We start from the raw sequence: 49,604 nt of genomic DNA, 5'->3' as shown, positions 1-49,604 counted from the left end.
TGACTTTTGGCACGCTGTTGAGTTCTCAAGGAACGGTCGCTTCCTTCGTACTCACCCTCTCGGGCTTTCCTCCGGGCGCTTCCCTTCGGTGTTTCAAACTCTATCAGTGTTTTTCCGGCCCTCCGACCACCGTCCTGCAGGCATGCAGAAGGCGACCCAAGGAGAGGATCTGATGAGTTTGATCTGCTGGGCGAGGACACACCGTGGCGCCTCTCAGCCCCAAGCAGGAGTACGACTGTACACGCGGCCGCGGAGCCGGTGCAAATCCGTTTAGGGTATGGTCTAGACCACTCCGGTGCGCTCGCGCGGAACCGGCAGTTCAAGTGACATACCCTGCTGAACAGTGTGCCGTCCGGCACTGACAGCGACGGCCATATTGATCTCCACCCCTGGGAGGCTTCCCATGACCACCGTGACGTCCCCGCTGGCAGGACGCGCCGTCGGATTGGCATCCGTGCCGGATCCTGTCTTCTCCGGGGCCATGGTCGGCCCGGGCACCGCTATCGATCCCGTGCGTGAGCCCTCCGAGGCCGTGTCGCCCGTGGACGGGGTCATCGTCTCTCTCCATCCGCATGCCTTCGTGGTCGTGGACGACCAGGGGCACGGTGTGCTGACGCATCTCGGTATCGACACCGTGCAACTCAATGGAGAGGGCTTCGAGCTACTCGTGAACAAGGGCGACACCGTCACCCGCGGCCAGGGCATCGTCCGCTGGAACCCGTCGGCCGTCGAGGCAGCCGGTAAATCGCCGGTGTGCCCGATCGTGGCTCTCGAGGCCACGGCGGAGTCCCTCTCCGATCTGCGTGACAACGGCGATGTGAAGGCCGGCGACAGTCTCTTCCTCTGGAAGTGACGAGTTTGCCGTCGTGATGACGGCAAGTAGAGACGACAACCACCGCGGCGGCGGGACCCGCCGCACTATCGGAGACGGGTGAGATGGAGACAACGCTGCGAGGCGTCGGTGTGAGCCACGGTGTGGCGATCGGCGAGGTACGGCACATGGGAACGGCGGTCCTCGAACCGCCGGCCAAGCAGATTCCGGCCGAAGACGCGGAGCGTGAGCAGGGGCGCGCTCGTAAGGCTGTGGAGGCGGTGGCAGCCGACCTCATAGCGCGCGGCAATCTGGCGGGGGGCGAAGCCCAGGCCGTGCTCGAGGCTCAGGCCATGATGGCCCAGGACCCCGAGCTCATGTCGGACGTGGACCGCCGTATCGCTGTCGGAAGCACGGCCGAGCGCGCCGTCTACGACGCCTTCGCCGCGTACCGCGAGCTGCTGGCCGGCGCCGGCGAGTACCTTGCCGGACGCGTGGCCGACCTGGATGACGTGCGGAATCGTATCGTCGCTCGTTTGCTCGGGGTTCCGATGCCAGGTGTGCCGGACAGCGACGAGCCTTACGTCCTCGTCGCTCGCGACCTCGCCCCGGCCGACACGGCGCTGCTGGACCCGACGCTGGTTCTCGGCTTTGTCACCGAGGAGGGCGGGCCGACCAGCCACAGCGCGATTCTGGCGAGGGCGCTGGGTGTCCCTGCTGTGGTCGCGCTGCCTGGTGCCGGTGAGCTGGCCGAAGGCACGGTCATCGCCGTCGACGGCAGCACCGGCGACATCTTCGTGAACCCGAGCGACGAGAAGAAGGCGGAGCTCGAGGCCGCTGCCGCGGCGCGCAAGGCCGCGCTCGCGGCGTCGACAGGCCCAGGCGCCACCGCCGACGGCCACAAGGTGCCGCTGCTGGCCAACGTCGGTGGGCCCTCCGACGTTCCCGCCGCCGTCGAGGCGGGCGCCGAGGGTGTCGGTCTGTTCCGTACCGAGTTCCTCTTCCTGGACGACAGCAAGAACGCCCCGTCGGAGGAGAAGCAGGTCGAGGCGTATCGGCAGGTTCTCGAGGCGTTCCCCGAGGGGCGTGTCGTCGTCCGAGTCCTCGACGCGGGGGCGGACAAGCCGCTGGACTTCCTGACGCCGGCCGATGAGCCGAACCCGGCGCTGGGTGTGCGCGGGCTGCGGACGCTGCTGGACCACCCCGAGGTGCTGCGCACCCAGCTCACCTCGCTCGCGAAGGCCGTCGAGGGGCTGCCTGTCCATCTCGAGGTCATGGCCCCGATGGTGGCGGACCGCGCCGACGCCAAGGCGTTCGCGGACGCATGCCGGGCGGCTGGGCTGCAGGCGAAGTTCGGCGCGATGGTGGAGATTCCGTCGGCTGCGCTGCGGGCTCGCTCGATCCTTCAGGAGGTCGAGTTCCTGTCTCTGGGAACGAACGACCTCGCGCAGTACACCTTCGCCGCGGACCGTCAGGTGGGTGCCGTGTCCCGTCTGCAGGATCCGTGGCAGCCCGCGCTGCTCGACCTGGTCGCGCTGTCCGCCGAGGCGGCCAGGGCCGAGGGGAAGAGTTGCGGCGTATGCGGTGAGGCGGCGTCCGACCCGCTGCTGGCCTGTGTGCTGACCGGTCTGGGTGTCACCTCCCTGTCCATGGGTGCGGCGTCGATTCCTTATGTCCGCGCGACGCTGGCGAAGTACACGCTGGCGCAGTGTGAGCGTGCCGCCGCGGCGGCACGTGCGGCGGACAGCGCCGAGGAGGCGCGCCAGGCCGCTCAGGGAGTGCTGTCCGGCGAGTAGCCGGTGCGGTACGGCTGCACGCCGATTGTGCAGGGGGCGCTCCGCCGGCGGGTGGAGCGCCCCCTGCGCGTTCAGTGGTGGTGTCCCGGGGGCACCTCGTCGTCGCCGAGGTCTGGCGGTACGCAGTAGTCGACGCCGGATTCGGGAGAGATGAGGTCCCCGGATTCGATGTCGGTGCAGTAGGCGTCGAAGACCTCGCCGGCGGTGAGGGGGTCCAGACGGTCTCCGCGCAGGCGCCATCCGTAGATGCGGTCCGTCCTGCCCGTGGCGCTGGTGCGCATGACGAGTCCGCCGGGACTCCTCGTGGCGAGGCCGAGGGCCAGGACCGTGGTGAATTCCAGCGTTTCGGCCTCGTCCAGATGCGTGGTGCCTTGGGCGTCGCCGTCGGCGTGGAGGACGGAGACGAGCGTTTCCGGGGCTCCGGTCACGCTGCAGACGAGGTGACGGTTGCCCGGTTCGGCGGTCTCCAAGATGCGGAGGAGGAGGTTCGAGGCGCGGGCGTAGGCTGCGCGGCCGATGTCTTCGCCGCAGGTGGGGCAGGGGCCGAGTCGTGCGAGGAGTGTGGAGGCGTACTCCCAGGTGGCCTGTCGGATGGCTTCGTCGACGAGGGCCGGTACGAGGTCTGCCAGCGGTCGGCCGTCGTACGGGACGGTGGGTCCTGTGGCGGCCAGTTCGGAGGTGAAGCGTGTGCGGCTCGTCGGGATGTCGGGATCGAGCCCAGTTTCGGCGCAGTAGTCGGCGTACTCCTGTGGATCGAAGAGGGCGATCGTCGTGTGGCTGCCCTGGGAGGCCCGCGTCCTGAGGAGGGCCTCCACCTGTTCCAGGTAGATCTTGTGGTCGTCGAAGGTGAAGCTGCGATAGCGCCGCATGGCGCGGAAGTCGTGTTCGTCGGTCAGCAGGCCGATGGTGCCGGCGATTTCGCGGCGCAGGACGCGTCGCATCGTGTGGTGATCGGTGTGCGCCATGGTTCCCCCTGTGCTGTGCGGTCGATCAATGCTCACTCACAGTAATCGGGGGCACTGACAACGGGGGTGGGCAGACGTGCCGGCCTCGGTATCCCGCCCCGAGGCCGGTGTCGAAGGCCGGCCTGGTCGGTCAGGCGCGTTTGCGGGCGAGTTCCTCGTAGAAGTGCAGCAGGTCGAGGTTGTCGATGGAGCCCGGGTTGACCGCCTTCTCCAGGGGGGCGCCTTGGAGGAGGCGCTTGACCGGGACCTCGATGCGCTTTCCGGTGAGGGTGTGGGGGACGCCGGGGACTTCGATGATCTCGTCCGGGATGTGGCGGGGTGAGAGCTGGTCGCGGATGGTCTGCTTGATGCGGTCGAGGAGGGCTTCGTCCAGGACTGCTCCGGGGGCCAGGTGGACGAACAGGGGCATCCAGTAGCCGCCGTCGGGCTGTTCGATGCCGATGACCAGGGATTCCTTGATCTCGGGGAGGCGCTCCACGGCTTCGTAGATGTCGGCCGAGCCCATGCGCACGCCCTGGCGGTTGAGGGTCGAGTCGGAGCGTCCGTGGATGACGACGGAGCCTCGTGAGGTGACGGTGATCCAGTCGCCGTGTCGCCACACGCCCGGGTAGGTGTCGAAGTAGCTGTCGTGGTAACGGGTGCCGTCGGGGTCGTTCCAGAAGTGGATCGGCATGGACGGCATGGGGTTGGTGACCACGAGTTCGCCCACCTCGTCGGTGAGCGGTGTGCCGCTGGGGTCCCAGGACTGCAGGTCGGTGCCCAGGCCGGGGGCCTGGAGTTCGCCGACGTACACGGGGAGGGTGGGCACGGCTCCGGCGAAGCAGGAGCAAACGTCCGTGCCGCCGCTGACGGAGGCGATCCAGAGGTCGTCGCGGACCTCGTCGTGCAGCCAGCGGAAGCCGTCGGGCGGCAGCGGTGATCCGGTGGTGGCCACGCACCGCACGCGGGTGAGGTCGAAGTCGTGTGCGGGACGGACGCCGGCCTTGCGGCAGGCCATGACGTACGCGGCGGAGGTGCCGTAGAGGGTGGCTCCCGTGCGTTCGGCGATCCGCCACTGGGCGCCCGTGTCGGGGTAACCGGGGCTGCCGTCGTAGAGGACGATCGTGGTTCCGGTGAGGAGGCCGGAGACGAGGAAGTTCCACATCATCCAGCCGGTCGAGGTGTACCAGAAGAAGCGGTCCTCCGGGCCCAGGTCGCAGTGCAGGCCGAGCTGCTTGAGGTGTTCGACGAGGATGCCGCCCTGGGATTGGACGATGGCCTTGGGCAGGCCCGTGGTGCCGGAGGAGTAGAGCACCCAGAGGGGGTGGTCGAAGGGCACCTGCTCGAAGACCGGTTCCTCGTCGGCGGCGGTGAGGGCCGACCATTCCAGGGCGCCTTCGGGGGCGTCGGTGCCGAGCAGGGGGATGTGGACGACGGCTCGAAGGGTGGGCAGTTCGGCGCGGAGCTCGGTCACGATGTCGCGGCGGTCGTGCTCCTTGCCGCCGTATCGGTAGCCGTCGACGGTGAACAGAACGACGGGTTCGACCTGCTGGAAGCGGTCCAGAACGCTGCGGGCGCCGAAGTCGGGGGCGCAGGAGGTCCAGACGCCGCCCACGGCGGCGGTGGCGAGGAGGGCGACGACGGCCTCGGGGATGTTCGGGAGGTAGCCGCTGACACGGTCTCCGGGGCGTACGCCGAGGGCGCGCAGCTCGGCGGCCAGGGAGCCCACTTGGCGGCGCAGCTCGCGCCAGGCCGTGGGACGGGGTTCGTGCGTTTCGTCGACGTGCAGAAGCGCTGGTTCGTCTGCGCGGGTCTCGGCGGCGCGCAGGGCGTGCTCGGCGTAGTTCAGGGTCGCGCCGGGGAACCACTGGGCACCGGGCATGGCGCGATCGCCCAGTACGCGCGCGTAGGGGGTGGCGAAGCGTACGTCGAACCACTCGGTGACGGCTTTCCAGAAGGTGTCCAGTTCGTCGACCGACCAGCGGTGGAGGGCCGCGTAGCCGCCCTCGGAGGGGGCACCGTGGCGTGCCGCGGCCCAGGCCTGGAATCTGGTGACCTGGGCCTGTGCGATGCGCTGCGGATCTGGCTGCCACAGCGGCTGGGGGTTGGAGATCGACATGGGGCGGCTCCCGGACTGTGCGCGTCGTGTGCGTCCTCCGCGCACGGCGGGGTGTGCGCGTGACGCGGATGACACGGACGATGCCATGTGATCGACTTCTGCACCAGGGTGCGCCCCACACAGTCCGTGTCGTGAAGATGTGGTCCCGTCATGGGTGAACGGCAGTTGAACGCCACACGCGCGCGGGGCGGGCAATGGCAGGCTGAGCAGCATGGACGGTCGTGACCTGGTGCGTTCGATGAGGGTGGTCGGTTCTGTGGGGGCGGCCCAGGGGTTGCGTACCGTACGAGCGGCGTGGCGCAGGAGGCGCGTCGACGCCGAGGGTCTGCCGCCCCGGGGCGCGGAGCGTGCTCGGGTGCCCGGGCCGGTTCAGGACGTGCGGCCCGGCCCAGGGGGCGGCGTGCTCCGGTTCAGCCGGTCCGAGCTCCGCGTCGTCGTCACGGTGCACGGTGCCGTCTTCTGGGGGTGGGACGGGGTCGCTCCAGAGCCGTCGTACGCGCTTGCGGGACGTTGTCCGGAGCCGGACCCTCGGGCGGTGCTGGAGCCGGACAAGGACGGTGGCTGGCGCGTGGTGGCCGAGCGGGTGACGGTCGTGATCTCGCGGCACGGCGCGGTGGAGGTGCAGACGCCTGGTGGGGTGACGCTGCGCCGGGATCTTCCGCCCCGTTGGTGGGAGCCCGTCGGCGGTGGGCCGGCGCGGTGGATGCAGCGGTCGGAGGTGGCGGCCGACGCGAGGTTCTTCGGGCTCGGCGGGCGGGCGGCGGGTCCGCGGTTGCGGAACGGCACGTACCGGCTGTGGAACACCGATCCCGGACGTGCGTTCGATCCGGGTGATGATCCGCTGTACATCACCATGCCGGTGCAGCTGGTCGTGGCCGATGCGGCCACGCATCTGGTGTTCCACGACAATTCCTGGGACGGCACGGTGACCTTGCGCGAGGGCGAGGAGGGGGCCGGTTCGGGTCATGACCGGGCGGGGACCAGCGAGTTGCGCATGGACGGCGGCCCGCTGCGGTGCTGGGTGATGGTGGGCACCCCCGCGCGCGTGCTGCTCGTCTGGGCCTCTCTGACGGGTGCGGCCGCACCGCCGCCCGCGTGGGCGTTGGGCCACCACCACGCGCGCTGGGGTTTCGGCAGCGAGCAGGAGGTGCGGCGAATCGTTTCGGGGTATCTGGAGCGAGACCTTCCGCTGGACGCGGTCCATCTGGACATCGACCACTACGACGAGCACCAGGTGTTCACGGTCGATCATGACGGCTTCCCGAAACTGCCGCAGCTCGCCGAGGAGTTGCGGCGGGACGGGATCCGGCTGGTGTCGGTCGTCGACCCGGCGGTCAGGGCCACGCCGGGCAATGAGGTGTACGACAGCGGGACGACCGAGGACGCCTTTGTCAAGGATGCCTCCGGGCGGCTCGTACGCGGGGTGGTGTGGCCCGGGGAGTCGGTCTTTCCCGATTTCACGCACGCGCGCGTGCGTGAGTGGTGGGGTGGTCTGTACGAGGAGCGTCTCGGGCAGGGATTCTCGGGTTTCTGGCACGCCATGAACGAGCCGACCTCGTTCGCCGCTTTCGGGGAGTCGACGCTGCCGCGTTCGGCGAGGCACTCCTTGGAGGGGCGGGGCGGAGATCATCGGGAGGCGCACAACGTCTACGGGCTGTGCATGGCCAGGGCGGGTTACGAGGGGCTGCGCGAGCTGCTGCCGCAGGAGCGGCCCTTCGTCCTCTCGCGTTCAGGTTGGGCCGGCATGCAGCGGTACGGGGGGACCTGGTCCGGTGACGTGGCCACGGGCTGGCCCGGGCTGCGGGCCTCGCTGTCACTGGTGATGGGCCTCGGACTGTGCGGGGTGCCCTACTCGGGGCCGGACGTGGGCGGGTTCGACGGCAGCCCCTCGCCCGAGCTGTATGTGCGGTGGTTCCAGCTGGCCGCGTATCTGCCGCTCTTCCGTACGCATGCGAGCCTGCGCGCGGGGCGCAGGGAACCGTGGGAGTTCGGTCCCGAAGTGCTGGAGCACGCGCGCGTGGCGCTCGTCGAGCGTCGGCGGCTGCTGCCGTACTTCCTGACGCTGGCGCATCTGGCCCAGCGCACAGGGGCGCCGTACGTGCGTCCGACGTGGTGGTCCGCTCCCGAGGACCGTGCGCTGCGCGACTGTGAGGACGCGTTCCTGCTGGGCGACTGTCTGCTGGTGGCGCCGGTGCTGGATCCGGGTGCCGACCGGCGTGCGGTGCAGCTTCCGCGGGGGCGCTGGTACGACACGGCGACGGAACGGGCGTACGAGGGTCCGGGGCAGGTTCTCGTGGACGCTCCCCTGTCCCGGATCCCCGTGCTCGCGCGCGCGGGTGCGGTCGTTCCCGTCCGCGGGGACGACGGCGGGCTGGAACTGGAGGTGTGGGCGCCCGCCCCGGGACGTGCCGGGGGCGGGCTGGTGGTGCCGGATGCGGGAGACGGCTGGGACGAACCGGAGGTCGAGCGTTACGTCACCCGCTGGCGGGGTCGGAAGCTGGTCGTCGAGCAACAGTTTGACGACGGCGTGCTCGCATCGCCGTATCCCGTGCACGTACGGGGACTCGGCGAGCGTGGAGCTCAGACGTAGCGGCCCTCGAAGAAGGCCCGTACGGCAAGGGTGTGCAACGGGAAGGCGAGTTCCTCGGGTCTGCGCAACAGGTGCCAGCCCTCGGTTTCGTCCGTGGCCGCCGACGTCGGCAGACGGTCGGCGGGCCGTTCCGGAAGGAGGCCGAACAGCAGCAGGTGCCCGTCGGGAGAGCTCATCGCGTCGGCGAGGCGTACGTCGCGGCCGGCCGCGTCGATGCCGGTCTCCTCCTTGAGTTCGCGGACGACGGCCTGCCGCCAGTCCTCACGGTCGTCGATGTAACCGCCGGGCAGAGCGATGCCTCCGCGCGCGGGGCCTACCGTGCGGGTGATGACGACCAGGGCGGTGCCCTTCGCGTCGTAGACGGGCTGGAGCGCGACCGCAACCGGAAGCGGATTGCGGTAGGCCACGGTGCCGCACGCCGGGCACGTGCGGGGCCAGCCGGAGACGCCCTCTCCGTAGGGCGCGCCGCAGCTCGAACAATGAGAGCCCACTGCGGAGTTGGAGGCGGAGTGCTGAGTTTCGGACACGCCGCGGACTGTATCCGATCACTGGAAGCGGGCCTTCCGGGGGTTGGTCACCAGTGCCTCGCGAGGGCTTTCGAGGACCGCGGTGAACCGGCGTCCGGGATCGGATGGGGCCTGCGGTCGCCTACGCACTGTGACCCGGCCGGAATGCTGCGTGAACGTCGCATGAACTGGGCTCAGGCGCGTGCAGGCGGCAGCCATCATGCTCCCGTGAGCTCCTGGACGGACACTCTCCGCTTCGCCTTCCAGCCAGTGGTCAACCTGACCACCTGCGGAGTCGCGGGGCTGGAGATACTCGCCCGCCCGGAAACCGGTGACATCCTGGCCGAGGCCCGCCGTGATCCCGAACTCGACGGCCGGCTGGCCGTGTCGGCGTTCCGCGCGGCGGTCCACAAGGAGACGTTGCTGCCGCTGTACATCAACGTCTTCGCCGGAACCCTCGCCGACCTGGGCGGTCTCACGCCGTTGCACGACGTCGTGCGTACGGCCGGCCGACTGCCGTGGGAGGTGACGATCGACATCGGTCCGCCGTACACGCACGTGCCTCAACGGGCGCTGCTGGAGGCGATCGGCTCGCTGCGGGAGCAGGGCTTCCGCATCAGCGCGGACGGTGTCGGTGACGGGGACCTGCCGCTGCGGTTGCTCACCGACATGGCGCCGGACCTGGTCAAACTGGACGCGTCCGCACTGTCGCGGCCCGCAGCGGTCCGGGCGATGCGGATGCTTTGCGAGCAGTTGGGCGCGCTCCTGTGCGTCGAGGGTGTGGAGACGGAGTCGCAGTGCGCGAGCGCGCGGTCGGGCGGTGCCCAGCTGGCTCAGGGCGAGTTGTTCGCTCCACCGGCCCGGCTGCCGACCGCTGACGTGTACGTTCCGCCGCGCTCCGCCGGCCCTGGGACGACGCCCCGCTCCGGCCCGTCGGTGCGCGAGTTCGTCCGGCCGGCGGCACTGCTGCCCGCCACCGCCTCCGCGGGCCAGGTACGGGCCTTGCTGACCGGGTCACCGGACGTGTCCGGAGTGCTGCTGGTCGACGTGAACGGCGTGCCGGTGCGGTCGGTGCACCGTTCCCGCTTCCTGCTGTCGATGTCGGGCCGCTACGGCCACGCCCTGTACGCGGACCGGCCCGCGGCCAAGCTCGGCGATCCGCCGCGCACGGTGGGCGTGGACGCCACCGCGTGGGAGGTGCTGGACGTGGTCGCGGTCGGGGGCCGGGACCGTACCTCGGACGACGTGGCCGTCGTCGACCGGTGCGGCCGTTGCGTGGGGGTCGTGCGGCTCGCGGACCTCGTACGGGCCCTGGCGGAGACCCGCGTCGAGGAGGCGGCCGGGCTCAATCCGCTCACCAGGCTGCCCGGGTCGGACGCGATCACCGGTGAGGTGGACCGACGGATCGCGGACGGGCGGACCTTCGCTCTGAGTTGGCTGGACGTGGACCATTTCAAGCAGGTCAACGACGGGGCGGGGTTCGCGGCCGGCGACGAGTTGATCCGGTCGGTGGGGCGGGCGCTGCAGCACGCGGCATCGGACACCACGCGCGTGGGGCACATCGGCGGCGACGACTTCCTGGTGCTCGCCGAACCGGACGGGCTGAGTCCGCTGGTCGCGTCCGTGCTGGACGCGCCCTGGTCGGCAGGTGGGCGTCCCGTCACGCTCTCCCTGGCCACCGTCCTGTGCGCACCCGGCAGCGTGACCGACCACCGTCAGGCGGCCTCGTGTCTGGCGCCCCTGAAGAAAGCCGCGAAGTCGTTGAGCGGGGTGAGCTGGGTGATGGGCCGCGCGGGGCTGCCCGGACACCAGATCCTGCGCGGGGCGGTGTCCGCCCAGGCCGAATGCGCGGTGGCGGAGCCGGGAACGGGGTGAGACGCTTTTCCCAAACAGGGCGGCGGAGGCCGAAAGGTGTCCGTACGGCCCCCATACAGTCACCCATGGCCTTCGATCCCTGCCGGGTTCAGCAGGAGCTTGTCTCCCCCGTCGACCTCAGCAGGGCCCAGGTGTCCGTCCCGCCCCGAGCGGTCGTCCGGAAGCCCGTTCGGCGACAACCCGTGAAACATCGGCACACCCTCAACCGTTGGCGTCAGCGACCTTGACGCCCCCTGGACACCGGTGAACACTTCCCGGTGTCAGCCGACATCGCCGTACATTCTCGGCGTATCCACGCACTGCGCCGCGCGGTTCCGTCTGGACAAGCCCTTCCCTCACGGGCGAGTCGGCTGCGACGGCACGCTCGTCACGGACGCCGGGCGGGGCGCGGGACCCCTGCCTTCGGCCGAAGTCGCCATGGGAAACGCACCCTGCACGGAGGAACGGGGTCGATCGCCCCGGGCCAGGGCCTAGGAGCCGCCATGAGCAACGGAGACATATTCCTCGGCGAGTTGATCGGTACGGCGATACTGATCCTGTTCGGTGCCGGCGTATGCGCCGCCGTCACCCTGAGATTCTCCAAGGCGCGAGCCGCCGGCTGGATAGTGATCACGTTCGGCTGGGGTTTCGGCGTCCTCGCGGGGGCCTACACGGCCGCCCCGCTGTCCGGCGGTCACCTCAACCCGGCCGTCACCTTCGGACTCGCCATCGACACCGGTGTGTGGGACAAGGTCTGGGTCTACGTGCTCGGGCAGATGGCCGGCGCCATGATCGGCGCGGTGCTCTGCTACCTGACGTACATGGCTCAGTTCCAGGCCAACGTGCGGCAGACCGGCACCACGGACGGCACCCTGGACGAGCCGGTTCCGACGCTCGGCATCTTCTCCACGATCCCGGAGATCCGGAACCCGGTCGCCAACCTGATCACCGAGATCATCGGCACCATCGCCCTGGTACTGCCCCTCCTCGCCCTGGTCGGGAACAACAAGCACGTCGAGGGCATCGGCATCGGGCAGATCGTGGGTCAGGCCGACGGCATCTACGGCTCCGGCATCGCGATTCTGCTGGTCGCCCTTCTGGTCGTCGGTATCGGCCTCTCGCTGGGCGGTCCCACCGGGTACGCCATCAACCCGGCCCGCGACCTCGGCCCGCGCATCGTGCACACCTTCCTGCCGATTCCGAACAAGGGCACGTCCGACTGGGGCTACTCCTGGATACCGGTCGTCGGTCCATTGATCGGCGGTGTACTGGCCGGCCTCATCTACAACGCAGCCTTCTGACTCAGCCCAAGGGGTAGCCATGACGGACAACGCCGAGAAGTACGTCGCCGCAATCGACCAGGGCACCACCTCGAGCCGCTGCATCATCTTCGACCGGAACGGCGCCATCGTGGCGGTCGACCAGCGCGAGCACCGCCAGATCTTCCCCAAGCCCGGCTGGGTCGAGCACGACGCCACCGAGATCTGGTCCAAGGTGCAGGCGGTGGTGGCCGGCGCGATCGCCAAGGCGGGGCTGCGCGCCGACCAGCTCAGCGCGCTCGGCATCACCAACCAGCGCGAGACGACGGTGCTGTGGGACCGCGCGACGGGCAAGCCGGTGCACAACGCGATCGTCTGGCAGGACACGCGCACGGCGGCCCTGTGCAACCAGCTGGGCGGTTCGGACGGGCAGGACCGTTTCCGCGAGCAGACCGGGCTGCCGCTGGCCAGCTACTTCTCCGGCCCCAAGGCGGCCTGGCTGCTGGACAACGTGCCCGGGCTCAGGGACCGCGCCGAGCGCGGCGAGATCGCCTTCGGCACCATCGACTCCTGGCTGATCTGGAACCTCACCGGCGGCACGGACGGCGGCCACCACGTCACGGACGTGACCAACGCCGGCCGCACCATGCTGATGAATCTGGAAACCCTTCAGTGGGACTCCTCGATCCTGTCCGCCATGAACGTGCCCGAGGCGATGCTGCCGGAGATCAAATCCTCCGCCGAGGTGTACGGGACCGCCGTCGGGCAGCTGTCGGGGGTGCCCGTGGCCTCGGCCCTGGGCGACCAGCAGGCGGCCGTGTTCGGGCAGGCCTGCTACGACGTCGGCACGGCCAAGAACACCTACGGCACGGGCAGCTTCCTGCTGCTCAACACGGGCAACCGGCCGGTGCCCTCGAAGAGCGGGTTGCTGACGACGATGGGTTACAAGATCGGCAGTGAGGCGCCGGTCTACTGCCTGGAGGGGGCGATAGCCATCACGGGCGCGCTCGTCCAGTGGTTCCGCGATCAACTCGGCATCATCCGCACGGCCGACGAGATCGAGTCCCTGGCGGCGAGCGTCGAGGACAACGGCGGCGCGTACATCGTTCCCGCCTTCTCCGGTCTGTTCGCCCCCTACTGGCGCTCCGACGCGCGCGGGGTCGTCACCGGGCTGACGCGGTACGTCACCAAGGGGCACCTGGCACGGGCGGTGCTGGAGGCGACGAGCTGGCAGACGCGCGAGGTCGTGGACGCCATGTACCAGGACTCCGGGGTGCAGATCACCAGCCTCAAGGTCGACGGCGGCATGACGAAGAACAACCTCCTCATGCAGCACCAGGCGGATGTGCTCGACGTACCGGTGATCCGGCCCAAGATCTCCGAGACGACCTGTCTGGGCGCCGCGTACGCGGCCGGGCTGGCCACCGGCGTGTGGAACGACCTGGACGAGCTGAAGGCGCACTGGGCGAAGGACGCCGAGTGGACGCCGTCCATGTCCGCCGAGACACGCGACCGCGAGTACCACAACTGGCGCAAGGCGGTGGAGAAGAGCTTCGGGTGGGAGGAGGACGGCGAAGGCTGAGGCGGGCGTCGAGCCTCGCGACGGCGCACGCGCGCGTGCGTCGCGCATGAGCCGCGGCCCGTACCCCGGTCGGCGGGGGTACGGGCCGTGCGCACGCCTGCGGCGTCAGGTGGCCACGGTCTGGCGGCGGTCGGCCTGGTAGGCCATTGCGTGCTGGACGACGCCGACGAGGACCTCCTTGACGGATTCCCGGTCGCGGGCGTCGCACAGCACCAGCGGTACGTCGTCGTCGAGGTCGAGGGCCCGCCGGACGTCCTGCGCCGGGTAACGGGCGGCGCCCTCGAAGCAGTTGACGCCGACCAGGAAGGGTATGGAGCGCCGTTCGAAGTAGTCGACGGCTGCGAAGCACTCCTCCAGGCGCCGGGTGTCGGCGAGGACGACGGCGCCGAGGGCGCCCTCCGAGAGTTCGTCCCACATGAACCAGAACCGCTCCTGGCCCGGCGTGCCGAAGAGGTACAGCACCAGGTCCTCGCGCAGGGTGATGCGGCCGAAGTCCATGGCCACGGTGGTGGTGCGTTTGCCCTCGACACCGCTGGTGTCGTCGACGGGGCGTCCGGCTTCGGTGAGCAGTTCCTCGGTGCGCAGCGGCCTGATCTCGCTGACCGCGCCGACGAGGGTGGTCTTGCCCACGCCGAAGCCGCCGGCCACGAGGATCTTGAGCGTGACGGGCTCGACCGGAGGCTTACCGCGCTCAGAACGCCCGAAGATCATCGATCTCTTCTCCTGCTTGATGGGGGTCGCGCGGCGGTGGGCCGTAGCCCCCGCCGCCGGGGGTTTCGATGACGAGTACGTCGCCGGGGCCGACGTCCGCAAAGTCGCTTCCGGCGAGGGCGGCGACCGTGCCGTCCGCGCGTTCGACGCGGTTGGCTCCCAAGGCACCGGGCTCGCCACCGGCCAGTCCGTACGGCGGGACCCTGCGGTGCTGGGACAGGGTCGAGACGGTCATCGGCTCGTGGAACCGGATGCGGCGCACGGCACCGTCTCCGCCGCGCCACCGTCCGGCGCCCCCGCTGCCGCGCCGCACCGCGAACTCGTCGAGGTGCACTGGCAGTCGCCATTCCAGCACCTCGGGGTCGGTGAGCCGCGAGTTGGTCATATGGGTCTGGACGACGGGAGCGCCGGGGAACCCGTCGCCGGCACCGGATCCGGAGGCCACGGTCTCGTAGTACTGGTGGCGTTCGTTGCCGAAGGTGACGTTGTTCATGGTGCCGGAGCCCTCGGCCTGGACGCCGAGCGCGGCGTAGAGGGCGCCCGTGATGGCCTGGGACGTTTCCACGTTGCCCGCCACGACCGCTGCCGGGGGTTCGGGCGCCAGCATGGAGCCGGGTGGCACGACGATCTCCAAGGGCCGCAGACAGCCGTCGTTGAGGGGGATGTCGTCGGCCACGAGGGTGCGGAAGACGTACAGGACGGCCGCGTTGACGACCGAGAAGGGGGCGTTGAAGTTCGTGTCCAGTTGCGGGGAGGTGCCGGTGAAGTCGACGGTGGCGGAGCGGTTGGCGCGGTCCACGCGTACGCGTACGCGGATGACGGCGCCGGAGTCGGTCTCGTAGGCGTACTCGCCGTCGTCGAGGGCGTCGATGACCCGGCGCACCGCTTCCTCGGCGTTGTCCTGGACGTGTCTCATGTATGCCTGGACGACGTCCAGCCCGAAGTCGTCGATCATGCGGGCGACTTCTTCGACGCCCTTCTGGTTGGCCGCGATCTGGGCGCGCAGGTCGGCGAGGTTGGTCTTCGGGTTACGGGAGGGATAGGGCGCCTCGGTAAGCAGACGGAGGGTCTCCTGCTCGCGGAAGCGGCCGTTCTCGGCGAGCAGCCAGTTGTCGAAGAGGACTCCCTCCTCCTCGATGGTGCGGCTGTTCGCGGGCATCGAGCCGGGGGCGATGCCGCCGATCTCGGCGTGGTGGCCGCGTGAGGCCACGTAGAAGAGGATCTCCGGGTCACGCTCCGTATCCGAGGTTTCCTCGGTGCCGAAGACCGGAGTGATCACCGTGACGTCGGGCAGGTGGGTGCCGCCGTGGTACGGGTCGTTGACCGCGTAGGTGTCGCCGGGGCGCATCCCGGAGCCGCGGCGGCGGATGACCTCTTTGACGCTGGTGCCCATCGAGCCCAGGTGGACGGGGATGTGCGGGGCGTTGGCCACGAGGTTTCCGTCCGGGTCGAAGAGCGCGCAGGAGAAGTCCAGGCGTTCCTTGATGTTGACGGACTGGGCCGTGGACTCCAGGCGGGCACCCATCTGCTCGGCGATGGACATGAACAGGTTGTTGAAGACCTCAAGGAGAACCGGATCTGCTTTTGTGTCCAGATCGGAACTCTGCGTAATCGCCATGCGTTCCATGACCAGATGCCCGTCATCCGACGCCGCGGCGCGCCAGCCGTCGTCGACGACGGTCGTCGCGCTGGACTCGGTGATGATCGCCGGGCCGGTGACGGTGTGGCCGGGAGGAAGGTCCTCGCGGCGGTGGAGGGGTACGTCGCGCCAGGTACCGCCCGTGTGGAGGCGGACGGTTTCCGGGGCGGCCGGGCCGCCGTCCTGGGTGGCCCGGTAGGGGGAGAGCACGGACAGATCGGGGGGTTCGGTGATGCCGGTGGCTTCGACGGAGAGGGCTTCGACGACGATCGGGCGGTCGAGGGTGAAGGAGTACGTGGCGCGATGACGTTCTTCGAAGGCGCGCTCCATCGTGACTGGGTCGGTGAGCTCGACGGTGAGGGTGGTGTCGGCGCCGTCGTAACGCAGCTGGGCGCGGCGGGTGACCTTGATGCGGCCTTCGGGGACGTCCTCTTCGAGGAGTTCGGTGCGGGCGGCCGTTTCGAGCTCGTCGGCCGTCTCGAGGACGCCGGGCATCGTGGCGGCTTCCAGCGGGGCCTCGACGGACTGCTCGCGCATGGCCGTGGTGTCGGCCAGGCCGATGCCGAGCGCGGAGAGGACACCGGCCATGGGGGGCACGAGGACGGTGCGGATGCCGAGCGAGTCGGCGACCATGCACGCGTGCTGGCCGCCGGCGCCCCCGAAGGTGGTGAGGGCGTAGCGCGTGACGTCGTGCCCCTTCTGGACGGAGATCCGCTTGATGGCGTTGGCGATGTTGGCGACCGCGATCTGCAGGTACCCTTCGGCGACCTGCTCGGGTGTGCGGTCGTCCCCGGTCCGATCGCGGATGTCGCGGGCGAGGGCGGCGAAGCGGTCCCGGACGAGGGCGTCGTCGAGGGGTTGGTCTCCGTCGGGGCCGAACACCGCGGGGAAATGGGCGAGTTGGACACGGCCGAGCATGACGTTGGCGTCGGTGACGGCGAGCGGGCCGCCGCCCCGGTAGCAGGCCGGTCCCGGGTCCGCGCCCGCCGAGTCCGGCCCTACGCGGTAGCGGGACCCGTCGAAGTGGAGGATCGAGCCGCCCCCGGCCGCGACGGTGTGGATGTCCAGCATGGGGGCGCGCAGTCGGACGCCGGAGATCTGTGTGGTGAAGACGCGCTCGTACGCGCCGGCGAAATGCGAGACGTCGGTGGAGGTGCCGCCCATGTCGAAGCCGATGACGCGGTCGAAGCCGGCCAGCTGCGACATGCGGGCCATGCCGACGATGCCCCCCGCGGGGCCGGAGAGGACGGCGTCCTTGCCGCGGAACTGCCCGGCCTCGGCGAGGCCGCCGTTGGACTGCATGAACATCAGCCGGACGCCTCGGAGTTGCTCGGCGACGTGCTGGACGTAGCGGCGCAGTACGGGCGAGAGGTAGGCGTCGACGACGGCGGTGTCCCCGCGCGGGACGAGTTTCATCAGAGGGCTGACCTCGCTGGACAGCGAAATCTGCGGAAAACCGACGCGGGCGGCGAGCTGTCCGACGGACCGCTCGTGGGCGGGGTGGAGGTGACTGTGCATGCAGACGACCGCGACGGCGCGGATCCCGTCGTCGTACGCCTGACGGAGCGGACCGGCGAGGGCGTCGAGGTCGGGCGCCCGCAGGACGGTGCCGTCGGCTGCGATGCGTTCGTCGACCTCGACGACCCGTTCGTACAGCAGCTCGGGGAGTTCGATGCGGCGGGCGAAGATGTGGGGGCGGTTCTGGTAGGCGATGCGCAGAGCGTCTCGGAAGCCGCGGGTGATGATCAGCAGGGTCCGTTCACCCTTGCGCTCGAGAAGCGCGTTGGTGGCGACCGTCGTGCCCATGCGGACGGCCTCGACGGTGTCCCTGGAACCTTCCAGCAGTTCCCGTACGCCCGCGACCGCCGCGTCGGAGTAGCGCGCCGGGTTCTCGGACAGCAGTTTGTGGGTCAGAAGGCGGCCGTCCGGGCGTCTCGCGACGATGTCCGTGAAGGTGCCGCCTCGGTCGACCCAGAACTGCCATCCTGTCACGTCACTACCCCGCTTCCACGCCGCTCACAGCGCCCGCAGGCCGTTGATCACGTCGCGCAGGATACTCTCGTCCACCAGCTCGGCCGGCGGTACGGGCCGGTTCACATGGACGAATTCAGCGTCCACGAGGTCCCCGATGAGGACCCGTACGACTCCGATGGGCAGGTCGAGCTCGGCGGAGAGTTCCGCCACGGACTGCGGGGCGTCACGGCACAGCCCGACGATGTCCACGTGCTCCGGGGACAGCGACGAGTCGCCTTCTGGATCGTCCGCCTGCGGTTCGGCGACGACCACCGCGATCAGGTCGAGGCGGTGCTGGGCCGCGCTGGTGGTGCGGCCGCGCGTCATGGCGTACGGGCGAACGACCGGTCCGGCCTCGTCGTCGAACCAGTGGCTTCTTCCCTGACCCTCAACGCTCATGCCATCCCACTACCCACCCGAAGGCAGATCGGTGCGCGGAGCGCTGCCCAGATGCACACCCACCCGCTTGACGAGGAGCGTCATCTCGTACGCGACCAGGCCGACGTCCGAGTCGGCGTCCGAGAGGACCGCGAGGCAGCTGCCGTCACCGGCGGCCGTCACGAACAGGAAGGCGTCATCGAGTTCGACGACGGTCTGCCGGACGTTGCCCGCCTCGAAGTGGCGGCCGACGCCCTTGGCGAGGCTGTGGAACCCGGATGCGACGGCGGCCAGGTGCTCACTGTCCTCGCGCGTCAGGTCCTTGGACACGCCCGTCGGCAGGCCGTCCCCGGAGAGCACGAGGGCCTTACGGATGCTGGCGACGCGGTCCACCAGGTCGTCGAGGAGCCAGTTGAGCTCGCCGGACCGGGTGGTCGCGGTGTGGCCGGTCGTCTTTGGTGCGGTCATCGACCGTCCCCCTTAGTTCCTTGTGGTGCTGTGCCGCTGTGGGCGTCGTCGCCCGCGGCGTTCTCCTGGCGGCCACGCTGCCAGCCCCGCTGGAGCGAGGACATGCGGCTGCGTACCTCGTCCGCGTCCCGCTCGGCGAGCTCGGCCGGCTCCTCGGCGCGCCGGGCAGGGCCCTGCTTGAGCTGCGGAGCCAGGCTGGCCTGCCGTACGCGCCGGGGCAGGGCTCCCGAACCGGTGCTGGGGGCGGGGGCCTCGGGATCGGACGATGCGATCGCGGGGCGCCGTGGGCGCTTGGGGAGGACTGCGGGCTCCTCGGCCTCGCCTCGGCTGCGCCCGCCGACGGGTGGGGTGCCGGCCGGGTCACCGCTCCGGTCCGGCGTGCCGGGGGCCCGCCCGCGTGGGCCGGTGCCACGGCGGCGGGTCGGCAGAGGGGCGAGGCCGTTCGGTTCGGGTCGGCTCCGGCCGGTCGAGGCCTCCGGTTCCGCTTCGGCCCGCTCGTCCCGCCGGGAGCGCTGGTCGGTGACCGGGCGCCCGTGGGAGCTGACCAGCTTGGGAGTGGTGCGGCGAGGGAGGGGGACGGGGGCGCTCAGATCGTCGCCCTGCTCGGTCTGCTCCGGTCCGCTGCGGATGCCGGACACCGGGTGCGGGCCGATCGGACCCTTCGCCTCGTCCTCGGGGCGGGTGAGGGCGCGACGGGTGCGGAAGAGCCCGCTGCCTTCGCCGTCCCCCCCGTCGAGCGTGTCCGGGAAGTCGCTGAGGGCGTCCAGATCGACCGGGGCCTCCAGTTCGACCGGGCCGTCCAACAGCGAGGTGGGGAGGCCGGGCACGCGGGCGGGGACCTGGGCGAGGGCGGCGCGGCGCGCCTCCTCCAGCTCGGCCTCCTTGGAGGGGGCGGGCCGGTCGAGGCGGAAGCCGATGCCGTTGGTGTCCGGGACGTCGTCGGTGAGCAGCGCGTCGGGGATGAAGACGACGGCCGTCGTGCCCCCGTACGGCGACGGCTGCAGCGAGACGCGGACGTTCTGCCGCTGGGCGAGTCGGCTGACCACGAACAGGCCGAGCCGGTCGGTGTCGGACAGCTCGAACTCGGGGGTCTCGGCGAGCCGGAGGTTGGCGTCCAGCAGTGCGTCGGCGGCCATGCCCAGGCCGCGGTCGTGGATCTCCAGGGTGAAGCCGTTGGCGACGCGCTCGCCCAGGACCTGGACGGCCGTGTGCGGTGGGGAGAACACCGTGGCGTTCTCCAGGAGTTCGGCCACGAGGTGGGTGATGTCCGCGACGGCCGGACCGGTGACGGCGACGCGAGGCAGACGGCGTACCTCGATGCGCTCGTAGTCCTCGACCTCGGCGACGGCGGCACGCACGACGTCCATGAGCTGGACGGGTTTGCGCCACTGCCGGGACGGTGCGGCGCCGGAGAGGATCACCAGGCCTTCGGCATGACGGCGCATGCGGGTGGTCAGGTGGTCGAGCCGGAACAGGTCGGCGAGTTCGTCGGTGTCCTCGGTACGGCGTTCCATCGTGTCGAGGAGAGTGAGCTGCTTGTGCAGGAGGACCTGGCTGCGGCGGGCGAGGTTGACGAAGACCTCGGAGACGCCGGCGCGCAGTTCAGCCTGCTTGACAGCGGCCTCGACGGCCGCGCGCTGCAGGGTGTTGAGGGCTTGGCCGACCTCACCGATCTCGTTCTTGTCGTACTCCAGACGCGGCACCTCGGTCTCCACGTCGACCTGTTCACCGACGGAGAGGCGTCGCATCACACTGGGCAGCCGCACACCGGACGCCTCGTGGGCCTCCAGCCGCAGCTGCCGTAGATCGCGGATGAGGCCGCGGCCGATGCGCACGGACAGGAACAGGGAGAACAGCAGGGCCAGAAGGCCGAGGACACCGGCGATGGCAGCCTTCACGATGACGCCCATCGCGACGGGGTTGACGCGCTCCTGATAGCGGTCGCCCGCTTCGTCGTTGAGTTTGCTGAGTTCGTCGAGAACGCTTCCGGCGGCTGCGTCCCAGGTCTGGGCGTCCACTCTGACGGGGCCGCCGGGCTGGGCGGAGATGACGGCTTGTTCGGCGACGTGCAACGGGGCGGTGGAGGCGTTCTTCCAAAAGCGCTCGTAGCGTTCGCGCTCCGGCGAGGGAAGGTCCGTGAGGCTGATCTCGTACATGAGGGTGCGCTGGGCGATGAGATCGGAGACCGCGCGTATCTCTTGGCGGGAGAGTTTGCCGACCACGAGGGCCGAGCTGAGCAGCGCGTCCTCACGGGAGAGCAGTTCGCGGGCGTGGGTGACGTTGAGGAGGGCGCGGGCCTGCTTGTCCATCGCCACGCTGTCGATCCCGTCGAGGGAGCCCAGCAGGGCGTAACAGGGATCCACGAGCCGGTTGTAGAGGTCGAATGCCTTGGCGCGGGTGACCGTGCCGTCCTCGACGCTGCGACGCAGAGGGCTGATGCCGTCGAAGGCGTCCAGGACGGCGGTCAGACGCTCGCTGTCGCCCTGGTCCAACCCGTCACGGACATCAGGGTCCTTGGCGTTCTTGCGGATCTTCGCGACGGCGGTGTCCGTGGCGTTCCGAGTGGCTCGCAGAGCGGACTGTGCGTCCGAGGCCCGGCGGTCGGCGAGGTAGACCAGCGCTTGGCGGCGCTCCTGCTGCAGGACGCGGACAGCGTCCTCGGTGGAGTAGCCGATCTTCTCGACGAGGGACGACACCGTGAACAGCTGGGCCACACCTCGCCCTGTGAGTACCGTGGCGAAGCCCCAGATGGCGGCCAGGGACACCAGCGGCACGAGAAGCAGCGCCACCATCTTCCGGCGGATCGACTTCCCGCGAAAGTGCATGGCCTCCCCCAGCTCAAACCCCCCGCGGTCGAGGGGGCACACCTGTGCGTCAACAATTGGGCGCGAGCCTACTACCGACGCACAAGTAACTCGAAGAGCCATCCGGAATCCGAACTTCCGCACCGCTGGCGAGACATGGGGAGTTGTCCGGGCATTACGGGAGATTGCCTCCCGCGAACATGCAACGGCTCACGGAAAGGATCTGGCCGGTCTCACGGGCCAGTTGGCTGGAAATTCATCTACCGCGGGAATCTTCCGGACGCCTCGATCGTCCTTCTTCATGGGAAACGGGGGCGGATTGGGCCACAGGAGCCGCATGGCTCCCCCGGACGGCGTAAAACAGCGCAAGCCGGGCAACCGCTGGGGAGCTGAGTCTTCGGATGCCGGCGAGCGGTCTACCGGCGGTGGGGAGTGACACGGTGATGGGCACGGCGGAGCTGAGCGAGGCGCCTGAGGGCGGCGTGACGGCGCATTCGGCACCGGGACCCGGTCCCGAGGCGTCTGATCGGGACGTTCCGACAGACGGAGGGAGCACTACGGGCGACCAAGCCGTTCCGGCCGGCATGACAGCGACGACGGATCGCCGCGCTGCAGGTGTGGTTGACGGTGCGACGACGCAGGAACGGGCCGTCTCCCGGCCGTTGTGGGTGGAGGAGCCCGCCCGGCGCCGCCGGATGCCGGACCCGGTGCGAACGGCGGCGGTGCGAGCCGTATTGATCATCGCGGTGACGCTGATCCAGGCGATGGTGGCATTCTTGTGCACCCTGGCGGGGTCCTGGCTGGCGTTCCCGATGGTCATCAGCAGTGTGGCCAGCACCGTGGTGGCCACCTGGGGCGCTCTCGACGTCTGGGTGACCCGTCAGGTCTGGAACCAGCGCCACGGCGTGGTCTCGACACCGAGCAGCTCGGCGCGTGCCCTTCGCCGGGAGCGGCGCCGGGCGCGACAGCAGGCACGGGAGGCCGAGCGCGCGCAGCGGCGAATACGCCGACGGGGCGGAGCGGGGCAGTTGTCGCATTCCTGAGGGAACAGGGTGCGGCCGCGATCCCGTCTCACGTACGGGCGGTGGGAGATGAGGCTCCTCACGTCGGACAACCGATCGAGGATGAACTGCCCTGCTCCATAGGGCAGTTCGCTGGATCTCGCTTTGGCGCCCGGCCCTCGGCAGACGGTCAGGGCTGGTCCGACACGGCGGCGCCGAAACGCGCCGCGAGTGACGCGACGGCGGTGCGCAGCTCCTCACCGCCGTCGACGCGGAAGGCCAACGGCACCTTCGCCAGCCATTCCTGTGCGTACATGTCCGGGTTGCGAGTGCTGCCGATCAGCACGCATCCGGTTCCCAAGGGCTCAAGCCGCCCCATGGGCGGTCGGATCCATGGGGCAACCTCGGTCAGGGAAGCGTCGAACACGACACGGGTGGAGAACTCCCATCCAACGCCGAGGTTCTTTTCCAGCACAGCCACCGGATCGAGGTCCTTGGGCGGTTCGAACCCGTGCCCGGTCGAACGGACAGCGCGGATCCGGTCCACTCGGTAGGTGCGAATGGCGTCGGCGCGGTGGGAGTGGCACAGCAGGTACCAGCGGCCGTAGCGGACGACGATGGACCAGGGGTCCACCTCCGCCTCCCACTCGTTGCCGGCTTCGCTGCGGTAGGTGACCCCCACGCGGTGCCGGGCGGCGACGGCGTCGACGAGGTCGCTGGTGACGGCCGGATCCGGGCGGGTCGAGTGCGGGTCAGGCGCGGCCGACGCGTACTCGCGAAGCATCGCGGCCTGCTGTCCCACACCCTCCGGCAACGCCTTGACGACCTTGCCCAGGGCGGCGCCCACCAGGTCGTCGGCCTCGGCCGCGGCCGGTTGCGCGCTGAGGACCGCCATCACCAGGCCGAGAGCCTCGGACTGCGTGAACTGCACCGGCGGCAGCCGCGTCCCGCGGCCCAGCCGGTACCCGCCGTGCGGTCCCCGGACCGACTCCACGGGGATGCCGGCTTCCCGGAGGATGCCTACGTACCGGCGCGCTGCGCGCTCCGTGACGCCCAGCCGCACGGCAAGGTCACCGGCCGTCGTACCGGGTCGGGCCTGGAGGATCTCCAGGGCACGCAGCGCTCGGGCGGTGGGGCTGAGGTCGTGGGGCACGGGAGCAGGCTAATCGCATGGCTGAACTCCGCGGCCGAGGATGCGAGCGGTCTTCGTCCGAGGCCGGAGAGCAGGCCCGACCGCTTCCACTTCCACCTCTCTCGCACGCTCGCCGAATGATCCGGCAGTACATCGTCCGGATCTCCTTCTACGGTGACGCCACGAGGAAGAAGAAGGGGATCGAACCATGGACATCCTGCTCATCGGCGGCATGTGGCTGAACGGATCCGTCTGGGGACGCGTCGCGTCCGCGCTGGAGTCGCTCGGTCACCGCCCCGTACCGCTCACCCTGCCGGGTCAGGGCGACGGCTCCGCATCGGCCACGCTCGACGACCAGATGGCGGCAGTACTGGCTGCCGTTGACGCGGCACCCGGCAAGCCCATGGTGGTGGGGCATTCCGCCGCCTGCACGCTTGCCTGGCTGGCCGCCGACCGGCGCCCGGACCGGCTTTCCAAGGTCGCCCTCATCGGCGGCTTCCCGTCCACCGGCGGTCAGCCCTACGCCGACTTCTTCGAGGTGCGGGACGGTGTCGTTCCTTTCCCGGGCTGGGGTCCCTTCGAGGGGCCGGATGCCGCCGACCTCGACGACAGGGCCAGGCGGGAGTTCGCGGCCGCAGCGATCCCTCTCCCAGCCGGCGTGGCCAAGGGTGTGGTGCGGCTGACGGACGAGCGGAGGTTCGACGTCCCGGTGGTGGTCGTGTGCCCGGAGTTCACCCCCGCGCAGGCCCGGGAGTGGATCGAGGCGGGCGACGTCCCGGAACTCGCCCGGGCCAAGCACGTCGACTTCACCGACCTCGACTCCGGCCATTGGCCCATGGTCACCAAGCCCGACGAGCTGGCCCGGATCCTGGCTGCGGCGGCCGACACGGCCTGACGGGCGCTGAGCCGGAGACGGGGCGGGTGACTACGCAGTCGCGGGTGCCGGCCGTTTGAACATCCGGGTCGCCGTGATCTCGCTGTGCACCGCTTCCCCGGCCGACGGCTGCTGCGGCAGCCCCGGACGCAGGTGCTCCTCGACGCTGATGTACTTCAGTCCGGCTCGGAGGTCGGCGTCGTTGCGCAACCGGATGACCAGCGGGAACTCGGCGAGCGCGGTCGTGTCGAACAGGCCGGTGGTGTAGAGGAGCTGTACACCCAGGGCGTCGGACACGGCACGCTGGAGTTCGAGCAGGTAGGTGGCGTTGGCGCGTCCGATCGGGTTGTCCAGGAACAGCGTGCCGGCGTGCCGGTGCTTGTCGCGGCCCCGGTCGTTCGACCGCAGGGCGGCCATCGTGCAGTACAGCGCGATGGCCGCGGTGAGCAGCTGACCACCGGAGAAGACGTCACCCATCTGTCCGACGGGCACACGCTCGGCCCGCAGGACGGCATCCGGCTTGAGGATCTCCACGGCGACGCCCTTCGGCTGCAACGCCGCTGCGACGCCCCGCAGCAGCAGCGACATGCCGTCCCGCCTCAGGTCGGAGTTCTTCTTCACCGCCGCTCGGGTGGCCTCGTCGATGACCTCGCCCAGCCGTTCGGTGAGGGTGGCCTGGTCGGGCTCCTCGAAGCGGATGCGGAGGAACTCCTGCCCGGACCACTCACCGAGTCCCTCTGGAAGCCGGGACAGCCGCTGGGCGGACCGAAGGGTCGCCAGTGCCGACTCGACCAGGCCTCGGAGCCGGTCCACGATCGAGTCGCGGTTGCGCTCCAGCTGGGCCAACTCGTCCGTGAGCACACGGAGTCGGGGCGCGAAGGCGTCCGCCCATTTCTGCGCGTGCTCGGGCAGTGCCGAGGCGGGCAGCTCGCGGATCTGCTGACGGGCCGGGGTGCGAACCTGCTCGTAGCGCGTGGAGTTGGCGTGCCGTACGAGTACGTCGCTCGCCTCGCGCACGGCCCCCTCGGCGGCGGACAGGTCGGCGGCGCAGCCGCGCAGCGACCGACGGGTCTCGGCAGCGGCCTGCCGGGCCTCCTCCAGGCTGCCCGGGTACGGTTCCGGTTCCTCCTGCTCCTCGTCCTGGACGTGTTCGCGCAACAGGTCGCGCAGCATCGCGGCGATCTCGTCGAAGCCGCCCGCCGCGTCCTCGGCGGCGCGATGGGCTTCGAGGAGCTCCGCGTGCGCCTCGCGGGCTTGCGCCAAGGCCTCGGTGCGGGAGGCGAGTTCGGCGGTCGCCGTGCGCAGCAGGGCCTGCGCGTGCTCGGCGTCACGCGGTTGAAGTTCCTCCGGCAGTTCGGTGTGTGTCTCGCCGTCCTGCGGAGCATGCCGCTCGGCCTCGCCGCGCAGCCGTCCCAACTGCTCGCTGGCGCTGGACATTCGGGTCTCCAGGAGCTGGACCAGCTCCTCCGCGCGCGCGGCGGCAGCCTGCCGGGACGGCCCGTCGGAGCCGTCCGGCGACTGCAGGAGCTGTTCGGCCCGGGTCCGGACCTTGTTGCTCAACCGGTCCAGCTCCGCGCGCGCCGCGCTCTCGTCGCTCTCGGCGCGGGCCTGCTCGGTGCGCAGATCGGCGCCGACGCCGACCTTCTCGTAGACCTGGGACGCGGCCCGGTACGCCTCGCGCAGCGCGGGCAGGGAAGCCTTCGGGTCATCCGTGCCGGTGTCCGGTACGTCGTCCGGGGCGCCCGCGATCTCCGAGCGCTCGGCGCGCAGGGCACGGGCGGTGCGACGCGCGTCATCGGCGGCGCGCTGGGCGGCGCGACGGTCCTCGTCGGCGGCGCGGGCCCGTTCCAGGCAGGCCTGGGCGCGGGCCTCGGACTCGGTGGCCTCGTCGGCGAGTTCACGCATCTTCACCTGCCAGCCGGCCCGCTCACGCAGCCGGAAGGCCAGCCCGGCGAGGGCATCGGCGGCACGTCGCGCCTTCTGTGCGGCCTCCTGCCGCTCGTCGCGGACCTGCGCGGCCTCGGCGGCGGCTTCGTCGGCCTCGGCGCGAACGGTCCGTGCCTCGGACAACTCGGCCTCTGACTCCTCGGCGAACGCGCGCGCGTCCCGGGCGGCCCGCGCCAGCTCGACCAGCCGACCGGCCGGGCAGCCGGTCCGCCACGAGGCGAGCCGCGCGGCCAGCTCCCGGTCCTTGCCGAGCCGTGCTGCGAGGCCTCGGATCTCGTCGTCCCGCTCGGTGGCCCGGGCGCGCAGGGCCTGACGCTCCTCGTCGGCGGCGTGCTCGTCGTGCATGGCGGGGTTGGGCGGTACGAGGAAGACGTCACCGCCTTGCGCGTCCGGCGCCGGCGTCGGGGCGAGCAGCGCGGCTGCCGTACCCACCGCGACGGCCGACCGGGGCAGCAGCGCTGCGTCGCCGAGCGCCTCCCTGGCCCGTGCGTGCGTGTCGGGGTCGGTGATGATGACGCCGTCGACCAGCTCGGGCCGGGCGGCGAGTACGCGCGCGTGGTCGGCGGGGTCGACGGCCTGGGCGAGGTAGCGCCAGCCCGGCAGGGCGGGAATGCCCTGCTCGCCGAGGAACTCCACGGTGGCCAGCACGTCGGGGCCGGGCGGGAGCAGCCCGCCGTCACCGAGTGCGCTGAGGATCCGGGAGTCGTCGGCAGCCGCCGTACGCAGTTCGAAGAGCTGTCGCTCGGCGCCGGAGACGGCGTCGTCGAGCAGTTCGCGCAGCTCGTCGGCGAAGCGGTCCAGGTCCTCGGGGGTGAGGGCGCCGTCGTTCGGGGTGCTCGCGACGGAGACCTCGGCACCGTCGCGAGCGGACGTGCCGTTGGGGTCGCCGCCCGAGCGGGGAGCGGGAACGGACCCGCGCTTCGGGCCGGACTCGCCGGCCAGGCCGAGGAGTTCAGCGAGCCTCTCCTCCGTCGCCAGGCTCTCGGCGAGGCGGCGCTCCGCCTCGTAGGACCGCTCGGCAGCGGCGGCGGCGTCGGCGGCCCGGGCCGCCGTCAGCTCGGCGCGGGATTCGGCCGAGGCCGCCTCGCGCGCGTGCTCCGATGCGCGCCGCGATGCCTCGCGGGCGGTGTCCCAGGCGGCGACGGCCGTCTTCTCGGCGTCGCTCGCGGCGAGCGCCGCACGGGCCGGGTCGGCGTCGGGCGTGCTGTCGTCGAGCCACCCGGCGCGCACGGCCTCGGCGGTCTCCTGCTCGACCTCGTTCAACCGCTGCCGCAGATGCCCGATGTCGCTTCGGGCGCGCTGCGCCTCGGTGGCGGCGGCGGTGGAGTCGCGGTACGCGGCCTCGCTGACCTCCTGGAGCGCGGCGGACCGCTCCTCCTCCTCGTTGGCGAGGGTCTCGGCGCTCTGGGCGGCGGCGTGCAGGGCCCGTACGAGATCGACGGCGGCCCTGGCGCGTGCGGCGAGCGCGGGGGCGGCGTCCCGCTCGGCCTCCTGGATCGCGGTGGCCACGCGCGCGACCCGGTCGGCGGCGACCCGGTGCCGCAGCACGGCCTCGGCGGCCTGCCAGGCGGAGTGCAGCGTGCGGGCGTCGGCGAGCTCACGCTTTTGCGCGGCCGCCGACTTCTCTGCCGCGGCGAGCGCCAGCGAGGCGTGCCGGTAGGCCAGTTCGGCCGAGATCAGCGCACTGCGCTCACGCGCCGCCTCCGCGTGTGTGACGGCGTAGGCGGCGGCGGTGACCCGCTGGGCGAGGTCGGCGGCGCGCACACGCTCCTGTACGCCGCGCGCGGACAGGCGCCGGGCCAGGGTCCTGGTCCGCCGCTCGGCACCGGCGTGGATGTCACGCGCGCGTGCGCGTGTCCCGGTGGCTTCGACGATCCGCCCGAGCAGGTCGACCGATCCGGCGGTGAAGTCGCGTTCGGCGATCAGCTCGGCGCGCCGGCCCAGCTTGTTGCCGAAGCCGCTGACCAGGTCGGCGAGCCCGTCGGTGTCACGGGTGTCCGTCACGGCCCGCAGCAGCAGGTCGGTGAAGTCGGAGTCCTTCTTCACGGCGAACAGGCCGGCTGCCTCGCCCTCGTCGGCGTTCATCTCCCGCTGGTAGCGGAAGAGTTCGGGGTCCAGGCCCAGGTCGCCGAGGTGCTCGATCCACCGGTCGTGGATCTCCTCCCAGTGCACCTCCAGATGCGGATACGCCTTGCCCGCCTCGGTGATCGCGTCCCGGAAGCCCTTCATGGTGCGGCGGCGCCCCTGTGCGCCCGACTGGCCCTCGACGGACGGACGTACGGCGGTGGACTCGGCGACCGGCAGGTTGTCCAGGCTGAGTCCCGGGCCGGGCCGGAACGAGTACCAGGCCTCGGCGAACTTCCGCGGATCGTTGGAGACCTGGCGTCCGCGCCATTCGCTGACCTTGCCGACCACGACGCACTCGCCGGTGAGGACGTGCTGCCACTCCAGCGCGACATGGCCGCAGTCGTCGGCGAGCAGGAACTTGCGCAGCACTCCGGAGCTGGCGCCGCCGAGGGTGTTGCGGTGGCCGGGCAGCATCACGGAGAAGATCAGCTTGAGCAGGACGGACTTGCCGCCGCCGTTCTCCAGGAAGAGCACCCCGGCGGGCGCGGGCCGACGCGGCGGCCCGACGGGCTCCTCCTCGAAGAACTCCGCCTGCGTCGGTGCGGGATCGGGCACGGGTTCGCCCACACCGCGCAGGTCAAGCACGGTGTCGGCGTAGCGCGCACCGGCCGGTCCGATGGAGTAGAGGCGGACCCTGGACAGCTCGTACATGGCGGACTCTCGTAAGTCTTCGTCAGATCAGGGAAGTTCGGGCTTCGGGCGGATCGGGCGGCGAGGGCCGCCTCACGCGGAGTGGAACGGCAGCCCGGCGTCGGCCGCCAGCTCCAGATCGTCCGAGTCCTCGGGAGGCAGCAGGGTCGGTGTGCCGTCGGTGACCGGGACCACGCCCAGCTCCAGCAGCTCGGCCATGGCGGCGCTGCCCGCCATGTCGCGCACCTGGAGCTGGTAGCGGGCGGTGGTCCGGTACGTGCCGCCGTTGTCGTCGCCCGTGCGCTGCAGGAAGCCGGAGTCGGTGAGGAAGGCCACGGCCTTGGCCACGATGCCGGTCGTGGAACCGGCGAGGCGGCGCGCGTCCTTGGTGGCGCCGGTGGCGCTGCGTCTGACCCAGATCCGCCAGGCGGCCTCCAGGCCGGGCGCGTCGGTGGCCGGGTCGGTGTTCTCGCCCTGTTCCTCCGCCCGCTCCTCCAGCCGCCGGCAGGCCTGCCGTACGAAGGCGTCGACGCCGTTGACCGTGACCCGGCCGATGTATCCGTCGTCGGCGAGGTCCTCGGGTCGCGGGAACGCCATGGCGGCCACGGCGAGATGGGCCAGTCCGTGCAGGAACCGGTCGCCGCCGTCGGCCGAGGTCCGACGGGCGTAGTCCCCCATGCGGACGGCGAAGACCGAGTCCTCGGCGGCGGTCACCGCCATGCCCGCGCGTGGCGACACCTCCAGCACGACGAGCCCGAGCCCGGCGGCCACGGCGTCCGCGAGCCTGGCGAACGATGGGTCCTCGCGGTAGCGCCGCAGCAGCTCGGCGTACTCCTGGTCGCGCGCGGGCTGCAGCTTCGGCTGCAACCCGAAGGCGACGAGCCGCGCCGCGTCGGCGGCGTCGGCGGGGGTGACCGCGGCGGTCGCCGGCGGGGCGGGGGCCTCCGCGTCACTCCACTCGACGTGCTCGCTCACGGTCGGTGCTCCTTGCTGCGCTGTTGCTCACTCATGCTGCTTCCGTCCTGTCCGCGGCCATCCCCGCCGCGTCCAGCAGCGCCGTCCCCACGATCAGGTCGGCGCCTCCGAACTCGGGGTCGTCGAGCTCCGTCCCGTCGTCCACGGCGAACAGCAGCTTCTCCTCGCCCTGCCGGTACGCGGTGCCCACCGGCGGGCTGGCGGCGTGCACGGCCAGCAAGGCCACCAGGTACGGCAGCTCGGGGTCCTGCCGCCGTGCCTGGGCCAGCAGTCCCGACAGCCGTCTGGGCGCGTCCGCCGGCAGATCCAGCAGCTCCCGGGCGGCGGTCAGCTGTTCCTCGCTGAACCGGCTGTCGTCCGGCGTGGCGATGAGGTCGGGCTCGGGCATCTCCGCGCCCAGGTGCTCCCGCTCCACGGGCGGCGTCAGCAGTATGTCGACGAGGTCACCCACGCGCACCGACACCGGCGTGCGCAGGCCGGTCCCGCGCGCGAAGAAGGCGTCCGTGACCCGGACGGCCTGCTCCAGCGGCAGGGGCAGGACGGGCGCGAGCAGGTGTCCGTACAGGTCTGTTCCCGATGTCGTCATCGGGGTCGCGAAGGCCTGGCGGTCCTGTTCGGCGCGGAAGAGCGGTCCGGCTTCCAGCAGCCGGGACTGAAGCTGCGTATGGCGCCGGATGCAGTCCTTCACGATGTCGACGAGCTCGGCGGCGCGCCGCTTGTGCTCGGCGTCCTCCGTCTCGTCACGGGCCTTGCGGATGTTGGTGAGGATCGCGTTCTCGTGGCGGTAGCGGTCGGCGACGTGGTCGAGTGCCTCGGCGATCATGTCGGGGACGGAGTTCAGCCAATCCACCGCCCGGACGTTGCGCCGGGTCGCTTCCAGGGCCCTGCGGAGCGTCTCCGAGTACTGCACGGTCCGGTACCGGGCCTGTTCGGCTGCCAGCTGCGCGTCGGCGAGGCGGCCGCGGTTGATCAGGACCTCCAGTTTGACCTCGGCGGCGATCTGGGCGCTGGTCACATCGGTGTCGAGGGCGCCGACGAGGACGTTGACAGCCTCGTCGGTCGTGCGGAGGTAGACGGTGCCGCCCGGACCCGGCACCTCCTCGATCAGTTTGAAGTCGTAGTCGCGGCGGACGTAGCTGCCGTCCGATGCGAAGGTGCCGTACACCGCCCGGAAGCCGCGGTCCACGCTGCCGACGTTGATCAGGTTCTCCAGCACCCAGCGGGCCACCCGCTCGTGCTCGGCGGCGGGACGCCTCGGGGCCTGGGCGGCGATCCGCGGGATGAGCCGGGCGACGATCTGGTCGTGGTCGGCTCCGGTGTCGAAGTCCATGTTGAGCGTGACCAGGTCGATGGCGGCGAGCGCCACCTCGGCCATGCCGTAGACGGAGTACTCACCCGCGAGGTTGGCCTTGCGCGCGTCGAGGTCGTGCAGCGGCGCGGTGCAGGCGAGCGCGCGCAGCCGCCGCGCCAGACCCTCGTCGGCGGCCGGGCCCGGAGCGGGGCGCGGCCCCGCGCTGAGCTGGGGCGGAACACGGTCCGTCGATGCAGGCGAAGTCACGGTGCACAGACTAGGTCCTCGGTCTGACAACGACCCAAACGAAGGTCTTTGTCGGCGGAGCGGGGCCGGGCGGCGGCCTCTGCGACGACGGCGGACGCCCTCTGAGTCGTCCAGCGCCCCGTCCCGCCTCCGGGCGCCGGTGGCAGGGCGGGCGGCTGCCCGCGTCCCCTCGGTGCGTGCCCGCCACCCGGCTCGGTGCGTACCCGCCACCCGGCTCGGTGCGTACCCGCCACCCGCCTCAGTGCGTGCCCGCCACCCGGCTCGGTGCGTGCCCGCCACCCGCCTCAGTGCGTGCCCGCCACCCGGCGTCGGTAGACCTCCACCACCCGCTTCAGCGAGTCGTCGAGGTACACGGCGAGCAGCCTCTCGGCCTCGCCTTTGTCGCCGAGCGTCAGCGCCTGCAGGATGTGCAGGTTCCGGGACAGGTACGGCTCGTGCAGTCGGCGCGGGTCGTCCACCACGTGGAAGGCGAGCCGCAGCTCGGCGAAGACGCTGCGCATCACCTCGTTCGTGCGGGCGCTCCCGGCGAGGGAGACCAGTTCCCGGTGGAAGTGGATGTTGGCGGTACCCACTCCTTTCCAGTCACCTTCGCGCGCCGCCCGCTGCCCCTCCTCGACCGCCCCGGTGAGCGCGTCGAGGTCGTAGGGCGGCTCGCCGAGCCCGCGCACGACGGCACACTCGACGAGCCCGCGCGTGCGGTAGATGTCCTCGACGTCCTCCACGGTCAGAACCCGGACGAACACCCCGCGGTTCAGTTCGTGGACGAGGAGGCGTTCATGGGTGAGCAGCCGGAACGCCTCGCGGAGTGTGTTGCGGGACACACCGAGCGCCCCTCCGATGCTGTCCTCCGACAACCGGGTGCCGGGCGGGAAGAACCCCTCGGCGATGCGGCTTCTGAGGATGTCCGAGACCCGCTCCGCCGTGCTGGTGCGGCCCAGCAGGGCGCGGTCCTCGGACAGAGAGGTCAGCTGATCGTCCATGCCAGGAATTCAATCGCAGATCACAAGGACGAACCAACATAGGTATTGAGGGATCGTTGAACGATCCTCTACGGTGCTTCGAACAAGTACGGCTCAACCTCCCAGCACCCTCCGTCCCCTCACTGCGAGGTGCCCATGAGCACAACCCCTCCGCCTCAGGCCCCGAGCACCGACACACGCCCCGTCACCCCCGGACACCCCTCCGACGACGGGGCGTTGGGCTGGTTGCGCGCCCTGGGTCCGCGCGGCCGCCGCGCCTTCGCCGGCGCGTTCGGCGGCTATGCCCTGGACTCGTACGACTACTTCACGCTGCCGCTGAGCATGGTCGCCCTGGCCGCGTACTTCGGCCTGGACAGCGGCCAGACCGGCCTGTTCACCACCGTCACCCTCGTGGTCTCCGCGATCGGCGGCGCCCTCGCGGGGGTTCTGGCCGACCGGATCGGCCGGGTCAAGGCACTGATGATCACCGTGATCACCTACGCCGTGTTCACGGTCGCCTGCGGCTTCGCGCCCAACTACGAGACCCTGCTGGTCTTCCGCGCCCTCCAGGGCCTCGGCTTCGGCGGTGAGTGGGCGGTCGGCGCGATCCTCGTCGCCGAGTACGCGAGCGCCAAGCACCGGGGCCGCACCCTGGGGGCCATCCAGAGCTCGTGGGCCGTCGGCTGGGCGCTCGCCGCCGTCATGTACACCGTGGTCTTCTCGTTCCTCGACGACGACCTGGCCTGGCGCGTGATGTTCTGGACCGGCGCCCTGCCCGCGCTGCTCGTCATCTGGATGCGCCGCCGGGTGCACGACGCCCCCGAGGCGGTGGCGGTGCGGGAACGGAGCGCCGACAAGGGCTCGTTCACGGCGATCTTCAAGCCCGGCCTGCTGCGTACGACGATCTTCGCCGTGCTGCTCTCCACCGGGGTCCAGGGGGGCTACTACACCCTCGCCACCTGGGTGCCGACCTATCTGAAGACCGAGCGCGACCTGTCGGTCGTCGGCACCGGCGGCTATCTGACGTTCCTGATCTCGGGCGCCTTCGTCGGGTACCTGACCGGGGGCTACCTCACCGACCGGCTGGGCCGCCGCCGCAACATCTGGCTGTTCGCCCTGCTGTCGGCGGTGTGCATCCAGGCCTACGCGAACGTCCCGAGCGGCGCCAACACCCTGCTGCTCGTGCTCGGTTTCCCGCTCGGGTTCTGCATGTCGGCGATCTTCAGCGGCTTCGGCTCCTACCTGAGCGAGTTGTATCCGACGGCCGTGCGCGGCACGGGACAGGGCTTCACGTACAACACCGGCCGCGCGGTGGGTGCCGTCTTCCCGACGACGGTCGGCTTCCTGGCGGACACCTGGGGCGTGGGCGGCGCGCTGGTCTTCGGCGCGATCGGTTACGGCATCGCGGCGCTGGCCCTGCTCGGGCTGCCCGAGACACGCGGGAAGGAGCTGGCGTGAACCACACGGAGGACTCTCCGGTCACCGTCGTGGCCGAGGACCGCCCGCTCGTCCTCGTCGAGGAGCACGCGCACGCGTGGAGCCCGACAGCGGCCCGCGCCCGCTTCCGGGAGGGCCTCACGGGCCCCACTTCCGGGGTCGCGGCGGGCCACACCCAGGTCAACCTGATCGCGGTGCCCGCCGACTGGGCGTACGACATGCTGCTGTTCTGCCAGCGCAACCCCAAGCCCTGCCCGGTCCTCGACGTCACGGACGCCGGTTCCTGGACGACCGTCCTCGCCGACGGCGCCGACCTGCGCACCGATCTGCCGCGCTACCGGGTGTGGCGGGACGGGGAGTTGGTGGAACAGCCGACGGACGTGCGCGCGTACTGGCGGGACGACCTGGTGTCGTTCCTGATCGGCTGCAGCTTCACCTTCGAGTGGGCGCTGGCCGCGGCCGGCGTCCCGATCCGCCACGTCGAGCAGGGCCGCAACGTCCCGATGTACGTGACGAGTCGTCAGTGCCGTCCGGCGGGGCGGCTGCACGGCCCTGTGGTCGTCTCCATGCGCCCGGTGCCGCCGGAGCACCTGGCGGCGGCGCTCCGGGAGACCAGCCTGCTCCCGGCGGTGCACGGCAGCCCCGTGCACTGCGGCGATCCCGCGGCGTTGGGCATCGCCGACCTCACCCGGCCGGACTTCGGCGATCCGGTGGACGCCGAGCCGGACGACATCCCGGTCTTCTGGGCCTGCGGGGTGACCCCGCAGGCCGCCGTGATGGCCTCGCGCCCGCCGTTCGCCATCACCCACGCGCCGGGCCAGATGTTCCTGACCGACGCCCGTGACGAGCAGTACCGCGTCGCCTGACCGCCGCCACGAGCGGTACGGCGTCGCCTGACCAGACACAGAAGGATCCATGACCTCGATCGATCTCAACGCCGACCTCGGTGAGGGCTTCGGCCGCTGGCAGCTGACCGACGACGAACGCCTGCTGTCCGTCGTCACCAGTGCCAACGTGGCCTGCGGCTTCCACGCCGGGGACGCGGCCACCATGCGGCGGGTGTGCGAGCAGGCGGCCGAGCGCGGGGTGCGGATCGGTGCCCAGGTCTCCTACCGGGACCTCGCGGGTTTCGGGCGGCGCGCGATGGACGTACCGCCCGCCGAACTGTCGGCCGAAGTGGCCTACCAGATCGGCGCCCTGGAGGTCTTCGCACGAGCCGCGGGCACGCGCGTGTCGTACGTCAAGCCGCACGGTGCCCTCTACAACCGGGTGGTGCACGACGAGGAGCAGGCCGGCGCGGTCGTCGACGGCGTGCTCCTCGCGACGCGGGCCGACGCCGGCCTGCCGGTGCTCGGCCTGCCCGGCTCCCGTCTGCTGGACCTGGCCGCCGAGGCCGGACTGCCGGCCGTCACGGAGGCGTTCGCGGACCGCGCCTACACCGAGCAGGGCACCCTTGTGCCGCGCGGCCGGGACGGTGCCGTCGTCACCGACCCGGAGGCGGTGGTGGAGCGCTCGGTGGACCTGGCCCATACGGGCCTGGTCACCTCGCACACGGGGGTCCCGGTCGAGGTACGGGCCCGTTCCCTGTGCCTGCACGGGGACACCCCGGGCGCGGTCGAGCTGGCCCGCCGGGTACGGGCCCGGCTGGAGGAGTCGGGCGTGCGGGTGGAGGCCTTCGTATGAGGGCGCTGCACGTCGGCGACGACGCCCTGCTCGTCGAGGTGTCCTCGGGCGAGGAGGCCCAGGCGCTGCACGCGGAACTGCTGCGGCGCCGCGCGGAGGGCTCGCTGGCGGTCCGCGAGATCGTGCCCGCGGCCCGCACGGTCCTGCTCGACGGCCTCGCAGAGCCGGCCCGAGTGGCCGGCGAGCTGACCACGTCCGAGCCGCCGCCCGCGCCCCCACGCGCGCGTGACGTGGTGGAGCTTCCGGTGCGCTACGACGGCCCGGACCTGGCCGACGTCGCCGCGCACTGGGGCGTGTCCGCCGAGGAGGTGGCCCGTATCCACGCGGGTACCGAGTTCAGCGTCGCCTTCTGCGGTTTCGCCCCCGGATTCGGCTATCTCACCGGTCTGCCGCCCCGCTACGAAGTCCCGCGCCGGGCCACCCCGCGCACGGCCGTACCGGCGGGCGCGGTGGCGCTGGCGGGGCCGTACACGGGGGTGTACCCGCGCTCGTCGCCGGGCGGCTGGCAGCTGATCGGGACCACGGACACCGTGCTGTGGGACCACACGCGCGTGCCGGCCGCGCTGCTGTCGCCGGGCACGCGCGTGCGCTTCGTTCCGGTGGCGAGCTCATGACCGACCGCGCTCTCGCCGTCGTACGCGCCGGGGCGCTCACCACGGTGCAGGATCTCGGCCGTCCCGGACACGCCCACCTCGGCGTGCCCCGTTCGGGCGCGCTGGACGGACCGGCGGCGGCACTGGTCAACCGTCTCGTGGGCAACGCCCCCGAAGCGGCCGTGTTGGAGACCACCCTCGACGGCTGTGCCGTGCGGCCTCGTTCGGCGGTCACCGTCGCGGTCGGCGGGGCGCCCTGCCGGGTCACCGTGGCCGGACGCCCGGTCGCCTGGGGCGCTCCGGTGCGCGTGCCCGCGGGTGCCCTCCTGGACGTCGGCCCGGCCGTGTCGGGCGTCCGCAGCTACCTGGCTGTCGGTGGCGGCATCACTGTCGAGCCGGTCCTCGGCAGCCGCTCCACCGACCTGCTGTCCGGTCTCGGCCCACCGCCCCTGACGGACGGCACGGTGCTGCCTGTGGGCCGCCCCACGCCGCTCCACGCGCGCGTGGACGTCGCTGCGCAGCCGGCGCCCCCCGCGGAGCTGGTTCTGCGCGTGACCCTGGGCCCACGCCACGACTGGTTCAAGCCGGACGCGGTGTGCCTCTTCACTTCCCGCGTCTACCGCGTCTCCCCCGCGAGCAACCGCATCGGACTGCGCACACAGGGCCCCGCGCTGGATCGGGCGGTCGCCCGTGAACTCCCCAGCGAGGGCGTGGTCCTGGGCTCGGTCCAGGTCCCGCCCGACGGCAGGCCGGTCGTGTTCCTGGCCGACCATCCGACGACCGGTGGCTACCCGGTGATCGCCGTCGTACGGGCGGCCGACCTGCCGGCCGTCGCCCAGGCGGTACCGGGCACCCCGATCCGCTTCGTGGCCGTACGCCGTCGCTGACCGGGGCGGCGCCGGGGAGAGTCACGCCGCCTGCGGCGCGCCGCAGGAGCGGCCGACGTCCCACTCGGCCGTAGGCAGGACGATGAGTCGCTCAGGACGCCCCCGGTGGCCTGGTCACCACCTGGCGCGCAGCACGCCGTCGCCGTCCGGCAAGGCTGCTTGGAACAGCGGGTGGCGCTCGTCGAGGATCAGGGGCAGAGAGCAGGCTGCTTTCGCGCCCGCGACCAGACGGGCGAGCTGTTGGTGGTCGGTTTCGTCGATGGTGACGTGGCGGATCGCTCCGTTCGGTGCCTCCCAGACGAAGTCCATGGACGCGTCCGTGGGCAGCGCAGCAAGGACCTCGTCGACATCGGGGTCGAGGTCCGGCCAGATCGTCAGGAGCGCGCGAGGGCCGAGCCCGGCGCGTACCGGGTCGAGGGTGCTCGCGGTGAGGCGGTGCCAACGGGTCGCGTTGCGGACGTAGGTCTCTTCCAGGAGCAGCGTCTGTTGCGTCGCGAGTTCGGCGCGGACTCGTTCCCAGAAGTCCTCGTCGGCAGCCTCGGTCACTTCAGGTTCGTCCAGATGTGCCGCGTAGGGGGAGACGCTGATCGGTTGCGCAAACAGGCCGAGTTCATGCGTCCGGGCGACCGCTGCGTCGCAGGGTCGGTCGCTGCCGACGTACACGTACTGGTCCCACCCCACGTGGATGGTGAACGTGTCGTCGCGCTCCAACCGGCACCAGGCCCCCTCGTCGCGGAGCATGGCCCGCACCAGCTCCAAGGCTACGGACAGAGAAACTTCGGCACCGTCGTGGTAGCCGGTCAGGTCCGGCGGGAACAGGCCGGCGAGGCCGTGGCCGTCGATGGGTGCTTCCAGGCCGAAGTTGACGAAGCCGGTGACCTCGGGTTCACGGATCTGCAGTGTGGCGATGCCCGCTTCCCGTGCGAAGGCGGCGATCGCTTCCAAGTAGGCAGCTTCGACGGGTCCGTGGTCGCTCACCGTGTCCTCAGCACCCGTGTAGTGACCGCGCTCGTCACGGTCGGCGGGGTCGTACTTGGTTATCTGATGAGCGAAGGACGGCGGCACGAAGCTCCCTGTGCTGCTGAGGCGGGGCCTCAGCATAATTCGTGCCATCAGAAGCAGATCCGCCTGCGCATCAACGGAACGCGGGCCACCCACCCACACAAAGCGGTGGACCTCCTACACATGGCCGGGGCAGGACAACGACGACGGCACCTGCGACTGCGGCGCCGACTGCGACGGCACGGCCCCGGTCACCGGCACAGACACCGGCACCGGCACCGGCACCGGCACCGACAGCGAGGCCAGCGCCACGGACACCGACTGCGCCGCGCGCAGGTCGAGCCGGCCGCTCGTGCCCGCCGCCCGGTGCCGAAGTTCGTCGGCGGCGAGGCACAGCAGCTGGGGCAGCAGGTCGTTGCAGCGCCGGATCACCCAGGCGGTGCCCGCGGTGGCCAGCCACCCCAGCCTCGCCGCTCTGGTGGGCGGCGGGAACTCGGGCTCGGCGCGGGGCACGGGCCCCGTCGCCATCCCGGTGTCCGACAGCAGCCCGTGGAACCGTACGGCCAGCTGCCGGTGCCCCCGCTCCCCGGGGTGCAGCCGGTCCGCGCTCCACATCGCCCGGTCCTCGACCCACGCGCCCTTCGCCGCGTGCAGGTGCAGGGCGCCGTACCGCTCCGACAGCGCGTGGACCACGGTGTCGACCGCCCGCTGCCGCCGGGCCAGCGGGTCGGCCAGCGCATCGGGCAGCCCGAGCATCGTGCCGGGGTCGGGGAGGCACGCGGTGAGCACGACGGCGCTCTGGCGGGTGAAGGCCGCGTAGACCCTGTCGAGACGCTCGGCGACGCGGTGGATGTCGAAGGTCCGGCGCAGTGTGTCGTTGACGCCGACCAGGACGGACACGACGTCAGGGCGCAGCGCGAGCGCGGCGGGCAGCTGGCCCTCCACCACGTCCCGCGTCTGCGCCCCGCTGACCGCGAGGTTGGTGAACTCGGCGGAGGGTTCGCACAGCCCGTCCGCGAGCAGCGCGGCCCAGCCGCGCCACCCCTTTCCCACCGGGTCGCCCACTCCCTCGGTCAGCGAGTCCCCGAGGGCGACGTAGCGGAGCGGTCTCATGCCGCGCCCTCCGCTCGCGCGAAGGGACGCACCGGGACCGTCGCGTCGTGCGCGCGGAGGAAGGCGTCCACCGCCGTGCCCCACCCGAAGCACTCCGCACGCGCGCGTGCGGCCTCCCGGCGCTCCCGCTCGGGACGGGCCAGCAGCAGTTCCACGGCGTCCGCGAAGGCGTCCCCGTCGTCCGCCGCGGTGGCCCCGGCGGCCCCGATCACCTCGGGCAGGGCCGAGGACGCGCTCGCCACGACGGGCGTCCCGCAGGCCATGGCCTCCAGGGCGGCGAGCCCGAACGTCTCGGCGGGCCCGGTAGCCAGGCAGATGTCGGCGGAGGCCTGGAGCGCTCCGAGCAGGCTGCGGTCGGCGACATGCCCGAGGAAGGTCACCGGCAGGTCGCGCTCCTGCGCCCGCTGTTCGAGTCGCGCCCGCAGCGGGCCGTTCCCGGCCACCACGAGCACCGCGCGCACTCCGCGCCCGCGCAGCGACTCCAGGGCGTCCAGCGCGGTACCGGGCCGTTTCTCCACGGAGAGCCGGGAGCACATCAGCAGCAGCTTCTCGTCCTCGCGCGCGTGGGTGGCTCGCAGTGCCGCGTCACGCAGGGTGGGACGCCGGTTCATCAGGTCGACGCCAAGCGGAGCCCGTACGACGTTGCGGGCGCCGATCCGCACGAACTCCCGCTCGGCGAACTCGGTGGTGCACACGACCTTCGAGTAGGTGTGGGCGGTGCGGACGTTGAGGGCGTCCGCAGCCCGCCGGGACAGGTTCTCCGACAGCCCCCACGTGCGCAGCACACCGTCGGCGGTCTCGTGGGAGACCATCACCGCGGGCACCCGGGCGCGCCGGGCCCACTTGCCGGTCCACCGCAGCGTCGTGCGGTCGGAGACCTCCAGGCGGTCGGGGGCGAGCTCCTCCAGGAGCGCCGCGACCCGGCGCCTGTCGATCAGCACGCGGTAGCCGCCGGTACCGGGCAGCATCGGACCGGGCAGGGTGATCACCCGGCCCTGCTCGGTGTCGCTGTCGCTGTACCTCTCCCCCGGCACGACCAGCACCGGGTCGTGGCCGGCCAGCTTGAAGCCCTTGCCCAACTCGCGCAGCGCGGTGCGCAGTCCGCCGGACGCGGGGGCGACGAAGTTCGCCAGCCGGACGATGCGGAGCGGGGCGTTCATGCGGCCACCGCCGGCCTCCGCGCTCCCAGCACGGCCTCGTAGTGGGTGATGAGCTGGTCCCCGATCGCCGCCCAGGTGCGGCCCTCGACCGTCGCGCGGGCGGCGGCCCCGTACGCGGCTCGCAGTGCGGGGGCAGTGACGAGGGACCGTACGGCGTCCTGCACGGCGTCGGCGTCGCGCGGCGGAACGAGGAGCCCGGTGCGGCCGTGGTCGACCAGGTCCAGGGGGCCGCCCGCCGCGGGTGCGACCACGGGCACGCCGCTGGCCATGGCCTCCTGCACGGACTGGCAGAACGTCTCGTACGGGCCGGTGTGGGCGAACACGTCGAGCGAGGCGAAGATCCGGGCGAGGTCGTCCCCGCCGCGGCGGCCCAGGAAGACCGCACCGGGCAGCGCCTCGACGAGCGCCGGCCCGCTCGGCCCGTCACCGACGATCACGAGCTTCACGCCGGGCATGGCGGACACGCCGGAGAGCAGTTCGATGTGCTTCTCCGGGGCGAGTCGTCCGACATAGCCGACGATCACCTCGCCGTTCGGGGCGAGGTCCCGGCGCAGCGCCTCGTCGCGCAGCTCCGGGCGGAAGCGGGCGGTGTCGACGCCGCGCCGCCACAGGTGCACCCGGGGCACTCCGTGGGTCTCCAGGTCCTTCAGGGACGCGGTGGAGGGGGCGAGCGTGCGGTCGGCGGCGGAGTGGACGGAGCGTATGCGGCGCCAGGCCGCGGCCTCTCCGGCGCCCATGTAGGTGCGGGCGTATGCGGCCAGGTCGGTCTGGTAGACGGCCACGGTGGGGACGCCGAGCCGGGCGGCGGCGGCCATGCCGCGGACGCCGAGGACGAAGGGGCCGGCCAGGTGCACGATGTCGGCGCGGTGCTCGGTGACCGCCGCGGCGAGGCGCCGGCTGGGGAGGGCGACGCGGACCTGGGGGTAGCCCGGGAGCGGGAGGGAGGGGACATGGACGACCGGGCACGGCGCCGGCACGCCGAGCTTGTTCCCGGGCGCGGGGGCGGGTGCGACGACGAGGGGGGCGTGGCCGCGTTCGACGAGGTGTCGGGCGGTCTGGAACGCGCAGTGGGCCACGCCGTTCACATCGGGGGGAAAGGATTCGGTCACGATGACGACACGCATACCGGTGTTGTCGCCGTGCCGGACGTGGCCGCGTCAACGTGGATCTTTCCGGACGAGGAACGTCCCATGAGCGTTCCGCGGCGCGCCCGAGCGGGTCAGGGCACGTCCATGCGCGCCTGACCCGCAGATCACCCCGCGTTCACCAGGGGCGGGCCGGGCCCCTCCCGAGGGCCACCTCTGGGCCACGCCCCGCGCGATGGTCAACCGGCGGTCGTGTCGGGTCCGATCCTGCTGCGTACGGCCGTCTGCACCTCGGCCTCCTCGGCCGGATCGGCGGCGAGGCGGCGCAGCCGGTCGACGACCCGTGTGTCGCCGGTAGCGGCGTGCCGGGCGGCGATCTCGCGGGTGGTCTCCTCGCAGTCCCAGAGGCACTCGATCGCGAATCCGGAGGCGAAGGAGGGATCGGTGGCGGCGAGAGCGCGGGCGGTGCGGCCGCGCAGGTGGGAGGAGGCGGTCTCGCGGTAGATGTGGCGCAGGACGGGCGCGGCGCAGGCGATGCCGAGCCGTCCGGTGCCGTCCACGAGGGTCCACAGGGTCGGCGCGTCGGGGCCTTCGCCGCGTACGGCCTCCCGCAGGGCGGCGAGGACCAGGTCCTTGTCCTCGGCTCCCCCTCGGCAGGCGAGCATGCGCCCGGCGGCGGCGCCCAGCGCGTCGGGCCGTCGGGCCCAGCCGCGGGCGCGGTCGACGGCGCCGATACTGCGCATGCGTTCGAAGGCGTCGACGGCGGCCTCGACCACCGTCGGCGACCCGGTGACCACGGCCGCCTCGATCAGGTCGAGGGCGTCCGGGTCGTTGCTGTCGGCCAGGTAGCGCAGTGCGGTGCAGCGGGCTCCGTCGGTGCCGTCCTTGGCGGCTGCGACGATCTCGGGCCGGTCCTCGGGCCCCGCGACCGCGGTGAGGCACCGGGCGGCGGGCACATGGAGCGCGGCACCGCGCTCCAGGCCCTGCTGAGCCCACTCGAAGACCGCTTGGACGCTCCACCCCGGCCGTGGCCCGGTCGGTCGCATCTGTCGCTGCCAGCGGTCGAAACAGCCGGCCTCCTGAGCGGCACGCACGCGCGTGGCGATCGATTCGCGCGGATCCTCGGCCCACAGCCGCCACGGCCGTGGCTCAAAAGCATCGCGTACGTGGGCGGCCAGCTCGGCCTCGCCCTCGGGATCGGCCGGGAAACGCGCCAGGACGGGCGCGGCGAGGGCACGCAGGCCCGCGTCGTCGTCCCGGAGCGCCAGCTCGTCCAGGGCCCAGGCCCAGTTGGAGCCGGTGGCGGCGTACCTGCGCAGCAGTTCGAGGGCGTCCCGCCTGCCGTAGGAGGCGAGGTGGCCCAGGACGGCGAGGGCCAGCCCGGTGCGTGACTCCTCGGTGTCGAGGACGTCCTCGACGTCGAAGAGGTGGGCCTCGATCTCGTCCAGTTCGCCGTTCAGGTCGAGGTAGAGGCGGGCGTAGTACAGGGAGCGGTTCTCCACCTGCCAGTCGTGGCGGGGGTCCCGCAGCACACAGTGGTTCAGGGCCGCGAGCGCCTCGGCGCGCGGGGCGGTGAGCGCGTGCAGTGTGCCGTCGCCGCGACCCCGCTGGAGCAGGCCGAGCAGCGTACCGCTGGGCGCTATGACCGGTTCGAACATGGGAAACAGCCTCACATCAAGCGTCGACGCAACCGGGATCTTGCTTTACCTGGCCGCGTGACAACACGTCGGGGCGCCCGCCGTTTCCTGCTTGCTGTAGACCATCTTCCTCTGCCTCTCGTCGGTGGCCCATGCGGGCCGCATCACGGCCCGCGCGGTGCGGCAACACCTGCCCAGCCATCGCGTCCGTGAATCACGAGGTCATGATGACTCGGCACTTCCATCTGCCGCGACCGAAATTTCGGCGGCCCTGTACCGCCTCCCCCGTTTTCAGTGTTCTTGCTGGTCAGATCGGTCGGATCAGTGTGCGCCGAACAGTTCGAGCAGGTCCGCCTTACCGAACATGCGTGCGGTGTCGACGGCCGACGGGGTACCCGCGGCCGGATCGGCGCCGCTGTCCAGAAGGGCCTTGATCACTTCCGCCTCTCCCTTGAAGACGGCACCGGCGAGGGGCGTCTGACCACGGTCGTTGACGCGATCGGCCTCGGCGCCCCGGTCGAGCAGGGCGCGCACGGCGTCGGCATGGCCGTGGTACGCGGCGAGCATCACCAGCGAGTCGCCGCGGTCATTGGTGAGGTTGGCCGGTACGCCCGCGTCGACGTACGCCACGAGTTCCTCGGTCCGGCCCCGCCGGGCCAGGTCGAAGATCTTGGTCGCCAGCTCCACGACCTCGGGGTCGGGGGCTTCGGTCATGGGCCGGACCGCCTCTCACTACACATACGGGGACTGCTGGGGACTGCTGGGCACTACTGGTACTGCAGGTACTACCGGTGCCACTGGTACTGCCGGGCACTACGGGGAGCATGGTACGACCGGCAAGCGATGCTCGGCCGTACGAGTGATTCGCCAGGGTACTGGCTCGCGCGGCACATGACCCGCCGCGTACGAGGCAAAGATCATCGCAGACGCGGTCGGACGCAGGACCCAAGCTCATCCGCCCCAGGACACTCCGCCACCCGGAGGAAATCCGCCGGATTTCACCCAGTTGCACCTTTTATCGTATAGATACATCCTGTGAGCCTGGAAGTACTCATGGTGACTGTCCCCACCCAACCAGGAGCACTCACATGATCCTCTCCATCTCAGGCGTCGTCCTGCTCGGCATCGTCGTCTTCATCTTCTTCCGCAAGGACGGACTGAAGGCGTCACACGCCCTGATCTCGGCCCTGTTCGGCTTCTACCTGGCGAGCACGGCGATCGCCCCCAGCATCAAGGCCGGTGGCGAGAGCCTGGCGAGCCTCCTCGGCGGCATCCAGTTCTGACGCCGCACCTCCCGCCCGTACGCACCTGTAGGAGACAGCAGTGGCCCGCCGCCCCCTCCCCCGCATCCTGAGCACAGGCACCGAGCAGCTCGCCCGGAGCCGGGAGCTGGCCCGGACGCAGTTCGCCCGAAGCCGAGAGCTGGCCCGGACGGCGACCGACAGTGCCTCTGACGTCCTCCACCCGTTGATCACGATCACCCGGGGCTTGCGCCGGCTGGCCGCGGCCGGACGGCGCAAGTGGGCCGACACCCCCAAGGACCGGCGCGGGCCACTGCTGTTCATGGTGGCCTCGGTGATCCTGGTCGTGGCACTCGTGCCGTACGGTCCGCTGCTCGCCGTCATCACACTGATGGCGGCGGCAGCCTGGCACGGCCGCGACCGCGCCCCGGCGACTCCCGAGGGGCCGGACGAGTCCCAGACGGAGCGGCTGAGATCGCTGTACGAGGCGCTCGTCCCGTACTTCACCGCGGCCGACGACCCGGCACCGATGTACGCCCACGGCGGCGAGTGGGACAAAGCGTTCCCGGAGTACACGTTCGACACCACTGGACGCGTCAGCGCCCTCGTGGTCCGCTACCCGGCCTACTTCACCGACGCCGAGCCCCAGGCACGCGCCCGGATCGAGCACCTGCTGGCCGCGAAGTCGGGCCGTGGCCGGGAGTACCACTTCGCCTGGGACGAGGAGGGCAACGAGCTCACGGTCACCGCCCTCGCGCCCCTGCCCACCGACATCGCCGCCCAGCGCTTCGTCACCACCCCCGGCGAGACGGTCCTGGGCTTCACCGACCCCACCCAGGTCCACCGCACGCTCCCCCTCACCCACGGCGAGGAGCAACTGGACGTCCCACCGGTCGTCTGGCGCACCGGCGTGCGCTCCACCGAACCCCACCTGCTGGTCATGGGCCAGCCCGGCAGCGGCACCTCGACCCTGCTGCGCTCCGTCGCCCTGCAGGCCCTGCAGTACGGCGACGTCGTCATCGTCGAGGGCGGCAGCACCGGCGAGTACGCCTGCCTCATCGGGCGCGACGGCGTCCTCGCGGTCGAGTGCGGACTGGCCGGGGCGCTGGCCAGCCTGGAATGGGCGGCGACGGAGACCGAGCGGCGCCTGATCGCCATCAACCGGGCACGTCAGGCCGGCAACCCTCCACCCGACGACACCAGGCGCCCGCTGTGGATCCTGCTGGACCGCCCGACCGCCTTCTCCCACCTCGCCGCCGCGGACCACCGCAAGGACCCCCAGTCACTGCTCCAGGTACCGCTGCGGCACGGCCGCGCCGCCGGCGTCACGGTCGTGGTTGCCGACCAGTGGGACGCCATGGACGCGCTGAGCGACGCCGTACGCCAGCACACACGCGCGCGTGTCGTGCTCGGTCCCGCGACGAAGGAGCAACTGGAGGCGGCTCTGGGCGCTCTGCCGCACACCACCCCGGTCGCCGAGGTCCCACCCGGTCGCGGCTACGCCCGCCTGGGCACGGGCCCGGTTCATCGCCTCCAGGTCCCGGCGACCCCCGACCCTTACGACGACGCGACGAGCGACGCGCACCGCCAGGCGGTCCTCGACCTGCTGCCGCCCCGGACGACGCCGCCGGAGGCGGAGGAACTGCCTCGGCCGGTCCTGGAGAAGACGGAACAGGAGCCGGTACCGGCGGAGGCAGTGGCGGCCGAGACGTCGTAGGCGCCGGAACCGGGCGGGCCGGGCGCGGTCGCGCACCCGGCCACCCGCCGGAAGCCACCTCCCGCCGCCCGTACCGGGAACCACTCCGCGTGCTCCGCGCCCGTCACGCCACGAACGGCCGCGCCGAGTCGCTCCCGCCGCTCACGCCGTTCTCCACCAACCGCACGGCCGCAGCCAGCCGCACCGCGGCCTCCTCGGCCACCGCGCCGCCCACGGTGAACGGCAACCGCACATACCCCTCGAACGCCCCGTCCACCCCGAACCGGGGCCCGGACGGCACCCGCACCCCCACCCGCTCGCCCGCCTCCGCGATCCGCGATCCCGACAGCCCCCCTGTCCGCACCCACAGGGTGAGGCCGCCCCCCGGCACCTCGAACTCCCACTCGGGCAGCTCCCGTCGCACGGCGTCGACGAGGGCGTCCCGGTTCTCCCGGGCCTGCGCGCGCCGCACGTCCACCGCCTGCTCCCAACCCCGGGTGCTGAACAGCCAGTTCACGGCCAGCTGCTCCAGCACGGGCGTCCCGAGGTCGGCGTACGCGCGCGCGGCCACGAGGCTGCGGATGACGTCGGGAGCCGCGCGCACCCAACCGATCCGCATCCCCGCCCAGAACGCCTTGCTGGCCGAACCGACCGTGATGACGGTCGACCCGGCGGGGTCGAAGGCACACACCGGGCGCGGCATCGCGACGTCCGGGTCCAGCCACAGCTCGCTCATGGTCTCGTCGGCGACGAGCACGGTCCCCGCCGACCTCGCCGCGTCCACCAGCCGCCGCCGTTGGTCGTCGTCGGCCAGTGCCCCGGTGGGGTTGTGGAAGTCGGCGACGACGTAGGCGATCCGCGGCGCGGCGTCGCGCAGCACCTGCCGCCAGCGGTCCATGTCCCATCCCGCCAGCCCTTCCGCCATGGCGACGGGCACGAGGCGGGCGCCCGCCTCGCGCATCAGCTGGAGGATGTTGGCGTACGACGGAGACTCGACCGCGACGCGCTCACCGCGGCCCGCGAAGAGATGGCAGATCGCGTCGATCGCGCCCATCGCCCCGGTGGTCACCATGATCTGCTCGGGCATGGTCGGGATCCCGCGCGATGTGTACCGCTCGGCGATCATCGCGCGCAGGGCGGGCAGCCCCGCGGGGTAGTCGCCGTGCGTGTGGGCGTACGGAGGCAGTTCCTCCAGGGCACCCTGCACGGCACGGGTCAGCCACGGTTCGGGCGCGGTCAGGGCCGCGCAGCCCAGGTCGATCATCGAGCCGAGGGCCTCGGGCGGCAGGGGTTCCAGCCCTCGCGCGGGCAGCGGGTTACCGGCCGGTACAGCAGTCCAGCTGCCGGCCCCGCGCCGCGACTCCAGGAACCCCTCGGCGCGCAGCGCCTCGTACGCCGCGGCCACGGTGGTACGGCTCACCGAGAGCGCGAGGGCCAGCTCCCGCTCGGCCGGGAGCCGTGCGGCGACCGGGACCCGGCCTTCCAGGACGAGCAGCCGGACGCCGTCCGCCAGGGCCCGGTACGCGGGCGGCCGCTTGCTGCCGGGGCCGGCGGGACGGTCCTGCTGGGAGGTGAGGAGCCGGGCGAGCTGGGCGGCACCCACCGCCGAGGTCCACTGCGCCATGATTTCCAGTCCACCTTCCCTGAATTGGCCATGGAGGACGCCGCCTCTCAAGCCACAGGGTGTCATGCATCAGGCCACTACCACCACAGGGGGGCACGTCTTGTCCACGCGAGGGCACCTCATCCGCCGGCTGTCGCAGCTGTACGCCGGGCTCGCGCTCTACGGCGCGAGCTCGGCGCTCCTCGTCGAGGCGGGCCTGGGCCTGGAACCCTGGGGAGTGCTGCACCAGGGCCTCGCCGAACGCACCGGCCTGACGATCGGCGTCGTCTCGATCGCCGTGGGAGCCGTGGTCCTGCTGCTGTGGATCCCCCTGCGACAGCGCCCGGGCCTCGGCACCGTCTCCAACGTCTTCGTGGTGGGCATCGCCATGGACGGCACCCTCGCCCTGGTTCCCGACGCGCACGCCCTGGCCGTACGGATCCCCCTCCTGCTCGCCGGCATCGTGCTCAACGGCGCTGCCACCGGCCTCTACATAGCCGCCCGCTTCGGCCCCGGCCCCCGCGACGGCCTGATGACCGGCCTGCACCGGCGCACCGGCCGCTCGATCCGCCTGATGCGCACGGCCGTCGAGATCGCGGTCGTGGCGACCGGCTTCGCCCTGGGCGGCACAGTGGGCGCCGGCACCGTCCTCTACGCCCTGTCGATCGGTCCGCTCGCCCAGCTCTTCCTGCGCGTGTTCGCCGTCCCCTCGGCATCGGACAGCGGCACGGTCGTTGCCGGTGGGCAACCCCGACGGGCGATACTGCGTTCGTGAGCACCACGCGGATACGCCACCCCTACCTCGACCACCCCGGTCCGATCCCGTTCGCCCACCGGGGCGGGGCGGCGGACGGCCTGGAGAACACCGTGCTGCAGTTCCGGCGCGCGGTGGAGCTGGGCTACCGGTACATCGAGACCGATGTCCACACCACACGCGACGGCAGGCTCGTCGCCTTCCACGACGCGACGCTGGACCGGGTGACGGACGGGGCAGGCCGGATCTCGGACCTGCCCTGGGACGACGTACGGCACGCGCGCGTGGCGGGCAAGGAGCCGGTGCCCCTCTTCGAAGAGCTCCTGGAGACCTTTCCCGAGGTGCGCTGGAACGTCGACCTCAAGGCGGAGCCGGCGCTCCACCCCTTCCTGGAGCTGATCGAACGCACAGGTGCCTGGGACCGCGTCTGCGTCGGCTCCTTCTCGGAGGCTCGGGTCGTACGCGCCCAGCGCCTGGCCGGCCCGCGCCTGGCGACGTCCTACGGCACCCGGGGCGTGCTCAATCTGCGGTTGCGCTCATGGGGGGTGCCGGCCGCGCTGCGCCGCTCGGCGGTCGCCGCCCAGGTACCGGAGGCACAGTCCGGTGTCCATGTGGTGGACCACCGCTTCGTACGGGCAGCCCACGCGTGTGGGCTGCAGGTCCACGTGTGGACGATCAACGAGCCCGCGTCGATGCACCGGCTTCTGGACCTGGGAGTCGATGGCATCATGACCGATCACATCGACACACTGCGCAAGGTCATGGAGGACCGGGGCGTCTGGGTCTGACCCCGTCCCGGCTCCGCCCACGCGCGGGATCTCCACGGGGAAGCGAGGGCGCGGGTGGGCACCGGTACCGTGCGGACGGACGCGGCCGACGAGGCCGCCGGGCGGCGGCGCGAGCAGCGCGGCTGGTACTTCTACGACTGGGCGTGCTCCGTCTACTCGACGAGCGTGCTCACCGTGTTCTTGGGCCCCTATCTGACGTCGGTCGCCGAGGCGGCGGCGGACTCCGAGGGGTTCGTCCATCCCCTGGG

At 71.6% G+C, this 49,604-nt stretch carries 38 protein-coding genes (1 of these 38 running past the window's edge); 18 read left to right on the top strand and 20 right to left on the bottom strand.

Annotated elements, in window-relative coordinates:
• Window positions 1-403 precede the first annotated feature (403 nt).
• Together ACFYNL_RS25405 and ptsP are read left to right on the top strand one after the other, a co-directional pair.
• Window positions 404-853 (top strand): PTS glucose transporter subunit IIA, encoded by a 450-nt coding sequence (locus ACFYNL_RS25405; protein WP_388807279.1) that lies wholly within the window; start codon window positions 404-406, stop codon window positions 851-853.
• Between the two features lie 83 nt (window positions 854-936).
• Window positions 937-2,607 carry a phosphoenolpyruvate--protein phosphotransferase gene (gene ptsP, locus ACFYNL_RS25400; protein ID WP_388807278.1) on the top strand — a complete coding sequence of 557 codons (1,671 nt, stop codon included), beginning with the start codon at window positions 937-939 and terminating at the stop codon, window positions 2,605-2,607.
• Between the two features lie 71 nt (window positions 2,608-2,678).
• On the opposite strand, the gene ACFYNL_RS25395 is transcribed toward ptsP, so the two are convergent.
• Complete coding sequence (locus tag ACFYNL_RS25395) at window positions 2,679-3,572, bottom strand: hypothetical protein (RefSeq protein ID WP_388807277.1); 894 nt, start codon at window positions 3,570-3,572, stop codon at window positions 2,679-2,681.
• A 130-nt stretch (window positions 3,573-3,702) separates the two neighbouring features.
• A complete protein-coding gene (locus tag ACFYNL_RS25390; protein WP_388807276.1) occupies window positions 3,703-5,670 on the bottom strand; it encodes an acetoacetate--CoA ligase in 1,968 nt (655 codons plus the stop codon).
• 211 nt (window positions 5,671-5,881) lie between these two features.
• Here ACFYNL_RS25390 and ACFYNL_RS25385 point away from each other — a divergent pair, with 211 nt between their 5' ends.
• Window positions 5,882-8,260, top strand: a complete 2,379-nt coding sequence (locus ACFYNL_RS25385) for a TIM-barrel domain-containing protein (RefSeq protein ID WP_388807275.1) — start codon at window positions 5,882-5,884, stop codon at window positions 8,258-8,260.
• Here ACFYNL_RS25385 and ACFYNL_RS25380 read toward each other — a convergent pair.
• Entirely contained in the window at window positions 8,251-8,787 is a 537-nt protein-coding gene (locus tag ACFYNL_RS25380; RefSeq protein WP_388807274.1) for an NUDIX domain-containing protein, read from the bottom strand. The two genes, ACFYNL_RS25385 and ACFYNL_RS25380, sit on opposite strands and share 10 nt — an antisense overlap.
• Window positions 8,788-8,994: 207 nt before the next feature.
• Between ACFYNL_RS25380 and ACFYNL_RS25375 the strand changes: the two genes are divergently transcribed.
• The 3 genes from ACFYNL_RS25375 to glpK all read left to right on the top strand — a co-directional run bounded on the left by ACFYNL_RS25375 (window position 8,995) and on the right by glpK (window position 13,461).
• On the top strand, window positions 8,995-10,641 hold the full coding sequence (locus ACFYNL_RS25375) for an EAL domain-containing protein (protein WP_388807273.1): 1,647 nt from the start codon (window positions 8,995-8,997) through the stop codon (window positions 10,639-10,641).
• Window positions 10,642-11,123: 482 nt separating this feature from the next.
• Window positions 11,124-11,921 carry an MIP/aquaporin family protein gene (locus tag ACFYNL_RS25370; protein WP_388807272.1) on the top strand — a complete coding sequence of 266 codons (798 nt, stop codon included), beginning with the start codon at window positions 11,124-11,126 and terminating at the stop codon, window positions 11,919-11,921.
• A 19-nt stretch (window positions 11,922-11,940) separates the two neighbouring features.
• Window positions 11,941-13,461: a glycerol kinase GlpK gene (gene glpK / locus ACFYNL_RS25365; RefSeq protein ID WP_388807271.1), complete on the top strand. Its 1,521-nt coding sequence runs from the start codon at window positions 11,941-11,943 to the stop codon at window positions 13,459-13,461.
• Window positions 13,462-13,566: 105 nt separating this feature from the next.
• Here the strand turns inward: glpK and ACFYNL_RS25360 are convergent, their stop codons facing one another.
• From ACFYNL_RS25360 to ACFYNL_RS25340, 5 genes are read right to left on the bottom strand one after another with little or no spacing between them, the layout of a single operon-like run.
• Window positions 13,567-14,172, bottom strand: a complete 606-nt coding sequence (locus ACFYNL_RS25360) for an ATP/GTP-binding protein (protein ID WP_388807270.1) — start codon at window positions 14,170-14,172, stop codon at window positions 13,567-13,569.
• Window positions 14,153-17,803 (bottom strand): hydantoinase B/oxoprolinase family protein, encoded by a 3,651-nt coding sequence (locus ACFYNL_RS25355; RefSeq protein ID WP_388807269.1) that lies wholly within the window; start codon window positions 17,801-17,803, stop codon window positions 14,153-14,155. The genes ACFYNL_RS25360 and ACFYNL_RS25355 overlap by 20 nt, the downstream gene beginning before the upstream one ends.
• Window positions 17,804-17,827: 24 nt before the next feature.
• The gene (locus tag ACFYNL_RS25350; protein ID WP_388807267.1) at window positions 17,828-18,223 is read right to left on the bottom strand and encodes a DUF742 domain-containing protein; all 396 of its coding nucleotides are present in this window, start codon (window positions 18,221-18,223) and stop codon (window positions 17,828-17,830) included.
• Between the two features lie 9 nt (window positions 18,224-18,232).
• A complete protein-coding gene (locus ACFYNL_RS25345; protein WP_388807265.1) occupies window positions 18,233-18,670 on the bottom strand; it encodes a roadblock/LC7 domain-containing protein in 438 nt (145 codons plus the stop codon).
• A complete protein-coding gene (locus tag ACFYNL_RS25340) occupies window positions 18,667-21,495 on the bottom strand; it encodes a nitrate- and nitrite sensing domain-containing protein (RefSeq protein ID WP_388807263.1) in 2,829 nt (942 codons plus the stop codon). Before ACFYNL_RS25340 ends, ACFYNL_RS25345 begins: the two co-directional genes overlap by 4 nt.
• Window positions 21,496-21,917: 422 nt before the next feature.
• On the opposite strand from ACFYNL_RS25340, the gene ACFYNL_RS25335 reads away from it, so the two are divergent.
• Complete coding sequence (locus ACFYNL_RS25335) at window positions 21,918-22,517, top strand: hypothetical protein (RefSeq protein WP_388807261.1); 600 nt, start codon at window positions 21,918-21,920, stop codon at window positions 22,515-22,517.
• 148 nt (window positions 22,518-22,665) lie between these two features.
• Here the strand turns inward: ACFYNL_RS25335 and ACFYNL_RS25330 are convergent, their stop codons facing one another.
• The gene (locus ACFYNL_RS25330; RefSeq protein WP_388807259.1) at window positions 22,666-23,628 is read right to left on the bottom strand and encodes a helix-turn-helix transcriptional regulator; all 963 of its coding nucleotides are present in this window, start codon (window positions 23,626-23,628) and stop codon (window positions 22,666-22,668) included.
• A gap of 187 nt (window positions 23,629-23,815) precedes the next feature.
• On the opposite strand from ACFYNL_RS25330, the gene ACFYNL_RS25325 reads away from it, so the two are divergent.
• On the top strand, window positions 23,816-24,502 hold the full coding sequence (locus ACFYNL_RS25325; RefSeq protein ID WP_388807257.1) for an alpha/beta fold hydrolase: 687 nt from the start codon (window positions 23,816-23,818) through the stop codon (window positions 24,500-24,502).
• Between the two features lie 30 nt (window positions 24,503-24,532).
• Here the strand turns inward: ACFYNL_RS25325 and ACFYNL_RS25320 are convergent, their stop codons facing one another.
• The 4 genes from ACFYNL_RS25320 to ACFYNL_RS25305 form a co-directional block, all read right to left on the bottom strand.
• On the bottom strand, window positions 24,533-29,206 hold the full coding sequence (locus ACFYNL_RS25320) for a hypothetical protein (RefSeq protein ID WP_388807255.1): 4,674 nt from the start codon (window positions 29,204-29,206) through the stop codon (window positions 24,533-24,535).
• Between the two features lie 72 nt (window positions 29,207-29,278).
• Window positions 29,279-30,160, bottom strand: coding sequence for a hypothetical protein (locus ACFYNL_RS25315; RefSeq protein WP_388807253.1), 882 nt, complete (start codon window positions 30,158-30,160; stop codon window positions 29,279-29,281).
• Between the two features lie 31 nt (window positions 30,161-30,191).
• A complete protein-coding gene (locus ACFYNL_RS25310; protein WP_388807251.1) occupies window positions 30,192-31,718 on the bottom strand; it encodes a hypothetical protein in 1,527 nt (508 codons plus the stop codon).
• Between the two features lie 284 nt (window positions 31,719-32,002).
• Window positions 32,003-32,698 (bottom strand): GntR family transcriptional regulator, encoded by a 696-nt coding sequence (locus ACFYNL_RS25305; RefSeq protein ID WP_388807249.1) that lies wholly within the window; start codon window positions 32,696-32,698, stop codon window positions 32,003-32,005.
• A 135-nt stretch (window positions 32,699-32,833) separates the two neighbouring features.
• Here ACFYNL_RS25305 and ACFYNL_RS25300 point away from each other — a divergent pair, with 135 nt between their 5' ends.
• The 5 genes from ACFYNL_RS25300 to ACFYNL_RS25280 are packed head-to-tail and all read left to right on the top strand — an operon-like array spanning window position 32,834 to window position 37,277.
• The gene (locus ACFYNL_RS25300; RefSeq protein ID WP_388807247.1) at window positions 32,834-34,135 is read left to right on the top strand and encodes an MFS transporter; all 1,302 of its coding nucleotides are present in this window, start codon (window positions 32,834-32,836) and stop codon (window positions 34,133-34,135) included.
• The gene (locus ACFYNL_RS25295; protein WP_388807246.1) at window positions 34,132-34,980 is read left to right on the top strand and encodes a putative hydro-lyase; all 849 of its coding nucleotides are present in this window, start codon (window positions 34,132-34,134) and stop codon (window positions 34,978-34,980) included. The genes ACFYNL_RS25300 and ACFYNL_RS25295 overlap by 4 nt, the downstream gene beginning before the upstream one ends.
• 49 nt (window positions 34,981-35,029) lie before the next feature.
• Window positions 35,030-35,797 (top strand): LamB/YcsF family protein, encoded by a 768-nt coding sequence (locus tag ACFYNL_RS25290; protein ID WP_388807244.1) that lies wholly within the window; start codon window positions 35,030-35,032, stop codon window positions 35,795-35,797.
• Window positions 35,794-36,411 (top strand): allophanate hydrolase subunit 1, encoded by a 618-nt coding sequence (locus tag ACFYNL_RS25285; RefSeq protein WP_388807242.1) that lies wholly within the window; start codon window positions 35,794-35,796, stop codon window positions 36,409-36,411. The genes ACFYNL_RS25290 and ACFYNL_RS25285 overlap by 4 nt, the downstream gene beginning before the upstream one ends.
• Entirely contained in the window at window positions 36,408-37,277 is an 870-nt protein-coding gene (locus ACFYNL_RS25280; RefSeq protein ID WP_388807240.1) for a biotin-dependent carboxyltransferase family protein, read from the top strand. Before ACFYNL_RS25285 ends, ACFYNL_RS25280 begins: the two co-directional genes overlap by 4 nt.
• A 114-nt stretch (window positions 37,278-37,391) precedes the next feature.
• Here ACFYNL_RS25280 and ACFYNL_RS25275 read toward each other — a convergent pair whose 3' ends face one another.
• From ACFYNL_RS25275 to ACFYNL_RS25250, 6 genes are all read right to left on the bottom strand, one after another.
• Window positions 37,392-38,342 carry an RNA-binding protein gene (locus ACFYNL_RS25275; protein ID WP_388807238.1) on the bottom strand — a complete coding sequence of 317 codons (951 nt, stop codon included), beginning with the start codon at window positions 38,340-38,342 and terminating at the stop codon, window positions 37,392-37,394.
• Between the two features lie 114 nt (window positions 38,343-38,456).
• Window positions 38,457-39,392, bottom strand: coding sequence for an SGNH/GDSL hydrolase family protein (locus ACFYNL_RS25270; protein ID WP_388807236.1), 936 nt, complete (start codon window positions 39,390-39,392; stop codon window positions 38,457-38,459).
• Complete coding sequence (locus ACFYNL_RS25265) at window positions 39,389-40,552, bottom strand: glycosyltransferase (protein ID WP_388807235.1); 1,164 nt, start codon at window positions 40,550-40,552, stop codon at window positions 39,389-39,391. The genes ACFYNL_RS25270 and ACFYNL_RS25265 overlap by 4 nt, the downstream gene beginning before the upstream one ends.
• Window positions 40,549-41,676 carry a glycosyltransferase family 4 protein gene (locus ACFYNL_RS25260; RefSeq protein ID WP_388807233.1) on the bottom strand — a complete coding sequence of 376 codons (1,128 nt, stop codon included), beginning with the start codon at window positions 41,674-41,676 and terminating at the stop codon, window positions 40,549-40,551. Before ACFYNL_RS25260 ends, ACFYNL_RS25265 begins: the two co-directional genes overlap by 4 nt.
• Before the next feature lie 200 nt (window positions 41,677-41,876).
• Window positions 41,877-43,295, bottom strand: coding sequence for a HEAT repeat domain-containing protein (locus ACFYNL_RS25255; protein ID WP_388807231.1), 1,419 nt, complete (start codon window positions 43,293-43,295; stop codon window positions 41,877-41,879).
• A gap of 300 nt (window positions 43,296-43,595) precedes the next feature.
• A complete protein-coding gene (locus tag ACFYNL_RS25250) occupies window positions 43,596-43,988 on the bottom strand; it encodes an ankyrin repeat domain-containing protein (RefSeq protein WP_388807229.1) in 393 nt (130 codons plus the stop codon).
• 374 nt (window positions 43,989-44,362) lie between these two features.
• Between ACFYNL_RS25250 and ACFYNL_RS25245 the strand changes: the two genes are divergently transcribed.
• Window positions 44,363-44,557 carry a hypothetical protein gene (locus ACFYNL_RS25245; protein ID WP_004002760.1) on the top strand — a complete coding sequence of 65 codons (195 nt, stop codon included), beginning with the start codon at window positions 44,363-44,365 and terminating at the stop codon, window positions 44,555-44,557.
• A 40-nt stretch (window positions 44,558-44,597) separates the two neighbouring features.
• Window positions 44,598-46,232 carry an ATP-binding protein gene (locus tag ACFYNL_RS25240; protein WP_388807227.1) on the top strand — a complete coding sequence of 545 codons (1,635 nt, stop codon included), beginning with the start codon at window positions 44,598-44,600 and terminating at the stop codon, window positions 46,230-46,232.
• A gap of 103 nt (window positions 46,233-46,335) precedes the next feature.
• Here the strand turns inward: ACFYNL_RS25240 and ACFYNL_RS25235 are convergent, their stop codons facing one another.
• Window positions 46,336-47,835: a PLP-dependent aminotransferase family protein gene (locus tag ACFYNL_RS25235; protein ID WP_388807225.1), complete on the bottom strand. Its 1,500-nt coding sequence runs from the start codon at window positions 47,833-47,835 to the stop codon at window positions 46,336-46,338.
• A gap of 64 nt (window positions 47,836-47,899) precedes the next feature.
• Between ACFYNL_RS25235 and ACFYNL_RS25230 the strand changes: the two genes are divergently transcribed.
• The 3 genes in view from ACFYNL_RS25230 to ACFYNL_RS25220 are tightly spaced (at most 54 nt apart) and all read left to right on the top strand, a layout consistent with a single transcriptional unit that may run on beyond the window.
• Window positions 47,900-48,589, top strand: a complete 690-nt coding sequence (locus ACFYNL_RS25230) for a YitT family protein (RefSeq protein WP_388807224.1) — start codon at window positions 47,900-47,902, stop codon at window positions 48,587-48,589.
• Window positions 48,586-49,356, top strand: a complete 771-nt coding sequence (locus ACFYNL_RS25225; RefSeq protein WP_388807222.1) for a glycerophosphodiester phosphodiesterase — start codon at window positions 48,586-48,588, stop codon at window positions 49,354-49,356. The genes ACFYNL_RS25230 and ACFYNL_RS25225 overlap by 4 nt, the downstream gene beginning before the upstream one ends.
• A gap of 54 nt (window positions 49,357-49,410) precedes the next feature.
• Window positions 49,411-49,604, top strand: partial view of an MFS transporter gene (locus ACFYNL_RS25220; RefSeq protein ID WP_388807220.1) — the beginning only. The gene runs 1,192 nt beyond the window's last position; the window shows 194 of its 1,386 coding nt (coding positions 1-194); it begins with the start codon at window positions 49,411-49,413; the stop codon falls past the right edge of the window.

Source organism: Streptomyces sp. NPDC007808, assembly GCF_042868655.1.
GTDB lineage: Bacteria > Actinomycetota > Actinomycetes > Streptomycetales > Streptomycetaceae > Streptomyces.
The sequence above is the reverse complement of the archived record's forward strand: the minus strand, read 5'-3'. Positions and strand labels throughout refer to the sequence as shown.

Bases quoted from the DNA above. Each gene is read 5' to 3' on its own strand.
- ACFYNL_RS25405 (WP_388807279.1), top strand. From the start codon at position 404: ATGACCACCGTGACGTCCCCGCTGGCAGGACGCGCCGTCGGATTGGCA.
- ptsP (WP_388807278.1), top strand. From the start codon at position 937: ATGGAGACAACGCTGCGAGGCGTCGGTGTGAGCCACGGTGTGGCGATC.
- ACFYNL_RS25395 (WP_388807277.1), bottom strand. From the start codon at position 3,572: ATGGCGCACACCGATCACCACACGATGCGACGCGTCCTGCGCCGCGAA.
- ACFYNL_RS25390 (WP_388807276.1), bottom strand. From the start codon at position 5,670: ATGTCGATCTCCAACCCCCAGCCGCTGTGGCAGCCAGATCCGCAGCGC.
- ACFYNL_RS25385 (WP_388807275.1), top strand. From the start codon at position 5,882: ATGGACGGTCGTGACCTGGTGCGTTCGATGAGGGTGGTCGGTTCTGTG.
- ACFYNL_RS25370 (WP_388807272.1), top strand. From the start codon at position 11,124: ATGAGCAACGGAGACATATTCCTCGGCGAGTTGATCGGTACGGCGATA.
- glpK (WP_388807271.1), top strand. From the start codon at position 11,941: ATGACGGACAACGCCGAGAAGTACGTCGCCGCAATCGACCAGGGCACC.
- ACFYNL_RS25360 (WP_388807270.1), bottom strand. From the start codon at position 14,172: ATGATCTTCGGGCGTTCTGAGCGCGGTAAGCCTCCGGTCGAGCCCGTC.
- ACFYNL_RS25350 (WP_388807267.1), bottom strand. From the start codon at position 18,223: ATGAGCGTTGAGGGTCAGGGAAGAAGCCACTGGTTCGACGACGAGGCC.
- ACFYNL_RS25345 (WP_388807265.1), bottom strand. From the start codon at position 18,670: ATGACCGCACCAAAGACGACCGGCCACACCGCGACCACCCGGTCCGGC.
- ACFYNL_RS25340 (WP_388807263.1), bottom strand. From the start codon at position 21,495: ATGCACTTTCGCGGGAAGTCGATCCGCCGGAAGATGGTGGCGCTGCTT.
- ACFYNL_RS25335 (WP_388807261.1), top strand. From the start codon at position 21,918: ATGGGCACGGCGGAGCTGAGCGAGGCGCCTGAGGGCGGCGTGACGGCG.
- ACFYNL_RS25325 (WP_388807257.1), top strand. From the start codon at position 23,816: ATGGACATCCTGCTCATCGGCGGCATGTGGCTGAACGGATCCGTCTGG.
- ACFYNL_RS25320 (WP_388807255.1), bottom strand. From the start codon at position 29,206: ATGTACGAGCTGTCCAGGGTCCGCCTCTACTCCATCGGACCGGCCGGT.
- ACFYNL_RS25305 (WP_388807249.1), bottom strand. From the start codon at position 32,698: ATGGACGATCAGCTGACCTCTCTGTCCGAGGACCGCGCCCTGCTGGGC.
- ACFYNL_RS25300 (WP_388807247.1), top strand. From the start codon at position 32,834: ATGAGCACAACCCCTCCGCCTCAGGCCCCGAGCACCGACACACGCCCC.
- ACFYNL_RS25290 (WP_388807244.1), top strand. From the start codon at position 35,030: ATGACCTCGATCGATCTCAACGCCGACCTCGGTGAGGGCTTCGGCCGC.
- ACFYNL_RS25285 (WP_388807242.1), top strand. From the start codon at position 35,794: ATGAGGGCGCTGCACGTCGGCGACGACGCCCTGCTCGTCGAGGTGTCC.
- ACFYNL_RS25280 (WP_388807240.1), top strand. From the start codon at position 36,408: ATGACCGACCGCGCTCTCGCCGTCGTACGCGCCGGGGCGCTCACCACG.
- ACFYNL_RS25270 (WP_388807236.1), bottom strand. From the start codon at position 39,392: ATGAGACCGCTCCGCTACGTCGCCCTCGGGGACTCGCTGACCGAGGGA.
- ACFYNL_RS25265 (WP_388807235.1), bottom strand. From the start codon at position 40,552: ATGAACGCCCCGCTCCGCATCGTCCGGCTGGCGAACTTCGTCGCCCCC.
- ACFYNL_RS25260 (WP_388807233.1), bottom strand. From the start codon at position 41,676: ATGCGTGTCGTCATCGTGACCGAATCCTTTCCCCCCGATGTGAACGGC.
- ACFYNL_RS25255 (WP_388807231.1), bottom strand. From the start codon at position 43,295: ATGTTCGAACCGGTCATAGCGCCCAGCGGTACGCTGCTCGGCCTGCTC.
- ACFYNL_RS25250 (WP_388807229.1), bottom strand. From the start codon at position 43,988: ATGACCGAAGCCCCCGACCCCGAGGTCGTGGAGCTGGCGACCAAGATC.
- ACFYNL_RS25245 (WP_004002760.1), top strand. From the start codon at position 44,363: ATGATCCTCTCCATCTCAGGCGTCGTCCTGCTCGGCATCGTCGTCTTC.
- ACFYNL_RS25235 (WP_388807225.1), bottom strand. From the start codon at position 47,835: ATGGCGCAGTGGACCTCGGCGGTGGGTGCCGCCCAGCTCGCCCGGCTC.
- ACFYNL_RS25230 (WP_388807224.1), top strand. From the start codon at position 47,900: ATGCATCAGGCCACTACCACCACAGGGGGGCACGTCTTGTCCACGCGA.